The organism is Brevundimonas sp. MEB006b (assembly GCF_030209705.1).
In the GTDB taxonomy this organism is placed as follows: Bacteria; Pseudomonadota; Alphaproteobacteria; order Caulobacterales; family Caulobacteraceae; genus Brevundimonas.
Window position 1 is genome coordinate 54,826 of record NZ_JARVRL010000003.1, and the last position, 55,100, is coordinate 109,925.

Genomic DNA, 55,100 nt, shown 5'->3' on the forward strand with positions numbered 1-55,100 from the left:
CCTTGGTGATGCGGCCGCGTTCGATTTCCTTGCCTTCACGGTCCAGAGCGTGGATCGCCATGCCGGGAACGGCCTTGCCGCTCTCGATGCGGCCGGTCAGCAGACGGCCCAGGAACGGATCGCTTTCGATCAGTACGTCCAGCATGCGGAAGGGCTTGTCGCGGTTGGCCTGGACGGCGGGCGGCGGGACGTGATCGACGATCAGGTCGAACAGCGGGGCCAGATTGTCGTTGGGCTGGTTCAAGTCCAGCGTCGCCCAGCCGTTGCGGCCCGAGGCGTAGATGTGCGGGAAGTCCAGTTGCTCGTCCGTCGCGCCGATGGCGGCGAACAGGTCGAACGTCTCGTTATGGACGCGGTCGGGATCGGCGTGGGCGCGGTCGACCTTGTTGATGCACAGGATCGGGCGCAGGCCCATCTTCAGCGCCTTGGTCAGCACGAACTTGGTCTGGGGCATGACGCCCTCTTCGGCGTCGACCAGGATGACGCAGCCGTCCACCATGCCCAGGATGCGCTCGACCTCGCCGCCGAAGTCGGCGTGGCCGGGGGTGTCGATGATGTTGATGCGGGTTTCACCCGCCTTACCGTTCCAGAGCACCGAGGTGCACTTGGCCAGGATGGTGATGCCGCGCTCTTTTTCCTGGTCGTTGGAGTCCATCGCGCGCTCGGTCTGCGCCTCGTTGGCTCGGAACACGCCGGATTGGGCGAGCAGTTGGTCCACCAGGGTCGTCTTGCCGTGGTCGACGTGGGCGATGATGGCGACGTTGCGCAGGTTCATTTGAGTATCGCGAAAAGGCGCGGCCGGCATACGGGCGGCCGCTGGTCATGAAAAGGCATGCGGGAGGCGCGCGCCTCTTACAGGCATGTGGACAGAAAGGCCAGAGCGGGCGTTCGTCGCGGCGATCGCCGCCTTACCGATATTTCATCCCCGATCCCGCATCCGACGCCGCTGACGGACGCCTCCTTCCCACGACGGGCCTGACGCAGGCCCATTCCGATGGGAGATGACGATGGGTTTGATGATCGCAGCCGCGCTTGCCGCCGCCCTGGCCGCGGGCGAGGCGCCGGACATGCATGTCGATGCCGAGGGGCTGAACATGGCCCGACCGGGCGAGGCGATGATCCTGGCCGGCCGCATCCGCGCCGCCAGCCGTGACTGGTGCGCCGTCCATCGCGCCGTCCTGACCCCCGACAGCCTTGGCGACGCCAGCGTCTGCGAGCGTGAAATGAGACGCCGGGCCTATGTCGCCCTGCCCCGTCCTCAACGCATGCATTTCGTGCGTGCGGGCGGCCAGACCGCCCTCAATCGGCGCTAGAGCGGCCGCAGCATATAGCGGGCGTCGGCGCCGTAGCTGGCCAGTTTGGCCGCCATGCCCTCGGCGGGCTGCTCGACGAAGCCGTGTCGTGACCAGAAGCCGACCGCGTCGTTGACCGCGACGAGGGCGATGGCGGGCCAGCCGTCTTCCGTCGCCTGTTCGGCCAGTCGCTCGACGATGGCGCCGGTCACGCCCCCGCCCCGCGCCTCGGGGTGCAGGGCCAGATCGTGCAGATAGATCAAATCCGGCTCGGCCGGCAGGCCTTCGATCACCGTGTTCAGCGGCGGCGCGCTCTCGGCCCTCCACGGATAGGCGATCAGATAGCCCCGCGCGGCGCCCTCGCCTCCCGCGAGCACGAAACAGCCGCGCGGATAAAGCGCCAGCCGGTTTTGGAAACAGGTGCGATCCTCGAAATGGTCGGGAAACGACAGCCGCGCCACCTCCACCACCGCATCGATGTCCGTCGGCCGCATGGGCCGCCATTGCAGGGTCATCAGTTCACCTTGGACGGGTCTGGCGGCGCGTCAGGCAGGGCGGATACCGGAACGCCGTCGTCCTTCAGCTTCTTCACCTCGGCGGGCGTGGCCTCGCCATAGATTTCGCGCTTCTCGGATCGGCCCTCGTGGATGTCGCGCGCCTCGCGGGCGAAGGTGTCGCCGACGTAATCGAAGTTGGCCTCGACATGGGCGCGGACCTCGCGGGCGGCGGCCATCATCATCGTCTGCATCTTGGCGGCGACGTCGGAGGCGGGATCGGCCTTGCGGGCGCCGCTGACGGCCGGGGCCATGATCGCCTTGTCGACCGCGTGCGAACCGCAGAACGGGCATTCCACCAGCCCCCGCGCCGCCTGATCGTCATAGTCGGTCGAGGAGCCGAACCAGGCTTCGAAGGCGTGGGCCTGGTCGCATTTCAGGGCGTAGCGGATCATGGGGCGTTAAACAGCGGGCAGGAAATCGCGATCGTGGGTCAGGCTGGGCACGGCGGCGCGCGCCCTGGCCACGGCCTCCATGTCCAGTTTCGCACGCACGATGCAAGGTTCGTCGTGATCCGCCTTGGCGATGATCTCGCCCCAGGGTCCGACGACGGTGGATCGCCCCCAGGTGCGGCGACCGTCTTCGTGCAGTCCGCCCTGCGCCGGCGCCAGGACGAACGCCCCCGTCTCGATGGCGCGGGCGCGTAGCAGGGTCTCCCAATGCGCCTCGCCCGTCGGGGCGGTGAAGGCGGCTGGCACGGCGATCATCGACGCCCCGGCCTTGGCCAGCTGGCGATGCAGATGGGGAAAGCGGATGTCGTAGCAGATGGTCAGGCCCAGCCGACCCCAGGGCGTGTCCGCCACCGACGCCCCGTCGCCGGGCCTCACCGTCGCGCTTTCGCGATAGGTCTCGCCATTGGGCAGGTTCACGTCGAAGACGTGCAGCTTGTCGTATCGGGCCACGATCCCGCCCGACCCATCGATCAGCAGCGACCGATTGGCGGCGCGGCCATCTCCCGCCTGGCCAGACCGGACGATGGCCGAACCGATCAGCAGCCAGACGCCTAGTTCCGCCGCCAGACGACGCAGACCCAGAACGGCGATGTCTTCGTCCTCGGTCGTGATCGCCGCATCGCGCCGGTCTCGGCGCTGCTCCAGGACATTGGTCCCCTCGGGCGTCAGGATGAACTTCGCTCCGCCCGACGCCGCCTCGCGGATCAGCGGATCGACATGGGCCAGCGCCGCTCGCGCCGTCGCCGGCGTGCGCGTCTGGATCAGGGCGATGTCGAGCCCGCTGCTCATGGATCAGGCGGCCAGAAGTCCGTCCAGCTTGCCGTCGCGATCCAGCGCGTGGATGTCGTCGGAACCGCCGACGTGCTGGCCGTCGATGAAGATCTGCGGGAAGGTCATGCGGCCGCCCGACTTCTCGACCATCTCGGCCTTCTTGTCGGGATCGTTGGACGCGACGATTTCCGTATAGTCCACGCCCTTTTTCTTCAGAAGCGACATGGCGCTGAAGCAGTAGGGGCAGCCAGGCTTGGTGTAGATGACGACGTCGGCCAAGTTCAGATCTCCAAAATAAAATCCAGCGCCCTCAAGCAGCGAGCCGCCGCGCGGCGAGCGATAGGGCGCTCTTCACATAGTCAGTTCACGGGCGTTTCGCACCCGCGCGATGACGGCGAGATCCACGGCGCGCGCTCCGGCGTCGATCAGGGCGCGCGCGCAGGCCTCTCCGGTCGCGCCCGTGGTCAACACATCGTCGATCAGAAGGATGCGTCGTCCCCGGATCCGACGCCGGCCCGCCTCGGTCACAGCGAAGGCCTTCTTGACGTTCAGCCGCCGCCCGCGCTGGCTCTTGCCGCCCTGACTGGTCGTGTGGGTCGTGCGGACCAGACCGTCGGGCAAATAGTCGCGGTCGGCGTGCCGGGCCAGCGGCCGGGCGATCTCGGCCGCTTGGTTGAACCGTCGCGACAACAGGCGAAACCGATGCAGCGGCACGGGCAGGATCACGTCCGCGTCTTCGACCAGGTCGGCGGCGGCGCGCCCGATCCAGCGCGCGAACAGGGGCGCGAACTGTTGCTGATCGCCGTGCTTGAACCTCAGGATCAGACTGCGCGACGCCTCATCATACAGGCAGGCCGCCCGCGCCCTCTCGAAGGCGTAGGGCTTGGCGATACAGGCGGCGCAGCGATCCTGGGCGAAGGCGCCGCCGTCAAAGTCGAAGGCCGCCCCGCAGCCGTCGCAGACCGGCGCTTCCAGAAATTTGATCCGGCTCCAGGCGTCGGGCGTCAGGCCGGCCGCATCCGTCGCCTCTCGGCTGTCATGCGCCATCGGCGGCAGGATCAGGTCGGCCAGTGCCCGCCCCGCTCCGCGCAAGTGACGGCCCGCCCCTTCCCAGGCGCGTCGCCAGCCCCCATCCTGTGCGTCCATGACCGCCCCCCAATCCCCTTCCGAAGGTCCCCCGCGCATCTTCGACGCTGTGCGACGTCAGGCGCGGCTGGCGCGGTCCGCCGCCCGGTTCCCCCAGGCCGACTTTCTGCACGCCCGAGCCGCCGCCAACGCCGCCGAGAGCCTGGAAGCCATACTGCGCGATTTTCCCGTTGCGGTCGATCTGTCCGCTCATCCAGGCGTGTTCGATGCGGCGGTTCGGTCCAGCGACGCCGCCGGACGCGTCGGTCCCATCCAAACGCCCGTCTCTTTGGCCCAGCGCGCAGCGCCGGGCGCGGACGCGCTGCCGCTTACCGACGCCTCGACCGATCTGATCGTTTCCCTTTTGACTCTTCACTGGGCCAACGACCTGCCCGGCGCCTTGGCCCAGATCCGGCGCGCGTTGAAACCGGACGGCCTGTTCATCGGCACGCTGTTCGGCGCGGGCACGCTGAAAGAGCTTCGCGCCGTCCTGACCGAGGTCGAGCTGGAGGAGCGCGGCGGCGCCCAGGCGCGGGTTTCGCCCTTCGCTGACGGCTATGACGGGGCGGCCCTGTTGCAGCGCGCCGGGTTCGCCCTGCCGGTGTCGGACGTGGACCGCTTCACCGTCCGCTACACCGACCTGTTCGCCCTGATCCGCGACCTGCGCGCCATGGGCGAGACCAACGTGCTGCACGGACCCGTTCGGCCGCTAAGCCGCCGCATCGTGGCGCGCGCCGCCGCCCTCTATGCCGAGCGATACGGTCTCGACGACGGCCGCATCCCGGCGACGTTCGAGATCATCCATCTGGCCGGCTGGAAACCTCACGACAGCCAGCAGAAGCCTCTGCCGCGCGGCTCGGCCAAGACGCGGCTGGCCGATGCGCTGGGCGTCAAGGAAATGACGGGCGAAGAGCCGGACTAGCTGATCGCGGCCTGTATGGCGGCGCTCAGCTTGTTCACCGTCGCGGCCAGGCCGCCGTTCTGGCTGTTCGCCAAGGCGCTGATCGAGGTCACGATCGCCAGGAAGATCAGGGCGCAGAGCAGACCATATTCGATAGCCGTGGCCCCGCTCTCATTGCGCAGGAACCGGTCGATAAGACGTCGCATGGCCGGCCTCCCTGGTCGGCGGTGGTCAGAGCAGGTCGCGCAACCAGGCGACCAGAGGTTCGTCCGCCGGCGGCATGGGATAGTCCGAAAGCTTGCTCGGCTTCACCCAGGCCAGGCCGTCGTGTTCACGCGCCGTGACCACGCCGTCCCACCGTCGGCACAGATACAATGGCATCAACAGGTGAAACGAATCGTAAGCGTGACTGGCGAAAACGAACGGCGACAGACAGTTTTCGCTGACGTCGATGCCCAGCTCTTCCTTCAGCTCACGGATCAGGGCCTGTTCCGGCCGCTCTCCGGGCTCGACCTTGCCGCCCGGAAACTCCCACAGACCGGCCAGCTTCTTGCCCTCGGGACGCTTGGCGATCAGAACCCGCCCATCCACGTCAATCAGGGCGACGGCGACGACCAGGACGGTCGGAAGGGGCGCAGCGGTCACGAGCGATAGTCGCCGTTGATCTCGATGTAGCCCTTGGTCAGATCGCAGGTCCACACGGTCGCCGATGCCCGGCCCGAACCCACATCGACGGTGATGTCGATCTCGGGGTTCTTCATATAGGCGGTCATCTTGGCCTCGTCGTAGGTCGGGGACGGGGCGCCGTCGATGGCGGCCTGGTGCGGGCCGAACTTGATGGCCACGCGGTCGCGATCGACCGGCTCCTCGGTCTTGCCCACCGCCATGACGACCCGGCCCCAGTTGGCGTCCTGACCGGCGATGGCGGTCTTGACCAGGGGGCTGTCGGCGATGGACTTGGCCAGCTTGCGGGCCGAGGCGGGCGAGGCGGCCCCGTCAACCGTCACCTTGACGAACTTGGTCGCGCCTTCGCCGTCGCGCACCAGCTGGTGCGCCAAGTCCAGCATCACCTTGTCCAGGGCGGCCGAGAAGCTCTTAAGCCGGCGATCCCCGACCCGCCCGATGCGCGGCGCGCCCGAGGTTCCGGTGGCGAACAACAGGGCCGTGTCGTTGGTCGAGGTGTCGCCATCCACCGTCACGCTGTTGAAGGTGGTGCGTACATGCAGGCCCAGCAGCGCCTGCAGCACGTTCGGATGGATGTCTGCATCGGTGACGATGAAGGCCAGCATGGTCGCCATGTCCGGCGCGATCATGCCCGATCCCTTGGCGATACCGGCGATCCGGACCTTGTAGCCCTCGATCTCGGCCTCGGCGTAAGAGCCCTTGGGGAAGGTGTCGGTGGTCATGATGCCGCGACCGGCCCGGGCCCAGGCGTCCGCCTCCAGCCCGTTCTCGATTTCAGGCAGTTTGGCGACGATCTTCTTGTCGTCCAGCACCACCCCGATCACGCCGGTCGAGGCCAGCATGACGTCGCGCTGGCGACAGCCGAACCGTTTGGCGACCTCCGAGGCCGTGCGCCGCGCCGCGTCCGCGCCGGCCTTGCCGGTGAAGGCGTTGGCGCATCCGGCGTTGATCACCAGGGCGCGCACATCCTTGCCGCCCTCGGCCCCTGCGAGATGCTTCTTGCACCAGTCCACGGGCGCCGAGCCGATCTTGTGGCGGGTGAAGACCCCGGCGCAGCTGGTCCCACGCGCGAACCGGAACACCACCAGATCGTCGCGCTCGTGTTTGTAGAAGCCAGCGCGGGCGGTCGCGATCTCGACCCCGCCGATCGGCGGAATGGCCGGGAACGGCACGGCCAGGGGCGAGATGGCCAGACCCGGCTTGCCGGCGGCGGCCGGCGCAGGCGCGGCCGGGGCGGCATCCGATCCCGGCGTGCGGGTGGCGCGCTTCAGCGCCGTAGCGAACGGGTCCAGCGCTTTTTCGAACGCATGCTCGATCTTCTGGCCGGTCGTGGAGGGAGGCTTGGTCATGTCAGGCGCCCGGAGGAGCGGAAGGGGCGGAAGGAGTGGGCGATGCGGGCGGCGTCTGCGCGGGCAGGCGCACATCGACCTTGGCCTTGCCGCGCAGTTGTTCCAGCAATTGTCGCACGCCCTCATAGGTCAGATAGCGCACGATCTGCGGTCGGGCCTGTTCCAGCGTCGGCGGGTTTTCCTTGCGCCGGTCCTCGACCCTCAGAACGGCCCAGCCGCCCTCGGTCTGGAAGGGCCCGACTGTCGCACCGGCCGGCTTGTCGCGCAGGGCGTCGGCATAGGCTTGGGGCATCACGTCCAGCGTCGAGTAGCCCAGATCACCGCCGGAAAACCGCGTCGCCTCGTCGATCGACCGCTCCGCCGCCACCGCTTCGAAGCCGGCGCCCTGGCCCAGAATGCCGATCACGGCGTCCGCCTCGGGCTTGGTGCGCGACAGGATCAGCCGCACGCGGATCTCTTCCGAGGTCTTCGCCAGCCGCAGCTGCTCATTATACAGGGTCTGCACCGCTTGGTCCGAGACGGCCTTGTTGACCACGCTCTCGACCAACATGTCGCCCAGGATGCGTTCGCGCGTCGCTTCCAGACGCCGCTGCGCCAGGGGCGAGGAGTCCAGCCGCCGCCGCTGCGCCTCTCCGGCCAGCAGCTTTTGGTCGATCACCTCGTCCAGCACCCGGCGGAAGAGATCCGACGTCGTATCCAGCGCCTCGTCCTCGCCAATCAAACCTTGGGCCACCGCCTCGCGCTTCACGTCCGAGGCCCAGATGGTCTCGTCCTGGACCGTGGCCACGGCCTGGTCCCCCTGTTCGGGCGGCCGGTTGTCGCCGCCGCGCGAACAGGCGGCGGTCGAAAGCGCCGCCGTCAGCAAGGCCGCCGTCAGGATACGTGAAGATCGCCGGAATGGGGTCAAGGGGGCGCTCCGTCGAAGGCGGCCGAAAGCCCCTCGCGTTGACAGGGGTTAGGCCGGTGCTTAAGTCCCGCCTGCGCCCAAGTCGAGGGGTTTTGATCGTCTGCGCGGCCCTTCGCGCGCGCCTGATGCGGCGCTCCGGGGCTGCGGTCGGTCAGGGCCTCTCTCACGGCGTCCGTATCGCCGCCCCTCACGGGATTTCAGAGCCGCTCAGCTCGCAGACGCTCGACCGCTTACCGGATCCAATATGCTCGGCTTCGCCAAGAAACTTTTCGGCTCTTCCAACGACCGCAAGGTCAAGGCCTTCCAGGACCACGCCCAGCGCATCAATGCGCTGGAGCCCAAGTTCGCCGCCCTGTCCGACGACGAACTGCGGATGATGACCGACGCCTTCCGCGATCGGCTGGCGAACGGCGAGACCCTGGACAAGATCCTGCCCGAAGCCTTCGCGGTCGTGCGCGAAGCCTCCAAGCGCGTGCTGGGCCAGCGTCAGTACGACGTTCAGCTGGCCGGCGGCATGATCCTGCATGAAGGCGGCATCGCCGAGATGCGGACCGGTGAAGGCAAGACCCTGGTCGCCGTGGCGCCGGTCTATCTGAACGCCCTGCCCGGCAAGGGCGTGCACGTCATCACCGTCAACGACTACCTGGCCCGCCGCGACGCCGAGACGATGGGCAAGGTCTATCGCTTCCTGGGTCTTGAGGTCGGCGTCATCGTCAACGGCCTCAGCCAGGGTCAGCGTCAGCAGGCCTACAACGCCGACGTCACCTACGGCACCAACAACGAGTTCGGCTTCGACTATCTGCGCGACAACCTGGTCTATGACCGGCGCGAGATGGTGCAGCGTCCGCACAACTTCGCCATCGTCGACGAGGTCGACTCCATCCTGATCGATGAGGCGCGCACGCCTCTGATCATCTCGGGCCCGACCGAGGACCGTTCGGATCTCTACAAGATCCTCGACGGCCTGATCAAAGACCTGATCAAGGACAAGGACACCTTCGAGCTCGACGAGAAGCAGAAGCAGGTCCTGCTGACCGAGCTGGGCTCCGAGCGGATGGAAGAAGCTCTGGAGGCCGGCGGTCACTTCGCCGCCGACACCACCGGCCTGTACGACGCCGCCAACATCAGCCTGGTTCACCACGCCAACCAGGCCCTGCGCGCCAACACCCTGTATCAGCGCGACAAGGACTATATCATCAAGGGCGGCGAGATCGTCCTGATCGACGAGTTCACCGGCCGCATGATGACCGGCCGCCGCCTGTCCGAAGGTCTGCACCAGGCCATCGAGGCCAAGGAAGACGTCAAGATCCAGCCCGAGAACCAGACCCTGGCCTCGGTGACGATCCAGAACTACTTCCGCCTGTACGAAAAGCTGTCGGGCATGACCGGCACGGCCGCGACCGAAGCCCAGGAATTCGGCGACATCTACAAGATGGACGTGCTGGAAGTGCCGACCAACCGGCCGATCCAGCGCAAGGACTACGACGACGAGGTTTATCGGACCCATGCCGAGAAGAACCAGGCCATCGCGCGCCAGATCGCCGAATGCCACCTCGCCGGTCAGCCGATCCTGGTCGGCACCGTGTCGATCGAGCGTTCGGAACAGCTGTCGGACCTGCTGAGCCGCTTCGAATACAAGGTCGAGACCTCGCGCACGCTGAAGCCGGAATATGCGGGCAAGGCCAAGGAAGCCGAGAAGATCGGCGACGCCGCCTATGACATCACCTACGAGACCAAGCTGCGTGGCATTCCGCACAGCGTCCTGAACGCGCGCCAGCACGAGCAGGAAGCCTATATCGTCGCCGACGCCGGCCTGCCGGGCGTGGTGACCATCGCTACCAATATGGCGGGCCGCGGCACCGACATTCAGCTCGGGGGCAACCTCGAGATGAAGATGCAGAAGTGGCTGCTGGAACAACGCAACATGGCCGTCGAGGTCACAACGGAAATGGAAGCGGCCAAGGAGGCCGAGTTCAAGGCCGAGATCGCCGTCCAGAAGAAGATCGCGTTGGAGGCCGGCGGCCTGTTCGTTCTGGGCACCGAGCGCCACGAAAGCCGCCGCATCGACAACCAGCTGCGCGGCCGCACCGGCCGTCAGGGCGACCCCGGCACCTCGAAATTCTACTTGTCCTGCGAGGACGACCTGCTGCGCATCTTCGCCGGCGACCGCCTCGACTCGATCATGAAGACCTTCGGCGTGGCGGAGGGCGAGGCTATCACCCACCCTTGGCTGAACCGCGCCATCGAGACGGCCCAGAAGCGCGTCGAGACCCGTAACTACGACATCCGCAAGAACCTGCTGAAATACGACGACGTCGTGAACGACCAGCGCAAGGCCGTGTTCGAACAGCGTCAGGAGTTCATGGACTCCGAGGATCTGTCCGAACTGGTCGGCGACTTCCGCCGCGACGTCGTGTCAGACCTGGTCGAACGCTATATGCCGCCCAAGGCCTATGCTGAGCAGTGGGACATCGACGGCCTGGACGAAAAGGTCCGCTCGACCCTGGGGCTTGAACTGCCGCTGCACGACTGGGCCGCCGAGGAAGGCGTGTCGAACGAGGAGATCGAGGAGCGGCTGCTGGCCGCCGCCGACGCCCGCGCCGCCGAACGCCTGGAACAGATCGGCGCCGATCAGACGCGCGGTCTGGAAAAGCAGTTCATGCTGCAGATGATCGACATGCAGTGGCGCGAGCACCTGGTTCATCTGGACCACCTGCGCGGCGTCATCGGCCTGCGCGGCTATGGCCAGCGCGACCCGCTGAACGAATACAAGACCGAAGCCTTCTCGCTGTTCGAGAACCTGCTCTACGACCTGCGCCACAACGTCACCCGCTGGCTGATGACGGTCGAGTTCCGCTTCCAGGCGCCGCCCGAACTGCCCGAGTTCCAGGAAATCCACCTGAACCCCGGCACCGGCGAGAACGAGATGGCCAATCCGTCGGCGCAGAACCCCGAAGGCACTTTGATCGGCGACGACCGCTCGAAACTGCCCGTCGAGGCCCTGCCGCCCGGCTGGGAAATGACCGGCCGCAACTCCCCCTGCCCCTGCGGCTCGGGGCGCAAGTTCAAACACTGTCACGGGGCTCTCGTTTAAGAGGCGCGCTACCCGCAGCGCTATCGCTCGCCGCGCGGCGGCTCGCTGCTTGAGCGCTGGGTGAGATGTCCTAAAGAAGAGGGATGTCCTACAAGTCCCTCTTCTCCCGCGCCCTGTCAGCGGCGCCCGGTCGGCTGCATTTCGCCGCGCACAGCCATCACCTGTGGCCCGACGCCAGTTTCGAGGCGCAGCAGCAGACCTGGCTCGACGCCAACTTGCATGCCGACCACAAGTGGGATCTCGTCTTCGGTCAGGTGATCCCCGAGGCTCAGGCCCATGTCGCGGCCGAGCTGGCACTGCCTTCGCCCGACAGCATCGTCTTTTCGTCCAACACCCACGACTTCCTGCTGCGTCTGTTTTCGGGCGTGGAGACCAAGCCGGTCCGCATTCTGGCGACCGACGGCGAATTTCACTCCTTCCGTCGTCAGGCCGAACGGTGGGAAGAGGTCGGGGCGGCGCTGGTCACGCGCGTTCCGCTAGCCCCTTTCGACACCTTCGCCGACCGCTTTATCGCCGAGGCGTCCAAGGGCGGCTACGACTGGATCGTGGTCAGCCAGGTCTTCTTCCGCACCGGGGGCCTGTTCGACCGGATCGAGGAGCTTGCCGCCCTGGCGAGACCCGAAGGGCCTTGGGTTCTGATCGACGGCTATCACGGCTTCATGGCGACCCCGACCGACCTGTCGGCGGTGGCGGACCGGGTCTTCTATGTCTCCGGCGGCTACAAATACGCCATGTCAGGCGAGGGCGTCTGCTTCCTGCACGCCCCGCCCGGCTTCTGCCCGCGTCCTGTCGTCACCGGCTGGTTCGCGGAGTTCGGCGACCTGTCGGGTCCGCCCGGCGGCGTTCAGTATCGCAGCGACGGCGGTCGTTTCTGGGGCGCCACCTTCGACTGCACGCCGCTGTATCGCTTCAACGCCGTGCGCCGAATGCTGGATCAGCAGGGGCTCGACACCGCCGCCATCGCCGCCCATGCGCGCGATCTGGCGACCAAGTTCCAGCAGGCCGTTCAGACTGGACAGGCCGGAGTCTTGTCGCAGGCCGAAATCCTCAATCCGGTCGAGGGCGACGCGCCGCGCGCCCGTTTCCTGGCCCTTCGTCATCCCGACGCCCAGGCTTGGTGCGCCGGTCTGCGGGCGGCGAACATCGTCACCGATGTGCGCGAGGACGTCATCCGCTTCGGCTTCGGCCTGTATCAGGACGCCGAGGACGTCGATCGCCTGATCGAGGCCTGCCGATCCCTCTGATCAGTAGAAGGTCGTGTCGTCCTGCTTGCTGGGCGCCGGGGCCGTGCGCGGCGGCGGCGTCGGACGGTTTGATGCGGGCGGGCTCGCCGGTCGCGCTTGAGGCGAGGGCGGCGTCGGCGTGGTGCCGCCCGTCGGCGCATTGACCGGAGGGATCACCGGCAGGTCCGGATAGGGCATGGCCGAGGGGCGAGCGTCCTGCGCCGGCGCCGCTTCTTCGGGCGCGATTGGTCCCGTGTCGAACTGGCCCAACCGGTCGGGCGCGCCGACATCGTCGCGGATGAAGGCCCAGGCCTGCCGGTCCGAGCAGCCGCAAGCCTTCAGGAAGCCCTGCTTGTCACGCCACAGGATCAGCGGATAGCTGATGTCCACGCCGGACTCCTTGAGCAGCTGGCTCAGCCGTTCGTTGAAGCGGCGGCCGGCCTCGACCACGGCGGTGCGCGCCAGATTGCCGTCCGCCTGGGGCACGCCGGCGGCGGTCCAGCTGTTGGCCGGCGTCGCCATCCAGCGTTGATACAGCGGCCAGTCGCGCGTCAGCCACAGCTCCGCGACCGTCGCTCGCTCCGCCGCCGTCGATTGCGCCGCGCCTTCCAGATCGGGGCGGGCGAACAGGATGTAGCGCGTCTCGATCCCCGCCGCCTTCAGCTTGGGCGCCTCGTCGCGTGCGTAGCGCAGGGCCGAGGCGCTGTCGCGATATGTGACGATATACAGGGCCTGTCCCCCGCTGCCGTCCGACACCCAGGACGCCTCGTCCAGCAGTTGCTGCACTTCGGCCTGATTGCGGCTGATCGTGACCGGCTGGAACCGCGAATAGAAGTTCCAATAGGCCCAGTATCCGGCGCCGGCGAGCAGCAGGCCGATCACGGCCGCCACGATCGAACCCATCAAAAAGCGACGCATGTAATCGGGTGCTCCAGCTTCACCGTTGACCCATCCTAACGCATAGCATCGGAATCCGTTGTCGCCCGCATTCGCCGACGTCTTCATCGCCGCTCAGAGGCGCCAAAATGTCGCGAAAGATTCCGGCCGATCCGCTCTTGAACGGCGCAGGGGGCTTCCCATTTCAGATTTCGACGCTGCGGGACACTCCCCCTCCGAACCGCAGCGAAGCGAAGCCGGCACCCTCCCCTCCCCTCCAGGCGCCGCTCGCGCAGGCCGCCGGACTCCCCCAGTCCGGCGGCTTTCTGCTTTGTGGCGCTGCACAATAATTCCAACCTGATCACTGATCATTACAATGAACGGTCGCCAGGGGCTTCCCGAGCGACCGGACCTGGCCTAGTCAGCGGGGGTGGCGCCTCGTCGCGCCGCATCCCTTGCGGCCCTGCCGCGTCGTTCGAGACTGCTCGTCCATGACCGCCCACGATCTGCGCCAACCCGTTCAGCCGATCACCAAGGCCGCGCTGGAGGCGGCCTTCGCCAAGATCGTGGGGACCGGGCCCGGCGCAGTCGAACAGACGTATCTGACCCAGGCGCACGAAGACTATTCCGCCGATGAGACGCCTGAACTGAGCGGCGAGGATTTGGCCGCCCTGCTCGCCGCCTCCTGGACCGCCGCCAAGTCCTATCCGACCGACGCGGCCGCTCCCGCCATCACCGTCGGCCCGCTGCACGGCGCATCGGACAAGGTGCTGGATTACGATCTGGTGCGGATCGTCCAGTCCGACGCCCCCTTCCTGGTCGACAGCGTCATGGGCGCTCTGGCCGAGGCCGCCGTGTCCGTGCGCGCCCTGTTCCACCCGGTGGTCGAGCTCGACGGCCGCCGCCTGTCAATCATCATGCTGGTCATCGACAGCGTGCCGCAGGAGCGCCGCGACGCCTTGGGCGAAGGCCTGGCCCAGAGCCTGTCGGACGTCCACGCCGCCGTCGCCGATCACGACGCCATGACGTCTCTGATGCGCCAGGCCGTGCAGCGTCTGGAAGAGACCCCGCCCCCGGTCGATCCCGCCGTCCTGGCCGAGAACATCGCCTTCCTGAAATGGCTGAAGAGCGACCATTTCGTCTTCCTGGGCGCGCGCGACTACGACTATCCGCTGAACGCCGACGGCGACTATGAGGCCGAGGCGCCGCTGGGACTGTCCACCGACGGCCTGGGCATTCTGGCAGATCCCGAGCGCACCGTGCTGCGCCGCGCCTCCGAACCCGCCGTCCTGACGCGCCAGATGCGCCGTCAGCTGGATCTCAGCGAACCGGTGACGGTGGCCAAGGCCAACGCCCGCTCGCGCGTCCACCGTCGCGCCTACATGGACTATGTCGGGGTCAAGCGTTACGGCCCGGACGGCAAGGCGACCGGCGAGACCCGTTTCGTCGGCCTGTTCACGTCTGAAGCCTACGACCAGCTGGCGACTGAGGTGCCGCTGCTGCGTCGCAAGGTGGCCAACGCCCTGGCTCGCGCCGACAAGGCGCCCGGCAGCCACAACGAGAAACGCCTCAAGAACATCCTCGAGAATTATCCGCGCGACGAGCTGTTCCAGGTCAGCGAGGACGAGCTGCTGTCCATCGCCCTGGGCATCCTTCACCTCTACGACCGGCCGCGCATCCGCCTGTTCTCGCGCCAGGATCCGTTCGACCGCTTCGTCTCGGTGCTGTGCTTCATCCCGCGCGAGAAGTTCGATTCCGCCGTGCGCGAACGCATCGGCCAGATCGTCGCCCGCGCCTGGGGCGGCCGCATCTCGGCCTGGTATCCGCAACTGTCGGACGCGCCCCTGGTGCGCATCCATTACATCATCGGCGTGGAGCCCGGCGCCCACCCGATCCCGGACCCCGCCCAGCTGGAGACCGACGTCGCCGAGGCTGGTCGCGGCTGGGTCGATCGTTTCGAAGGCGCCCTGCGTCGCTCGGGCGTCGAGGAAGTCGCCGTCGGGCCGCTGAGCGCCCAATGGGCCCGCGCCTTCGGCGCCGCCTATCGCGATCGCTACGACGCCGATGAGGCCGCAACCGACCTGCAATACGTAAACCGGCTGAACGAGACCGGTCTGCCCGGCGAGGGCAAGGCCGTCGCCGTGCGCGCCTTCCGCACGCCGGACGACAGCCGCCTGCAGTTCCGCTTCAAACTCTATCGTCGCGGCCCCGCCGTTCCCCTGTCCGACGTCCTGCCGATCCTGGCCGACATGGGCCTGAAGACGCTGGAGGAATACGGCTATCCGATCCGTCCGATGGGCGAGGAGGAGATCCACGTCCACGAGTTCCTGATGGAGGATCCGCGTGGCGAGGCGCTGGTCTTCGATGACGTGAAGGGCCCGTTCGAGGACGCCTTCGCCGCTGTCTGGACCGGCCGCAACGAAAGCGACGGCTTCAACCGTCTGGTGATCGAACTGGGCGTGGAATGGCGCGACGCCGCCCTGATCCGCACCTTGGCCCACTATCGCCAGCAGACGGGTCTCGACCCCTCCCAAACGGTGCAGGAAGAGGCCCTGCGCGAATACCCCGACGTGGCGCGCGCCCTGCTGTCGCTGTTCAAGGCCAAGTTCGCGCCAGAAGGGGGCTCGGCTGACGACCGTGCGCCGGCTGTCGCCGAGCTGGACGCCAAGATCGTCACCCTGCTGCAGGACGTGAAGAGCCTCGATCACGACCGGGCCCTGCGCCGCATCGCCGCCCTGATCGGCGCGATCAAGCGCACCAACTATTTCCAGCTGGACGCCGACGGCCAGCCCAAGCCGCACATCTCGATCAAGATCGCCTCGCGCGAGCTGGACGACCTGCCCCTGCCCAAACCCTATCGCGAAATCTTCGTCTGGGCGCCGCACGTCGAGGGCGTGCACCTGCGCTTTGGTCCCGTCGCGCGCGGTGGTCTGCGCTGGTCGGACCGTCGCGACGACTTCCGCACCGAGGTCCTGGGCCTGGTCAAGGCGCAGCAAGTGAAGAACGCGGTCATCGTGCCGGTCGGCTCCAAGGGCGGCTTCTATCCCAAGCAACTGCCCCGCACGACGGACCGCGAGGCCATCCAGGGCGAGGCCATCCGCGCCTATCGCACCTTCCTGTCCGGCCTTCTGGACATCACCGACAATATCGCCGCCGACGGTTCGGTGACCCATCCGGCCAATGTCATCGCCTGGGAGGGCGACGACCCCTATCTGGTCGTGGCCGCCGACAAGGGCACGGCGACCTTCTCCGACATCGCCAACGGCGTCTCGGCCTCCTACGGCTTCTGGCTGGGCGACGCCTTCGCCTCGGGCGGCTCCATCGGTTATGACCACAAGGCCATGGGCATCACCGCGCGCGGCGCGTGGGAGGCGGTCAGGCGCCACTTCCGCGAAATGGGCAAGGACATCCAGGCCCAGCCCTTCACCATGGTCGGCGTCGGCGACATGTCCGGCGACGTCTTCGGCAACGGCGTCCTGCTGTCCAAGGCGACGCGTCTGGTCGCCGCCTTCGATCACCGCGACATCTTCATTGATCCGAACCCGGATCATGTGGCCAGCTGGACTGAGCGCAAGCGTCTGTTCGACCTGCCGCGCTCGTCCTGGCAGGACTACGACAAGGCGCTGATCTCGGAAGGCGGCGGCGTCTTCTCGCGCTCGGCCAAGTCGATCCAGCTGACGCCGCAGATCAAGGCGGCCCTAGACATCGCCGAGGACGAACTGGACCCCGTCAGCCTGATCCGCGCCATCCTGAAGGCGCCGGTCGAACTGCTCTATCTGGGCGGCATCGGCACCTATGTGAAATCGGCGGCCGAAACCGACGCCCAGGTCGGGGACAAGGGCACCGACGCCCTGCGCATCAACGCCGACGAACTGCGGGTCAAGGTGGTGGGCGAGGGAGCAAACCTTGGCTTCACCCAGGCGGGACGCATCGCCTTCGGTCAGGCCGGCGGCCGCATCAACACCGACGCCATCGACAACTCCGCCGGGGTCGACACCTCCGACCACGAGGTCAACATCAAGATCCTGATCGGCTCGGCCGTGACCAACGGCGTCCTGCCGGCCGAGGAGCGCACGCCGCTTCTGGCCTCCATGACCGACGAGGTGGGCCTCAAGGTGCTGGCCCACAACTACGACCAGACCCTGGCCCTGACCCTGCAGCAGGCCGAAGGCGTCGGCGCCCTGGACGCCCAGCAGCGGTTCATGCAGAGCCTCTCGGCGCGTGGAAAGCTGGACCGCAAGGTCGAGGGCCTGCCCAACGACGCCCGCGTCAAGGAGTTGATGACGGCGGGCATCCCCCTGGCCCGGCCCGAACTGGCCGTCCTGATGGCCTACGCCAAGCTGGAGCTGTCGGACGACATCGTCGCCTCTCAGGCGCCCGAGGATCCCTTCTTCGAACAGATCCTGGTCCGCTACTTCCCCGAGGCTCTGGCCCGGTTCGAGCCGGAGATGAAGAGCCACCGTCTCCGGCGCGAGATCATCGCCACGGTCATGGCCAACGAAGTCGTCAACATGTGCGGCCCGACCTTCCCCGACCGGCTGCGCGGCTCGGCGGAATGCGACACAACCGCCCTGATCATCGCCTTCGAGGCGGCGCGCCGTGTCTTCCGTCTGGACGAAGCCTGGGACGCCGTGTCGGCCCTGGACCTGAAGATCTCGGCCGAGGCCCAGATCGCCCTCTATCAGGAGATCGCCGTCGTCCTGCGTCGTCAGACCTTCTGGCTGGCCCGCCGCGCCAAGGGCGGTCTGTCGGTTCAGGCCCTGATCGACCGCTATCGTCCGATCGCCGACGCCTTGCAGGCCGAGGGCGCGCCGGTCCTGTCGCGCTTCGAACAGGGGCGTTTGGATGCGCGCGTCAAACGCTTCGCCGACCACGGCGCGCCTGAGGATCTGACCCGCAGCATCGCCATCATGCGCCCCCTCGTCGCCGCCTCCGACATCGGGGACCTGGCGCAGGAGGCGAACTGGCCGGTCGCGGCCATGGCGCGCCTGTATCACCAGGTCGGGGCCGCCTTCGATTTTGACCGTCTGCGCGCCGCCGCCGGCTCCATTCCATCTGCGGATCATTTCGATCGTCTCGCCGTCCGTCGTCTGATCGAGGACCTGATGAACGAGCAGGCGGCCCTGACCCGCGCCGTCGCCCGCGCTTCTGATCCGTCGGTCGGCGTCAGCGAGGACGCGGCCGAGGCCGCCGTGGACGCCTGGATCGGCTCCAAACAGGCGACGGTCGAGGGCGTGCGCGCTTCGGTGGACGAGATCGAACAGTCGGGCTCGGGCTGGACCTTCGCCAAACTGACGATCGCCAACGCGACGATCCGCGATCTGGCGACGGCGGCCGTGAATGGCTGAGCAGCGGGTCTTCGCTTGACGAAGCCGTCGTCGCACGGCCTCTTCAGGCGCTGATCAGGCTGGGGAGGCCGCAATGCCGAGAAAGTTCCTCGTCGTCGTCGATGACAGTCCGGAGTTGGAGGCCGCCCTGCGGTTCGCCTCGCGCCGGGCGAAATCGACGGGCGGGCGCGTGGTCATGCTGCGCGTCCTGCCGACCGACAGCGACGCGCACTGGTCGGGCGTGCGCGAGGAAATCGAACGCCAGCAGCGCCAGGAGGCGGAAATCCTGCTGAACCGCCTGGGCGAGGAGGCGCAGACCCGCTCCGGCGCCGCGCCGGTCTTCCTGATCGAAAAGGGCGACGCCCAGGCCGCGATCAAGAAGGTCGTCGCCGCCGATCCCGACATCAAGATCCTGGTGCTGGCCGCGGGAACCAGCTCGCGCGGCCCCGGCCCGCTGGTCTCGGCCATCATCAAACAGGGCGCGCAGATCGGCGGCCGCAAACTGCCCGTCACCATCGTCCCCGGCGAACTGACCGAAGACGAGATCGAAGACCTGGCCTAGCCCTCGGCCGGCGGCTGGGCGGCCCGCAGCTTGTCGCGCAGCGCCCCCAGGCCTTGGCGCAGGTCGGTCAGCGCTTCGGGTGTCATCTCGGTGGCGTCCAGCACCGACTGCGGCAGGCAGGCGGCCTCGACAGCCAACGCGCGTCCTGCATCGGTCAGGCTGACGCGCACCACCCGCTCATCCGCCCTGTCGCGCGCCCGCGTCACCAGCCCGGCCGCCTCCAGCCGTTTGATCAGCGGGGTCAGGGTATTGGATTCGAGAAACAGCTGCTCGCCCAGCCGGCCGACCGTCTGTTCGTCCTCACGCCAGAGCAGGGCCATGGCCAGGAACTGCGGATAGGTCAGGCCCATCCGGTCCAGCAGCGGCTTGTAGAACCGGTTAAACGCCAGGTTCGCCGAATAGGCGGCGAAACACAGCATGTCATCGACGGCCATGGCGGCGGGCGAGGGGGCGGGTGAGGTCATAGGCAGATAATAATCGCACGCGATACAATCGCAAGCTTGACGCCTCCTACCCGGCGCACTAAATCACGTCACGCGATTAAATCGCGCACGATGTTTACGACCTCCCGGAGCTGATCCCCATGTTCATCAACACCCTTTACCGCACCACCGCCGTCGCCACGGGCGGCCGCGACGGCCGCGCCGCCACCACCGACGGCGCCCTGGATGTCGCGCTGGGCACGCCCAAGGAGTTGGGCGGCGCCGGCGTCGGCAACAACCCCGAACAGCTGTTCGCGGCCGGCTATGCCGCCTGCTTCCTCGGCGCCATGAAGTTCGTCGCCTCTCAGGGCGGTTACGCCAAGGTGCCTGCCGACGCCGCCGTCAACGCCACGGTCGGCATCGGTCCGCGCAGCGACAAGGGCTTCGGACTTGAGGTGGCGCTGGAGGTCAGCCTGCCGGGCGTGGATCGCGCTGAGGCCGAAGCCCTGGTCGCCGAGGCGGATAAGGTCTGCCCCTATTCTCACGCCACGCGGGGCAATATCGCGGTGACCCTGACCGTCGCCTAACCCCTCGGGATCAGGCGCCACATCCGCAAGGGGTGGCGCACGGTCCCGGCCTCGGCCCCCGCGCGGTCGCCGCGACCCATATAGAGGTCGGCGCGCACCGGTCCGCGAATGGCTGATCCTGTATCCAGCGCCATGGCCAGACCGCGATAGCTGGCCGTGGCGCCGCGCAGATTGCCCCCGTCGGCCTCCAGCCAGACCAGTTCGCCATAGCGCCAGTGGGCCGGGTCGACCGCAATGGCCCGCCGCTCGGTCAGGGGCACGCCCGCCGCCCCCGCCGGGTGGCCGTCATCGTCCGGGTCCAGCCGGAAGAAGATGTAGCGTGGGTTCAGCGCCATGACCGCCTGCGCCTCATAGCCGCGGTGGCTGGCCAGCCAGTCCCGGATCGAGTCGCCAGAGGTGCCGTTCTGCGGCAACAGACCCTGCTGCGCCATCGGTCGGGCGATGCCCACGAAAGGCCTGCCGTTGTCGGCGGCATAAGCGGCGCGGCCGCGCGTGCCGTCCTCGAACGTCAGATAGCCCGACCCCTGGATCTGAAGAAAGAACAGGTCCTCGGCCCGCATCCAGGCCAGGGCCTGCTCGGGCCGAGCGGCGGATTCGATATAGGCCCGGTCGCCGGCCGCGCGTGGATTGGCGGGCTTGGGCAGGACGGGGGCCGAGAACTCGGCGTCCGGCCGTCGCCGCGCTGGATATTCGGGCGCGAAATAGGAGGTCAGCAGGCCCGGTCGCCCGTCCGGCGTCTGAGCCGGGATCGCGCTGAAGCTGGCCTCGAAGAAGGCGCGCGCCTGCGACGGCGTGATCGTCATTGTCGTCGCCATGGCCTTGGCGCGTCCGCAGACCCGGCGGGCGGCCTCGTCACGCGCCGCGCCGCACCCGTCCACATAGGCCCGGAAGGCGGCCAGATGGTCCTCCTGGCTCCAGCCCGGCAGCACGGCGGGGCTCAGGGCGTCGGACGGCGCGGGAAGCGGGGTCGGATTGGGCGATGGCGTATAGGGGATCGGCCCTGTCTGCGGCCCTGTCGTCCCCGTCGCGCCCGTCGGCGTCATCGGCCCGGTCGAACAGGCCGCGACAGCCAGGGCGGCCGTCAGCGTCGCCAGTCCGCCCGACCGGCCGCGAACCGCCATCAGGCGTTGGCCGGCTCGACGCGCGCCAGGACCCAGTTCGGGTCCGTCGCGCCCAGGGTGCGTTCGAAGGTCCAGTGTTCGGCCGTGCGGCGTTCCTCGACCAGCGGCTCGCCCGTCGTCGCGTCCGCCGTTTCGCCAGAGGCCTTGGTCACCCGACTGCGCAGTTCCGCCAGGAAACGCACCTTGGCCACGGCCTTGTCGCCCTCGGCGACTGCGCCTTCCAGATCGGCCCGGGGCGGATACAGGAACTCGACGGTCTCGGTCTCGCCGCGCGTCTCGCGCGCTGCGATGCCGGCCTCGAACGAGGCGAAGACGTTGGGCTTCAGCAACGGCTTCAGCGCGGCACGGTCGCCGGCGGCGTAGCCGCGGACGATGGTCTCATAGGCCTGGCGCGCGCCGTCCAGGAAACGGGCCGGGTCGAACGCCGGATCGCGCGCTTTCAGGCTGGCGATGGAGGCCAGGGTCGCCGGGTCGATCGCCGCGACCTTGGGCGCCTCGGCCTGGGCCGGGCCGGGCGGCGCGATCTTGGCGTCTTCCTGCGGCTGGCGGCCCACCCGCTTGCCCAGCACATTGTAGAGCTGGAACAGCACAAAGGCTGCGATGAAGGCGAAGACGACGACCTGGAACTGAACCGGCATGTTCAAGGGGAGATTCCTGTAGCGAACGACGGGTGCGCCAAACACTTAGTCTGGCGTGATTACGGGCTCATATAGGGTGAGGCAAGGCGAAGCGCGCGCCCAATCGCGCGCGCGACGTTGCGGCCAAGCGTCCCGGCATGGTAGTCGCGGCGCCTCATTCCGGCCTCATCGGCCCCAAACTGCGCCAAAGACCGTTTCATGACCGACGCCGCTCCTCCCGCCGAACAGCCCCAGCAAGGCGACGCCCAGCAGGGCCAGCCCGCCGGTCCCGGCTTCCGCATCCTGGCGCAATACGTCCGCGATTTCTCGTTCGAGAACCCGCGCGCCCCGGAATCCCTGCGCATCGACGGCAAGCCCGCAATCGACCTCGGCGTCGAAATGGCCGCCCAGGGGCGCCCCGACGGCCTGTTCGAACTGGATCTGAAGCTGTCGATCAAGGCGACCCACGAGAACCAGCCTGTCTTCCACGTCGAACTGGTCTATGGCGGCTTGTTCCAGCTGGCCAATGTCCAGGAGCAGGACATCGAGCCGCTGCTGCTGATCGAATGCCCGCGCTACCTGTTCCCGTTCGCGCGCGAGATCATCTCGGGCGCCACGGCCGACGGCGGCTTCTATCCCCCGTTCCAGCTGGACCCCATCGACTTCGCCGCCATCTACATCGCGCGCCAGCAACAGATCGCCCAGCAGCCGGTCGAAACCGGCCAGGCCTAAGCGCGCGACATGGTCGCCGCCGCGCGGCCTTCGCCTGATCCATCGAAAGCTGCGGGCGAGGACATCGTCCGCGGCATTCTTCTGCGCGTCGCCGCCGCGGGCTGTTTTTCGATCATGACGGCGACGTTGAAGCTGGCGTCGCAGGACGGTGTCGCGGCGCCGGAAATGCTATTCTACCGCGCCTTCTTCGGCCTGCCGGTGGTGCTGGCCTGGGTGCTGACCCAGCCGGGCGGGCGGTCGGCCCTGTCGACGCGCCGCCCCCTGGCCCATCTGGGACGCAGCGCCCTGGGCGTCGCGGCCATCCTGTGCCTGTTCCAGACGCTGACGCTGCTGCCCCTCGCCGACGCGACGACCCTCAGCTTCACTGCCCCGATCTTCGCCACCATCCTGTCCTTCTTCGTGCTGAAGGAGGCGGTCGGCCCGCGCCGCTGGGCCGCCGTTGCGGTCGGTTTCATCGGCGTGATCGTCGTCATGCGACCGGGCGTCGGCCATTCGGTCCTGCCGCTGGCGGGCGTGGCCTTCGCCCTGATCGGGGCGGTGCTGACGGCCGGCGTGACCATCACCCTGCGCCAGCTGCGCGACACCGAACACGTCGCCGCCATCGTCTTCTGGTTCTTCGTGGCCTGTTCGGTCGTGGGGGCGATCCTGCTGCCCTTCGTCGGCCATTGGCACGCGCTCGGCACCTTCGGCCTGCTGATCGGATCGGGCATCGCCGGCGGCCTGGCCCAGCTCTTCATGACCGCCTCGCTGCAAAAGGCCCCGGTCGCCGTGGTCGCGCCCTTCGACTATCTCCAGATCGTCGGCGCCATTGTCTTCGGCTGGTGGCTGATGGCCGCGACCCCAACCCTCACCACCCTGGCCGGCGCCGCCCTGATCGCCAGCAGCGGCCTCTACACCGCCTGGCGCGAACATATCCGCCGCAAGGCCAGCCTCATCCAGCCGACCGCGCCGCTGGTTTAGGGCGTCAGCGCCCCGTCGATCCGAAACCGCCGGTCCCGCGCTCGGTCTCGTCCAGCGTCTCAACCTCGATCCAGTCCGCGCGCTCATGCCGGGCGATCACCAGCTGGGCGATGCGTTCGCCGCGGCGGATGACGAAGGGCTCGGCGCCGATGTTGGCCAGGATCACGCCGCACTCCCCGCGATAGTCGCTGTCGATGGTGCCGGGAGCATTCGGGCAGATGATGCCGTGTTTCAAAGCTAGTCCCGAGCGCGCCCGCACCTGGGCCTCATACCCCAGCGGCAGGGCGATTTTCAGCCCCGTGGGCACCAGCGCCCGCTGACCCGGGGCCAGGGTCATCGGCTGATCCTCGGGTACGGCGGCGCGCAGGTCCATGCCCGCCGAACCGGCCGTCTCATAGGCGGGCAGGGGCAGACCTTCGGAATGTGGCAGACGCAGGATCTGGATCGGGGTCTGGGTCATTCGGGGACCTTGAAATGATCGGCGATGCGGGCGGCGACGGCCCGGGCGATGGCGGTCTTGGACTGGCGCGGCCAGGTCTCGGTCCGATCGGCGGTGACCAGCAGCACGGCGTTGCCGTCCGACCCGAACACATCGTCGGACACGTCATTGCCCAGAATCCAGTCGCAGCCCTTTCGCGAAAGCTTGGCGCGCGCATTGGCTTCCAGATCCGTCGTCTCGGCGGCGAAGCCGATGACCAGGGCCGGGCGGTTCGGACCGGGCGCGGCGACGCCGGCCAGGATGTCGGGGTTCTCGATCAGTGCCAGGGTCGGCGGGCCGCCGGGTCCCTTCTTGATCTTGCCGCCGGCGATGGTGTCCACGCGCCAGTCGGCGACGGCGGCCGACAGCACGGCGATGTCGGCGGGAAGGGCGCTCTGCGTCGCCGCCTGCATCTCCAGCGCGCTCTCGACATCGATCCGCGTCACGCCGGTCGGCGCCGCCAGCGCCGTCGGCCCCGACACCAACGTCACCTCGGCCCCCAGTTCGGCCAGGGCGGCGGCGATGGCGTAGCCCTGTTTGCCGCTGGAGCGGTTGGTCAGGCCCCGCACCGGGTCGATCGGTTCGAACGTCGGCCCGGCCGTGACCACGGCCTTGCGTCCCTTGAGCGGTTGTCCGGCCGCGCCTGCCAGCAGGCCCGCAATGGCCTCCAGGATCGCGGCGGGCTCCGCCATCCGACCCGGTCCGTATTCGCCGCAGGCCATCTCGCCGTCATCCGGCCCCACCACCGCCACGCCATGGAAGCCGGGAAAGGCCTTCAACCGCTGCATATTGGCCTTGACCGCCGGATGCTCCCACATCCGCACATTCATCGCCGGCGCCAGCAGCACCCGCTTGTCCGTCGCGATCAGGGTCGTCGAGGCCAGGTCGTCGGCCAACCCGTTCGCCGCCTTGGCGATCAGCCCCGCCGTCGCCGGCGCCACCACCACCAGATCGGCCCAGCGCGACAGCTCGATATGCCCCATGCTGGTCTCGTCGTCCGGGTGGAACAGGCCCGACCGCACCGGATGGCCGCTCAGCGCCGCCAGCGACAGGGGCGTCACGAACTCGGCCCCGGATTCGGTCAGTATCACCCGCGTCTGCCCGCCTGCCTTGGCGATCAGCCGCACCAGCTCCAGCGCCTTATAGGCCGCGATGCCGCCGCCCACGATCAGCAGGATCTTGCGGTTCGAAAGGAGGCGATTGTCCATGCCCACGGTCTAGCCGCCGCGCGTGACGCCGTCGAGACGAGAACATTGCACGAACAATAAAGTTGTGCTTTCGTCGCGTCCAGCGGGTATCTGGAGAAAAGAATGAGAATGCTGACGAGGGGAGGGGCCGCGCTGGTCCTGTGCGGTCTGCTGGCGCTTGCCGGCTGCGACAACAGTTCGGCGGTCGAGACGCGGGATCGTACGGCGAGCGCCGAACCTGTCGCCCTGACGTCCATGCCGGCAACAGGCGAAGAGGCCGCAACGCCACAGGAAAAGCCGGTCCTGACCGCCAATCGGCGCGAAACCGTCGACGCCAAGATCGCGCGTCTCTATGACCGCAACGGCGCAGACTTCGGCGCACGCTCGGCCGAGGATTATCTAACCAAGGTCACGGCTTTCACGACAAAGCCTCCGCGCGACGCCGAGACCGTCAAACGGCCCAACGGCGACACCCTGATCTATCAGGCCTCGACCAACACCTTCGCCGTGGTGGCCCGCAACGGGTCACCCCGCACCATGTTCAAGCCGACGACGGGCGCCGACTACTGGGCCGAGCAGAAGGCGGCGGCGCCCACCTTCGGCCAGCGTCGCCAATCGACGGGCGCGGCGGGCTGATATAGAGGGCGGGCTTCCAATGAGGATCTCGCCCCATGTCCGATACGGCCGAACCCAAGACCCCGCTGCTGAAGACCGCCCTGATCTATGATTTCGACGGCACCCTGGCGCGTGGCAATATGCAGGAGGTGTCCTTCATCCCCTCCGTCGGCATGGGCATCGGCGCCTTCTGGGAAGAGGCCGAGCGCCTGACCAAGGACGCCGACGGCGACGGCATCCTGATGTACATGCAGCTGATGCTGCACCACGCGCGTCAGAACGGCGCCCCGGTGACGCGCGAGACCCTGCGCCAGCACGGCGAGGCGGTGGCTCTGTTCGAGGGGCTGAAGGATCTCAGCTGGTTCGACCGGATGAACGCCTTCGGCGCCAAATACGGGCTGGAGATCGAGCATTACATCATCTCCGCCGGACTGGAGGAAATGATCGACGGCACGCCGATCCGCCCCGCCCTGACCCACGTCTTCGCCTCCCACTACGTCTATGACGACAAGGGCGAGGCGGCCTGGCCGGCGGTCGGCGTCAACTACACCACCAAGACCCAGTATCTGTTCCGCATCAACAAAGGCGTGAAGAACCACTGGGAGCACGAACGCATCAACCACTTCATCCCCGACGACGAGCGCGCCGTGCCTTTCGACCGGATGATCTTCATCGGCGACGGCGACACCGACGTGCCGACCATGAAGATGATGCACACCAAGGGCGGCTTCTCGATCGCCGTCTATGATCCGCGCTCGAACGAGCGGGATCAAAAGAAGGTCTATTCCCTGATCTCGGAGGACCGGGTGAACTTTGTCGCCGCCGCCGACTATCGCGAGGGATCGGCCCTGGACCTGATCGTCAAGGGGCTGGTGGGCCGCATCGCCATCAACGCCGGCTCCATGCCCGCCGACACGGCGGACTAATCAGGCCGATCAGCGCCCGCCGGCCCTCAGCCAGGCGTCGCGCGCGGGCATCAGCCGCGCCGGCGCCAGGCCTCTCAGCGACTTGGCCCCGGTCTGCCTCAGCCCGGCCTCCTGCCCGCGCTGCCAGACGACGGTGGCGGGATAGGCGACGCCCGCAGCCACATCGACCACCACGACCTCGCGCGGCAAGGCCCCGCCTCTGTCCAGCCGTAGCTTCATCCCCGCGTCCGACAGATCGACGATCAGACACGCCGTCTCCAGACCGGGCGCGCAGATGACGCCGCGCGCGTTTGCGGGCCGGCGCGCGCCCATGCGGCGGTCGGGCTCGACGGCGGGCTTGGATCCAAACAGGCTCATGGTCCGATAACGCACAGATGCGGCTCAGGCGCCAAGCCCGCCTTCAAGGCGGCGAACCCCTCGTTTCCGGTCCAGAGCGACGATCATGTCGGCCTCCACGCCGCCCGTCATCATATGCCGGCTCAGGCGCTCGTAATGCTGGATGAAGACCGCCAGGGCCGCGCGTCGCTCGCGCGATACGACGTCCTGCCCCACCAATCCCGCCTCCTGCTCGCAGCGCCAGTCCAGCACGACATCGAACCCCGGCGCCTTCAGAAAGATCAGGGCGTCCAGCCGCGCGCGCAGGCGGAGGTAGGGCTGGCTCAGCGCTGCATTGACCGCCCTGCGCCATTCGCCCCCGACATCCTTCTGGGCTTCCAGGGCGTTGATCGGCGCAACCAGGTCCGCCTCGGCCTGCGGCGTCGCGCCCAGGCACCATCCCTCCAGAACGATGACCCGCGGCCGACCCTTCACGACAGGCCAGTCCGCCTCGGCCGCCCGGTCGTCGGCCAGCTTGTCGAAACGCGGCAGAGGCGTCAGATCGTCCGGCCCCGCCCCCTGCAACCGATCCAGCAGACGGTTCAGAAGCCCCAGGTCATGCGTCCCCGGTGGCCCGCGCGTGGCGAACAGCGGATGCACTCGCGCCGCCATCGCCGCCCGCTCCGCCTTGGTCAGATAGACGTCGTCCAGCGACAGGCTCGCCCCGCCGAACCGCTCGGCGACAGCTTTGGCCAGGGTCGATTTTCCCGAACATTGCGAACCAGCGATCCCCAGGACCGGCGGCGGACTGTCCTGGCCCATCGCTTCGGTGCGCTGGTCGATCCATCGGCCGATCCTGTCGATCAGCCGCGCGTCGATCATCTCAGTGCTGGTTTTCCGGCAACCGCACGATCAGGCCGTTCAGGGCGTCCGACACCCGGATCTGGCACGACAGGCGGCTGTTCGGCTCGACCTCTTCGGCGAAGTCCAACATCGATTCTTCCATGGCCGACGGCTTGCCCGTCGCCTCGCGCCAGGCGTCGTCGACATAGACATGGCAGGTCGCGCAGGCGCAGGCCCCGCCGCAGTCCGCGTCGATGCCCGGCACATTGTTGCGGATCGCGCCTTCCATGACGCTCAGCCCCGGCTTCACGTCGACGACGTGCTCGGTTCCGTCATGCTCGATATAGGTGATGCTGGCCATGCGCCGCTCTTAAACGAGGCGGCGCCGGAGGCAAGGCCCCCGGCGCCGGATACTCAGGCCGCCTTCTTGCGGCTCGGCGCGACCATCAGCTTCTTGGTCTCGGCGATGGCCTTGGCCGGGTTCAGACCCTTGGGGCAGACCTGGGCGCAGTTCATGATCGTGTGGCAGCGATACAGTTTGAACGGGTCTTCCAGGTCGTCCAGGCGCTTCTGGGTCGCGTCGTCGCGGCTGTCGGAAATCCAGCGATAGGATTGCAGCAGCGCCGCCGGGCCCAGGTACTCTTCCTGGTTCCACCAGTAGCTGGGGCACGAGGTCGAGCAGCAGGCGCACAGGATGCACTCGTACAGGCCGTCCAGCTTCTCGCGTTCGGCCGGGGTCTGCAGACGTTCCTTCTCGGGGTCCGGCTCGTCCGATTGCAGATATGGCTGGATCGAGTCGTACTGGGCGTAGAACAGGCTCAGGTCCGTCACCAGGTCCTTGACCACCGGCTGGTGGGGCAGGGGGGAGATGGTGATGTTGTTGGACGCGCATTCGTCCCAGCCCTTGGTGCAGGCCAGGGCGTTGCGCCCGTCGATGTTCATCGAGCACGAGCCGCAGATGCCCTCGCGGCACGAGCGCCGGAACGACAGGGTCGGATCGATGGTGTTCTTGATGTGGATCAGGGCGTCCAGCAGCATCGGGCCGTGGTCGCCGGTCGGCACCTCATAGGTGTCCCAGCGCGGATCGGCGTCGGTCTCCGGATCGTAGCGATAGACCTTGTAGGTCTTCACGTCCTTGGAGCCCGGCGCGGCCTTGTGGACCTTGCCGGTCGTCGGCTTGGAGCCTCTGGGCAGAGTAAGCTGGACCATCTTAGTAAACCCGCGCCTTCGGTTCGATATACGCGATGTCGTCGGACATGGTGTAATTGTGGACCGGACGATAATCGATCTGGACCTGCTCGCCCGGACGCTTCCACGCCAAGGTGTGCTTCATCCAGTTGACGTCGTCGCGATCAGGATAGTCCTCGCGGGCGTGGGCGCCGCGCGATTCCGTGCGGTTCAGGCCGCCCTCGATGGTGACCATCGCCTGGGCTATCAGGTTGTCGTATTCCAGCGTCTCGATCAGGTCCGTATTCCAGATCAGGCCGCGATCGGTGGTCTTGATGTCGGCGCCGGCCGCCTCGATGGCGCGCAGCTTGTCGGTGCCCTGCTGCAGGGTCTCGCCGGTGCGGAACACCGCGGCATCGGCCTGCATCGCGCGCTGCATCGACAGACGCAGCTCGGCGGTCGGGGTCGAGCCGTCGGCGTAGCGGAAGCGATCCAGGCGGGCCAGGTGCTGGTCGGTCTGGCTCTTGGAGGCCGATGGCACGGCCGAGGCCTTGTCGACGACTTCACCGCAGCGAAGGCCGACGGCGCGGCCGAACACCACCAGGTCGGTCAGGGAGTTGGAGCCCAGGCGGTTGGCGCCGTGCACCGAAACGCACGCCGCCTCGCCCACGGCCATCAGGCCCGGAACCACGCTGTCGGGGTTGCCGTCGCGCAGCGTCAGGACTTCGCCGTGATAGTTCGTGGGGATGCCGCCCATGTTGTAGTGGACGGTCGGCAGGACCGGGATCGGCTCCTTGGTCACATCCACGCCGGCGAAGATCTTGGCCGACTCCGAGATGCCTGGCAGGCGCTGGTGCAGGATCTTGGGATCCAGGTGGTCCAGGTGCAGGAAGATGTGGTCCTTGTTCGGACCCACGCCACGGCCTTCACGGATTTCGATAGTCATGGAGCGCGAGACCATGTCGCGCGGGGCCAGGTCCTTCACGGTCGGCGCATAGCGCTCCATGAAGCGCTCGCCTTCCGAGTTGGTCAGATAGCCGCCCTCGCCGCGCGCGCCCTCGGTAATCAGGCAGCCGGCGCCATAGATGCCGGTCGGGTGGAACTGTACGAACTCCATGTCCTGCAGCGGCAGGCCGGCGCGCAGCACCATCGCATTGCCGTCGCCGGTGCAGGTGTGGGCCGAGGTGGCGCTGAAATAGGCGCGGCCGTATCCGCCGGTCGCCAGCACCACCATCTTGGCGCGGAACTGGTGAAGCTGACCATTGTCCAGTTGCAGGGCCGTCACGCCGGTGCAGGCGCCGTCCTGCATGATCAGGTCCAGTGCGAAATACTCGACGAAGAACTTCACTTCCCGGCGCACCGACTGGCCGTACAGAGTGTGCAGGATGGCGTGGCCGGTGCGGTCGGCGGCGGCGCAGGTGCGCTGCACCGGGCCTTCGCCGAAGTTGCGGGTCATGCCGCCGAAGGCGCGCTGATAGATCTTGCCTTCTTCGGTGCGGCTGAAGGGCACGCCCCAGTGTTCCAGCTCATAAACGGCCTTGGGCGCGTTACGGACCAGATATTCGATCGAGTCCTGGTCGCCCAGCCAGTCCGACCCCTTGACGGTGTCGTACATGTGCCACTGCCAGCTGTCCTCGCCCATGTTGCCGAGCGAGGCGGAGATGCCGCCCTGGGCCGCGACGGTGTGCGAGCGGGTGGGGAAGACCTTGGTCACGCAGGCGACCTTCAGCCCCTGCTGGGCGGCGCCGAGCGCGGCGCGAAGGCCCGAGCCCCCGGCGCCGACGACGACGACGTCGTATTCGTGATCGATCAGTTCGTAAGCGGCCATCAGTTAATCAGGCTCCGAAACCAGCGGGCAGCGGCGCCGAACCCAGCGCCAGCCGCACGATGAAGAAGACGCTGGCGGCGGCCAGCACCAGGAAGACGACGTTCAGCAGCAGAACCAGAAGGCCGCGCGTTCCGACGTTGGGCACGTAGTCTTCCAGAATGACTTTCCAAGCCAGGCTGACGTAGCCGAAGAAGATCACGGCGGTGATCGCCATCAGGACGGCGTTCAGCGGATTGGCGAACCACGCCATCGCCGCGTCATAGCCGGCGCCCGCCAGGGTGAAGCCGGTCGAGGCGACCCACAGGCCCAGCGGCAGCAGGGCCACCAGCAGGATGCGCTCGATCAGCCATTCACCGGCGCCGTGACGCTCGGAGACCTTGACGTTGTTCTTGAACTTTGCGGCGCCGCTCACAGCGAAACCCTCCCCGTGGCGAACAGCACGACCCAGAACAGCACGGCCAGCGGGATCGGCCCCCACACGGCGATGTTCGACAGGGCGGTCGCCGACTTCACCGTCAGCCCGTTGCCGGTGTCGTTATAGGTATGACGCGCGCCGTTCAGGATGAAGGAGAACAGCACGACCGTCAGACCGAAGAAGACCAGCAGGCCCAGCGGCGATCCGGCCAGATCGAGCGCGCTCTGGAACGCCTCGGGCCCGAACGCCAGCGCACCCAGCCAGGCCAGGACGAACAGCACGCCGACCGTGGCGGCGATGATCGTCGCGCGGAACAGGATCGAGGCCGTCATGGTGACGTGCCAGCGCCACACGCCCATGTGGGGCGACAGCGGCGCGATATGTCCGTTCGGTTGAGTGACGAAGCGACCCGTCCGGTCGCTTGAGGCGCCACCCGGCGTCGGGTTGGGCTGGTTCATGCGAATGGTTCTCAAAAGCGAATGAATTCAATCGCCGTGTGCGGTTGCGAAGGCTTTTGTGACCCTGTGGGGCCGGTGTCAACGCACAGACCCCCAGATCGACGGATTGTGCGGTTTACGTCGGTTCCATCACGACGGATCACGTTTGCGTTCAGGGCCAGTTCGACGGCTAGGCGACGCGCCGGACGATTTGGCAGGGTGGGCTCATGTTGCTGCTCGCCCTGATGTCCGCCGTCGCCCTGGAGCCCGCCATTCACACGACCGGTCTCCTGGACGCGACGCCGGAAACCTATCGCGCGCCGGCCGTCCGCCCCTATCAGCCGCCGTCCCGTTTCGGGCGCGAAACGGCCGAGGGGGACGCCGCGACCGACCTGCATCGCCGTTCCCTGACGGCCCCGGTTGCGGTCGACGACTACGCCGGCGACTATGAGTTCAGCCCCTCCGACAGCCAGACCACCTACGACCAGGGCGTGGCCCAGGCCGCGATCGACGCCGAAGCCGCAATGGGCCCGCTGGACGGCCGCTGGCGCATCGCCCAGCCGGACGGAAAACCCTTGCTGTCGCTGTCCCTGACTGACCGGGGCGAGGGCCGTCGGGTCGAGGGCGCCTGGCGAAGTCTGGACGCGCCGGCCGGGATCGACCGAATGGGCTTCGCAGGCCCGGTCTCGACCCAGGGCGAGGTCGTCATCATTCCCCTGTCGGAGGGCGAACTGCGTCTGCATGCGGCGGCGAACGGCTGGGCCGGAGAATGGGTTCAGGACGGCCGCGCCCGTCCTATCACGGCGACCCGTCCAGGCTGATCTCGCCACCTCTGATCTCGCCAGCGTCTATCCGCCACCCTATATGTAGCGAATGACCCAGCCCCGTTCCGTCCTTCGCCTGCACCCCGCCCATCGCGACGACATCGGCGACCTGACCACCCGCCGTCCGGTTCCCGGCCCCGGCCTGGACCAGGTCGATCCCTTCCTGTTCCTGAACCACCACGGGCCCCAGATCTATGCGACGGGCAACGCCGGCCTGCCGTTCGGCCCGCACCCGCACCGGGGCTTCGAGACCGTCACCTTCATTCTGGACGGCGAGCTGGCCCACAACGATTCCGGCGGCGGCGAGAGCATCATCAAGGCGGGCGGGATTCAGTGGATGACCGCCGGCTCAGGCCTGATCCACGCCGAACTGTCCCCGGCCGCCTTCAAGCGCGACGGCGGGCCGATGGAGATTCTGCAGCTGTGGGTCAACCTGCCGTCGCGGCTGAAGATGACCAAGCCGGACTATGTGGGCCTGCAGAAGTCCGACATCCCGACCTTCACCACCGAGAACGGCGTCACGGTCGAGCCGGTCTCCGGCGACTGGCTGGGCGTCAAGGCGCCGATCCAGTCCCTGATCGACATCCATCTGGCCGTCGTGCGCCTGCCCGCCGGTGCGACGTTCGAGACGCCCGTCGCCCGTGGCCGCAACGTCTTCCTCTATGGCGTCAAGGGCGAGATCGCCGTCGCCGGAACCCCCGCCCCGCAATGGAACCTCGCCGCCCTGTCCGACGGCGATGCGGTCCGGATCACGGCGACCACCGACGCCGTGGTGCTGCTAGGCCATGCCGATCCCATCGGCGAGCCGGTCTTCAGCCACGGCCCCTTCGTCATGAACACCCGCGACGAGATCATCCAGGCAATCCAGGATTACCAGTCCGGCAAGTTCGGTCCGCCCCCGAGGGTGTGAAGCGGGCGCTTTCGTCTCCTCCCTGCTTTGCGGGGAGGTGGCGCGGCGCTTCTTCAGCGCCGTGAAGAAGGGGCTCTTCGGAGCGTCACCGATCAAGGGACGTGAGGCGGCACAACCCCTCCACCGCTCAGCGGTCCCCCTCCCCGCAAAGCGGGGAGGAGACATCGTCTTCTCTGGGGCGCGCGCCTCTCCCCGCGCAGATGATGCGCTCCCCGCCAAAACCCTATATGACGCCGGTTCCTAGCGACCGCCCGAGCCGAAGACCGCATATGCCCAGCCTGAACGAGATCCGCGCCACCTACCTCGACTATTTCGCGGCGGACGGCCACGCCAAGGTCCATTCGGCCCCGCTGGTGCCGCAGAACGATCCGTCGCTGCTCTTCGTCAATGCGGGCATGGTGCCGTTCAAGGACTATTTCACCGGAGCCGCCAAGCCGCCCTATCCGCGCGCGACCAGCTCGCAGAAATGCGTCCGCGCCGGGGGCAAGCACAACGATCTGGACAACGTCGGCTATACCGCCCGCCACCTGACCTTCTTCGAGATGCTGGGCAACTTCTCGTTCGGCGACTACTTCAAGGAACACGCCATAGAGAAGGCGTGGAACCTGGTCACCCAGGACTTCGACCTCGACCCCAAACGCCTGCTGGTCACCGTCTATATCGATGACGACGAGGCCGCCGCGATCTGGAAGAAGGTCACCGGCTTCTCCGACGACAAGATCATCCGCATCGCCGGCTCGGACAACTTCTGGGCCATGGGCGACAGCGGTCCCTGCGGGCCCTGCACCGAAATCTTCTGGGACCACGGCGACAAGATCGCCGGCGGCCCTCCCGGCTCGCCGGACGAGGACGGCGATCGCTACGTCGAGATCTGGAACAACGTCTTCATGCAGTATGAGAAGGAGAACGATCAGATCGTTCGCAACCTTCCCAAGCCCAGCGTGGACACCGGCATGGGTCTGGAGCGGATGACCACCGTCCTCCAGGGCGTCCATTCGGTCTTCGAAACCGACCTGTTCAAGACCCTGATCGCCGCCTCCGAAGACGCCACCGCGACCAAGTCGGACGGCGATCAGGCCGCCAGCCACCGCGTCATCGCCGACCACCTGCGCTCGTCGTCCTTCCTGATCGCCGACGGCGTCACCCCGTCGAACGAGGGCCGCGGCTATGTCCTGCGTCGGATCATGCGCCGCGCCATGCGCCACGCCCACCTGCTGGGCGCCGCCGATCCCCTGATGCACCGTCTGGTCCCGACCCTGGTGGCCCAGATGGGCAACGCCTATCCCGAACTGGCCCGGGCCCAGCCCTTCATCGAGGATACGCTGAAGCAGGAAGAGATCCGCTTTCGCACCACGCTCGGCCGCGGCATGGCCCTGTTCGACACGGCGGTTCAGGGCTTCCGTCCCGGCGACATGCTGGACGGCCAGACGGCCTTCACCCTGTCCGACACCTACGGCTTCCCGCTGGACCTGACCCAGGATGAGGCCCGTCGTCGCGGCTTCTCGGTCAATGTCGACGGCTTCGAGGCCGCCATGGCTGAGCAGCGCCAGCGGTCGCGCGAGAACTGGAAGGGCTCGGGCCAGACCGCCAACACCAACGAATGGCTGGCGATCCGCGACCGGATGGGGCCGACCGTCTTCACCGGCTATGACAATATCGAAGGCTCGGGCGAGGTCCTGGCCCTGATGAACGCCGGCGCGCCGGTCGAAACGGCCGAGGCCGGCGACATCGTCGAAGTATTGTTCGACACCACCCCCTTCTACGCCGAAAGCGGTGGCCAGGCCGGCGACCACGGAACCCTGGAATGGCCGGGTGGCGAGGCCGAGGTCATCGATGTGCGCAAACACGCCGGCGACCTGCATGTCCTGGTGGCCCAGGTCACGGCCGGCAAGCTGGAGATCGGAACCCGCGCCGCCCAGCTGGTGGACGCTGAAAAGCGCCGCACCAGCCGCGCCAACCACTCCGCCGCCCACCTGCTGCATACGGCGCTGAAGAATGTGCTCGGCCCCGCAGTCGCCCAGAAGGGTCAACTTGTCGACGCCGAGCGCGCCCGTTTCGACTTCAGCCACGGCGCCCCGCTCACCGAGGCCGAACTGTCCGCCATCGAGACCGAGGTCAATGCCGTCATCCGCCAGAACGTCCCGGCGGAAACCAAACTGATGGCGCCGCAGGAGGCGATCGAGGCCGGCGCCATCGCCCTGTTCGGCGAGAAATACGGCGACGAGGTCCGCGTCCTGACGCTGGGTCGCTCGCTGGTCAGCGACAACGCCCCCTATTCGGTCGAACTGTGCGGCGGCACCCACGTCGCCCGCACCGGCGACATCGCCCTGTTCAAGATCGTTCAGGAAACCGGCGTCGCCGCCGGCGTGCGCCGCATCGAGGCCCTGACCGGCGAGGCCGCGCGGCAGTATCTGCTGGCCCAGGCTGGCGTCGCCCGTTCGCTGGCCCAAAGCTTCAAGGTCCAGACCGCCGACGTCCCCGCCCGCGTCGACAGCCTGACCGCCTCGGTCAAGTCGCTGGAGAAACAGGTCGCCGAGCTGAAGAAACAGCTGGCCCTGGGCGGCGGCTCGGGCGCCGCGTCCGCGCCTGAGGAGATCAACGGCGTCAAGCTGATGGCCCGCGTGCTGGACGGCGTGGACGGCAAGGGTCTGCGCGGCGTCGCCGAGGACTTCAGAAAGCAGGTCGGAACCGGCGTCGTCGCCCTGATCGGCGTCACCGAGGGCAAGGCGGCGGTCACCGTCGCCGTGACCTCGGATCTGATCGACCGCGTCAACGCCGCCGACCTGGCTCGCGCCGCCGTCATCGCCATGGGCGGCCAAGGCGCCGGCGGCAAACCCGACTTCGCCCAGGGCGGCGCCCCCGACGGCTCCAAGGCCGAAGACGGCATGGCGGCGGTTCGTGCGGCGCTGGCGTAAAAATACGATGACCTTCTCCCGTTGGGAGAAGGTGGCCCAAAGGGCCGGATGAGGGTCGGCCGGCGGACCATGTCGCACCAGCCGACTCTCACCCTTTCGCGCAAGTACGATCGCTGCGCGCTCATGCGCTCAAGCCCTCTCCCAAAGGAAGAGGGTAATCCATCGCAATTTCGAACCTGACAGCCTTGCAACTCAGCGGCTTAGCCGGCCGCAGCGTCCGCTTCCTGAGCATGCCGCAGAGACGGCCTATACTCTGCGCTCACCACAGAGGAGGCCGCGCACCCAAGGCAAAGCGCACCAATTGCACCCACTTTTTGATCGGCGCCCGCCGTCCAATCAGACGAATTAGACACTTTAGACGGTGTTTTTGTCCCCGACCGTCTCAACCCATCGGGTCGGGCGTCAGATCGACCCCGGCCAGCTTCCAGGTAAACGGCGTCCGGCGTTCCAGGATCAGCACCAGCGCATCGTCCGGCCGATCGTCGCGCGTCAGGGTGACGGCGAAGGTGTTGAGCCCGCGATAGGCCCAGGACTGGCGGATCTTGTCCTTGTCCACGGCCGGCGTGTCGTCGGCCGGCACGGGCCGTTCCGGCTCGGGCGTCTCGCCTGAGCGGACCATGGCGGCGATGCCTTGCGGCGTGACGAAGTTGTCGACTGCGCCTTCGACCAGCGACGGGGCCAGCAGCATCCCCAGCGCCGCCAGGCCGGTGTCGCCCTTGGTCCGGTTGCGGATTTCCAGGGCCGCGCGCGCGTTCAGCTCGCTCTTCAGGCTGGTCCGGAACGCCGGGAAGTCCACCTGCCGCTCCAGCCCGGCCGCATCCCCGGTCCGCGCGGCCCGCACCAGCGCCTGGGCGGCGATGAAGGGCGAGACGAACAGGGCGACGACCACGCCGATGACGACGGCGATCAGGGCTGCGGTGATGATCTTGCGGCTCATGTCGTCTCCTTGGAACGCCAACGCAGGCCGGGCGGCGTCGGTTGCCGGGTTTATCGCGGGGTGACGGTGACGGCGGGCGCCGCCGGGGCCGTCCCGTCGGGCAGGCCGATGTGAACCAGCTTCCACTCGAACGGCCCGCGCCGCTCGAAGGTGAACAGGGTGCGCGACCCGCCCTGATCCGTCACCGCCATCCGCGCCCGATTGACGCTCCAGTAGGCGGGGCTGGGCCAGGGCTTGCGGCTGCGTTCCGAGGCCGGCGCCACGCCCGCCGACGTGCGCTGGCTGGCGCATCGGCCCTCGCCCTTCAGCAGGGCGTTGAGGGCGGCGGGCGTCAGATAGGCGTCGACGTCCGGCTGGCGCAGGATCGGGTTCTGCTCGATCTGACGCCGGAAGGCGCCGATGGGGTCTTCCAGGAAGGACGGCGCGGGCGCCATCGCCTCGGGCCGTCCCGCCAGCTGCGGCCGCAACGATTGGCGCACGGCGTTGAAGTCGATCAGCCGCGCCAGCCCCGCCACGTCGTTCGCCTCAGCCGCCGACCGAATGGCGAAGAAGGCCACTGCGGGCGCCGCGAAGAAGGACAGCACCGCCACGACCACCGCCGCCAGCACCAGGTTTCCGAACAGCCGCTTCACGAACGCATCCTCATTACCGCCGATCATGCACGCCCCGGCCCTTCGCACAACGAAAAGCCCCGCCGGAGCGATCCGACGGGGCTGGTATTCTTGCGTTCCTCCCCAGCGCAGCGGGGGAGGAACGTCGTCCTCAGCCCACGTCGGGCAGAGCGGTCTTCAGGTTCTCGGCCACCTTGTCGAGGAAGCCCTCGGTGGTCAGCCAGCCCTGCTGATCGCCGACCAGCAGCGCCAGGTCCTTGGTCATGAAGCCGGCCTCGACCGTGTCCACGACCACCTTCTCCAGGGTGTCGGCGAACTGGTCCAGGGCGGCGTTGCCGTCCAGCTTGGCGCGGTGTTTGAAGCCGCGCGTCCAGGCGAAGATCGAGGCGATCGAGTTGGTCGAGGTGGCCTCGCCCTTCTGATGCTGGCGATAGTGGCGGGTCACGGTGCCGTGGGCGGCTTCCGTCTCCAGCACCTTGCCGTCCGGCGTCATCAGGACCGAGGTCATGAGGCCCAGCGAGCCGAAGCCCTGCGCCACCACGTCGGACTGCACGTCGCCGTCGTAGTTCTTGCACGCCCAGACGAAGCCGCCCGACCACTTCATGGCGGCCGCGACCATGTCGTCGATCAGGCGGTGCTCATAGGTCAGGCCGCGCGCCTTGAACTCGGCGGCGTAGTGTTCGTCGAACACTTCCTGGAACAGGTCCTTGAAGCGGCCGTCATAGGCTTTCAGGATCGTGTTCTTGGTCGACAGATAGACCGGGTAGTTGCGCTGCAGGCCATAGGCGAAGCTGGCGTGGGCGAACTCGCGGATCGAGGCGTCCTGGTTGTACATGGCCATGGCCACGCCTGCGCCCGGGGCCTTGTAGACCTCGTGCTCGATCACTTCGCCGTCCTCGCCGACGAACTTGATCGTCAGGGTGCCGGGGCCGGGCATCAGGAAGTCGGTGGCCTTGTACTGGTCGCCGAAAGCGTGACGGCCGACGACGATCGGCTGGGTCCAGCCCGGAACCAGGCGCGGCACGTTCGAGCAGATGATCGGCTCGCGGAAGACCACGCCGCCCAGGATGTTGCGGATGGTGCCGTTCGGCGACTTCCACATCTTCTTCAGGCCGAACTCCTGCACGCGGGCTTCGTCCGGGGTGATGGTGGCGCACTTCACGCCGACGCCGTGCTTCTGGATCGCGTGGGCCGCGTCGATCGTCACCTGGTCGTCGGTGGCGTCGCGGTGCTCCATGCCCAGGTCGTAGTAGTCCAGCTCGAGATCCAGGAACGGGAAGACCAGCTTGTCCTTGATCATCTGCCAGATGATGCGGGTCATTTCGTCGCCGTCGATGTCGACGATGGGGTTTTCGACCTTGATCTTGGCCATGCGTGCGGTCCGCCTGTGACTGTGGGGAAGGGAATGTCGTGGCGGCGGTATAGCGAGGCCGCGCGCCCGCGCAAACCCCGCCGCCCGCCGTCGTCGCCCGGAATAACGCAGATCGTTCCTGAACCCTTTGGCCAGCCCGGACTTCTCTTGGGCCCAGCAACAGAGACGGACGGCAGGATGACGGAAGAAGAGCGCCAGCTGGTGGATCGTTGGATCGTCACCTTCTGCGAGGCGCCGCCCGTGATCGACGCGGAACTGATGCGCAGGCTGATCGCTGAACAGGAAGCGACACAGCAGGAGTCATCGTCATGTCAGAAAAGACGTTCAAGGCCGGCGACAAGGTGAAGTGGGACCACAGCCAGGGCACCACGACCGGCAAGGTGGTTAGGAAGGTCACTTCGGAAACCAAGATCAAGGGCCACAAGGTTGCGGCCTCCAAGGATAATCCCGAGTATATCGTCGAGAGCGCCAAGACCGGCGCACGCGCGGCGCACAAGCCGTCGGAGTTGAAGAAGGCATGACCCCGAACGGCCTGTGGCGCGGCGTCGCCCGATCAGCCCCAGGCCTGTCCGCCCTCGCCGTGTCGGCGCTGGTCGCCGCCGGATGCGGCGACAGGGATGCGGACAAGGCGCCTGCCGCGACCAAGGCCGCCAGTCCGGCTGCGCCCGCTGCGGCCGCTCCGGTGCTGCAGATCCGCCCTGAAACCAAGACCTTCCGCGACTGGAGCGCCACCTGCGGCAACGACGGGACCTGTTGGGCCTTCGGCTTCGCGCCAGAGTTCGCCGCCGGCTGGGTCCGCATCACCCTGGCGCCCGGTCCGGACGCCCAGCCGCAAATCCTCTTCGGCTATTGGCCCGACGGCGACGCCAAGGCTGCTGAGCCGCTCAGCCTGACGATCGACGGCCGCGCCTATCCGGCTGTGATCAGCAACGCTAGCAACGTCGAGACGCCGATAGGCGAGATCCGCGAAGGCGCTCGCGCCGCCCTGGACGCCCTGGCCCAGGGCAAGGTCATGATCATTCGCGGCGCCTCGACCCAGGAGGTCTCGCTGCACGGCGCCGCCGCCGCCCTGTTGTGGATCGATGAGAAGCAGGGACGTCTGGATACGCCAACCGCCCTGATCCGACGCGGCGACCGCCCGGCCGCCCTTGTGCCGATCGCGCCGTCGCTGCCGATCGTCACCCCCGCTCCGGCCGTCGATCAGGCCGGTTTCGGCGATCAAAACCAGCGCCTGCCCGCAGCGCTGCGCGCCCGCACCGAGGTTGGCGACTGCCTCAAGGAGTCGGCCATGCCGGCCGTCAGCGACATGGTCATGTCCGCCCGGCTGGACGCCCGCACCGAGCTGTGGGCCGTGCCCTGCGGATCGGGCGCCTATAATGTCACCCACAACTGGTATCTGACAGGACCGGGCGGTCGCGACCCTCGGCCCGCGATCCTCGCCGGATCGGAAGGGCCGGGTTCCGATCCCGTCATGCCGGACAACGCGACCGTCAACGGCGCCTATGATCCCAAGACCCGCACCCTGTCGGCCTTCGCCAAGGGGCGGGGCATCGGGGATTGCGGCGCGGCGCAGACCTGGGCCTGGACGGGACAGGGCTTCACCCTGACACAGGAAAGCGTGATGGGCCAATGCGCCGGCGTGCCGTCCGACCTTTGGCCTGTCACTTGGCGCACGCGGTGACCGATCCGGAGGTTCTGATCATCGGCGCGGGCCCGGCCGGCCTGACGGCGGCGACCTATCTGGGGCGCTTTCGTCGGCGGACCCTGGTGGTGGATGGCGGCGCGCCCCGCGCCTGCTGGATCCCGCTCAGCCACAACATGCCGGGCTTTCCGGCCGGCATCACCGGCGCGGGAATCCTGAAGCGGATGCGCGAACAGGCCGAGGAATATGGTGCGGTCGTCGAACCGGGTCGCATCCAGCGTCTGAGCCACGACGGCGACGGCTTCGTCGCTGAGATGGATGGCCGCACCATCCGCGCCCGCGCCGTCCTGTTGGCGACCGGGGTCGTCGATCACCATCCGGATCTGCCCGGCGTTGAAGCGGCGGTGCAAAAGGCGCTGGTCCGCATCTGTCCCATCTGCGACGGTTATGAGGCGACCGACAAGGCTGTCGCCATCATCGGCCAAAGCGACAAGGGCGCGCGCGAGGCCGCCTTCATGCGCACCTATTCCGACCGTGTGACCCTGATCCATATCGGCGCGCCCGACGCGCTCAGCCGGCGTGACGAACTGGAACGGCTGGGCGTCGAACTGATTCTGGCGCCGCTGGACGCGATCGACATCGAGAACGACCGGGTGACGGCCCTGAATTACGCCGGCCAGAGTCGCGCGTTCGACCTGGTCTATTCGGCGCTGGGCACATCGCCGAACGCCGAACTGGCCCGGGGGCTGGGCGCGCGTCTGGCCGACGACGGCCGGTTGGAGGTCGATCTGCATCAGGCCACCAGCGTGCCGGGCCTGTATGCCGCCGGAGACGTGGTGCGCGGCCTCAACCAGATCGCCGTCGCGACCGCCGAAGCCGCCGTCGCCGCCACCGACATCCACAATCGCCTGCGCCAGGCCGACGGCCTGACCGTCGCCGACTGAGCGCCGGAACTAGGCTTGGGTCGCGACCCAGCCGTCGACGATCCGTTCCAGCACCGACAGGGGCACGCCGCCGGCAGCGAGCGCCGTGTCGTGGAAGCCCTTGATGTCGAACTTGGGCCCGAGGGTCGTCTTGGCCTTTTCGCGCAGGCGAACCCATTCGTTGTGACCGACCTTGTAGGCGCAGGCCTGGCCCGGCCAGCCGCAATAGCGTTCGACCTCGGACGTCGCCGCGCCTTCTTGATCGCCATAGGCCTCCATCATGTAGCGAATGCCCTGTTCGCGGCTCCAGCCCTTGGAATGGATGCCGGTGTCGACCACCAGGCGCGCGGCGCGGAACATCAGCGATTGCAGGTAGCCGATCTGACCCACCGGATCGTTCTCATAGGCGCCCAGTTCGTCGGCCAGCTGTTCGGCATATAGCCCCCAGCCCTCGACGTAGGACGAGAAGCCCAGCAGGTTCATCAGCAGCGGCGCGGACTCGCTCTCTTGCTGCAGGCTGATCTGCAGATGGTGACCCGGCGTGGCCTCGTGATAGGTCAGGGTCGGCAGGGTCCAGGACGGCCATTCCGCCGTGTCCTTCAGATTGATCCAATAGATGCCGGGCCGCGTCCCATCCAGGCTGGGCGAGTTGTAATAGCCCATCGGCGCGCCGGCCTCGATCTCGGGCGGGACGCGCTTGATCTCGACCTTGGCCTTGGGCAGACGGCCGAAGGCGTTGGGCAGGCGGGCCTGCATGTCGGCCATTTGGGCGTTCAGCTTGGCGATCAGCTCGGCCTTGCCGGCGTCCGTGTTGGCGTAGACATATTTGGGATCGTCCCCCAAAGCCTTGATCCGCTCGGCGACCGAACCCTGCGTCAGGCCTTGCGCCTTCAGCAACACATCGGCGCGCGCCGTCAGGTCGGCCATCTGTTCAACGCCGGTGCGGTGGATCTCGTCCGCCGTCAGCCGGGTCGTGGTGATGTAGCGCAGGCTGTTGGCGTAATACTGCTCGCCCTGCGGCAGGCGGCGCACCGAGGCCTCGTGTACGGCGTTCGGTTGGGCGGCCTTCAGCACGGCGTTCTGGGCGGCCAGGGCCGGATAGACCCGCTCGGTCACAAGGCGTTCGACCTGGGCGCCCCAGTCGCCGGTCAGGCCCTTGGAGCGGGCCCGATCCACGACCGACTGGGTCAGGGGCGAGGTCGCCGCGGGGGTCGCCAGGACGCCGTCCTGCTGGCGGATCGCCTTGGCCAGGATGAAATCGGGCGGGATGACGCCCAGCGCATAGTCTTCCTTCAATCGATCCGTCTCGGCCAGCAGCACGTCGGCGAAGGCGTTGACGCGGGCGACATAGGCGTCGGCGTCGGCGGCCGTCTCGATGGTGTGTTGGTTGGCCAGGAAGTCAGGCGTGGACTGATAGGCGCCGCCCTGCTGGCTGACGCGGTACGGATTGGGCCAGCCGCCTTGGCCGTAGGGGATGTCGTAGGTGGCGATCACCCCGTCCAGATTCTGGGTCAGGCTGTCGTAGTAGTTGGCGTTGCGGGCATCGAGTTTAGAGCGGTCGATGCGGGACAGTTCGGCGCGTTGGCGACGCGTGAAGGCGCGCTGGTCGTCTTCCTCGGCGCGTGTCGGAACGGTCAGTTTGGACTTGGCGGCGGCGCGGTCGCCCTTGTCCAGCCCGAACATGGTGACGACCTCAGGGCTCTTGTCCAGCGTCTGCTCGAACGTGGCGTCCATGAAGGTTTTGAGTTGGGCGGCGGCGTCGCCCTGCGATGCCCCGGCCTGACGCGCGAAGGCGGGGCCGCCGACGGCGACGAGGCCGGCGCCCAAGGCGGCGGACTGAAGAAGACGACGACGATCGAACATGGAACGGCCCCTCGAAACTTGGATGCGGCAATGGAAACTGCATGGGCCGAAGCGGCAAGTGAAATCGCGGACAGCCGTTGCGCGGCCGCAAAGAAAAAGGCCCGGCGGATCGCTCCGCCGGGCCTCATCAGTCTTGGATGCGAGATCGCTTAGTCGCGACGACGACGTCCGCGATCGCCACCGCGATCCCCGCCGTCACGTTTCGGACGACCGCCGGTGTCTTCCGACAGGGGCTCTTCGCCGCGCTCGGCGCGCTCGGCGTTAATCTTGGCCGTCAGGTCTTCACCTGTGGCCTGATCGACGACCTTCATCGACAGCTTGGTCTTGCCGCGATCGTCGAAGCCCAGGAACTTGACCTTGACCTCTTGGCCTTCCGACAGGACGTCTGCCGGGTTGGCGACGCGTTCCAAAGCGATCTGGGACACGTGGACCAGGCCGTCCTTGGCGCCGAAGAAGTTCACGAAGGCGCCGAAATCGACGACCTTGACGACCTTGCCGGAGTAGATGGTTCCGACTTCCGGCTCCGAGGCGATGGACTGGATCCAGGCCTTGGCGGCGTCGATCTTCTCCTGGTCGTTGGCGGCGACCTTGATGGTGCCGTCATCGCCGATGTCGATCTTGGCGCCGGTCTTTTCGACGATCTCGCGGATGACCTTGCCGCCCGAACCGATGACTTCACGGATCTTGTCGACGGGGATCTTGACCGTTTCGATCTTGGGCGCGTGTTCACCCAGTTCGGCGCGCGGCGCATCCATGGCCTTGGACATCTCGTCCAGGATGTGCAGGCGACCGGCCGAAGCCTGCGTCAGGGCCTGCTTCATGATCTCCTTGGTGATGCCAGCGACCTTGATGTCCATCTGAAGGCTGGTGATGCCTTCCGACGTGCCGGCGACCTTGAAGTCCATGTCGCCCAAGTGGTCTTCGTCACCCAGGATGTCCGACAGGATGGCGAACTCGCCCGACGGCTCCAGGATCAGGCCCATGGCGATGCCCGAGACCGGACGGATCAGCGGCACGCCGGCGTCCATCAGGGCCAGCGACGAACCGCAGACCGTGGCCATCGAGGACGAGCCGTTCGACTCGGTGATCTCGGAGACCAGGCGGATGGTGTAGGGGAAGTCGTCCTTGGTCGGCAGCATCGGACGGATCGCGCGCCAGGCCAGCTTGCCGTGACCGATTTCGCGACGGCCGGGCGAACCCATGCGGCCCGCTTCACCCACCGAATAGGGGGGGAAGTTGTAGTGCAGCAGGAAGTTCTCTTTGTAGGTGCCCTGCAGGCTGTCGATGTACTGCTCGTCCTCGCCGGTGCCGAGGGTGGCGACGACCAGGGCCTGGGTTTCCCCACGCGTGAACAGGGCCGAACCGTGGGTGCGCGGCAGGACGCCGACTTCCGACACGATGGCGCGGACCTTGTCGAGGGCACGGCCGTCGACGCGGTGCGCGTTCTCGATGATGTCGCGACGCAGGACTTCGGCTTCGCACTCCTTGAAGGCGGCCGAGAACTTGGAACCGTCGACGCCGTCGGGGTTCTCGTCGGTCTTCACCAGCTTGGCGGCGGCGGCTTTCTTGGCCGCGTCGACGCCCGAACGGCGCTCGTATTTGCCGGCGTGGGTGTAGGCGCTCTTGATGTCTTCGCCGACCAGCGACTTGATCGAGGCGACGACGTCGGAGTGGTCTTCGGCCTGGAAGTCGAAGGGTTCCTTGGCGGCGTGTTCAGCCAGTTCGATGATGGCGTCGATCACCGGCTGCATGCCCGCATGCGCGAACATCAGGGCCTCGAGCATCTTTTCTTCCGACAGCTCCTTGGCTTCGGATTCGACCATCATCAGGGCGTCTTGCGTACCGGCGACCACCAGGTCGAGGTCCGAGGACGGGATCAGGTCGATGGCGGGGTTCAGCACCAGTTCGCCGTCGATCAGGCCGACGCGCGCGGCGCCGATGGGGCCCATGAAGGGCACGCCCGAGATGGTCAGGGCGGCCGAGGCGGCGACCATGCCCAGAACGTCGGGGTCGTTTTCCATGTCGTGCTGCAGCACGGTCACGACGACCTGGGTCTCGTTCTTGAAGCCCTTGACGAACAGCGGGCGGATCGGACGGTCGATCAGGCGGGAAACCAGGGTTTCCTTCTCGGACGGACGGCCTTCACGCTTGAAGTAGCCGCCCGGGATCTTGCCGGCGGCGAAGGTCTTTTCCTGATAGTTGACCGTCAGGGGGAAGAAATCCAGGCCGGGCTTGGGCGCGCGGCCATAGACGACGGTGGCCAGAACCACGGTCTCGCCGTAGGTCGCCAGCACGGCGCCGTCGGCCTGGCGGGCGATGCGGCCCGTTTCCAGGGTCAGCGGGCGGCCGGCCCAGTCGATCGTCTTGCGTTTGATGTCGAACATATTTCGTCTTTCGTATCCCGGACGGCGTATTCCGTGCGGGGTCCCATCATGGGGCGGATGCGTCGGCGTTCAGTCCTTCGATCCAGAGGCCGCCGCGCCATCGCGACGACCGGGAGAGGACCGTCATGGCCCTCGCAGCTGCGCCGGTAAGTCCTGCGGCGCACAGGTCGTGTCTAGTTGCACAACGAGGCGCGGACGTGACCGCCCGCGCCTCGAAAGCGTATTCTACACTGATCCGACGCCTTAGCGGCGCAGGCCCAGTTTGGAGATGAGCGCCTGGTAGCGACCGGCGTCGACCTTGTTCAGGTGGTCGAGCAGGCGGCGACGTTGCGACACCATCTTCAGAAGGCCACGACGCGAGTGGTTGTCCTTCTTGTGGGTCTTGAAGTGTTCGGTGAGGTTGGCGATGCGTTCCGACAGGATCGCGACCTGAACCTCGGCCGAGCCGGTGTCGCCGGCGGAGCGGGCGTTATCGGCGATGATCTCGTGCTTGCGTTCAGCAGTAACCGACATCGTAGTTCTCCCTTGGTGGCCTACCGCGCTTTCGCGCTACTTGAGGCCGGGTTGGAGTCTCCCAATCAGGCGATCAGGAAAGATTGAAAACGCGGTCGGGTTCTAGCCGGCCGGCCCGCAACTGACACAGAGCGACGAGGGTCTGGCCCTGAAAGGCTGAAACCGTGCGTGAACCGCCGGTAAGACGATCCTTGAGGGTTTCCACCTGACGGGGGAGCAGAACGATCGGGCGTCCCTGCCGAAGCGAGAAGGCGTCCTGTTCATTCACGGCCAGTTCCGGGATGTCGTCCAGAGCGGTCGCGACGGCAAGCAAGCCTTCCGAGGCGGCGCCCCTATGCACCATTTCCTCCAGAGAATCCAGAGTGACGGCGTTTTGCGTGGTGAACGGGCCAACCCGCTCGCGTCTCAGGGCGCTGACATGACCCTCGGCGCCCAGAACCGCAGCCAGATCGCGCGCCAGCGACCGCACATAGACGCCCTTGCCGGTGCGGATTGTGATTTCAACGTGGTCGGCGTCGGGCGCGTCGCTGACCTCGGCGGAATGAATGGTCACGCGGCGAGCCTGAAGCTCGAACTCCACCCCGTCGCGGGCCAGGTCATAGGCGCGGGCGCCGTCCACCTTGATTGCGGAAAAGCGCGGCGGCGTCTGGTCGATCTCGCCGACGAAGGCAGGCAGGGCGGCCCTCACCTGATCGACCGTGGGACGCACGTCGGAGCGGCCGATGATCTCGCCCTCGCGGTCCACGCTGTCGGTCGAGACGCCCCAGTTGATCGTGAAACGATAGACCTTCTGCGCCTCCATCATCATCGGCACGGTCTTGGTCGCCTCGCCCAATGCGATGGGCAGGATGCCGCTGGCCAGCGGGTCCAGCGTTCCAGCGTGACCGGCCTTCTGGGCGTTGAACAGGCGGCGGATACGGCTGACCGCCTCGGTCGATCCCATCTCGAACGGCTTGTCCAGGCAGACCCAGCCGTCGACGATGTCGCCCTTCTTCTTGCGGGCCATTATGCTTGGCCTACCGCGCTTCGCGCTACTTGAGACCGGAGGATCACTGATCGCCCTCGTCGTCGCGGCGCTCCAGGTCGGCGCGGACGCGGGGGTCGTCGAACAGGCGGTCGATGTGGCTGGCGGCGTCGAAGCTTTCGTCGTGGCGGAACTTCAGGTCGGGTGTGAACTTCATGTCCAGGCGACGGCCCAACTGACCACGGATGAATTTGGCGTGGACGTTCAGGGCCTTGATGATCTCGCTCTCATGGCCGTTGGTCGGCGCGGCCTCGACGCCGGCGCCCAGGGGCTCGACGAAACAGGTGGCGTGTTTCAGGTCCGGCGACAGGCGCACTTCGGTCACGGTGATGGACACCCCGGCCAGGGCCTCGTCGCGGATATCCTCCTCGCGCAGGATGTCGACCAGGGCGTGACGGATCAGCTCGCCGGCGCGCAGCTGGCGCTGGCTGGGTCCGGCGGGACCGGAGGCGTTGCGGGTGTGTTGCTTGTGGGCCATCGGCCTCTCCTCCTTGTTCGCCCGCTGGGGATCGGACCCGGCCGGATAGGCGAAAGTCGGGCGGTCTAGTCCCGCAGCGGGGGTCTGTCCAGTTTTCGCGCCCGTTCGGCGGCCCAAACCGAGCGCATCACCTCGCCCGAGGTGATGGCCGGAACCGGACGGATCGCCACGCCGCCGGCGTTCAGGACGCCGGCCGTCCAGTGATTGCACAGATGCAGGATGGAGAAGGTCTCGCGGCTGGCGAAGAAGCGCGCGTCGTCGCCGGGCCGCAGGGCTGCGGTGCGCGGCCGGCCGTTCGACAGATCGAGCGAGGCCTCGACCCGCGTGGCCAGACGCTCGAAGCGGGCGCGGCTCAGGGTTAGGGCGGCGCTGTCTTCGCCATAGGCCAGGCGCGGATCGTCGCGTCGAGGGGCCAGCATCAGCACCGATCGATTGCCGGGATGCAGGAAGGCGCGGGCGCCATCCGGCAGCCGATCCGAAATCGGGCGCTGATCGACGTAGAATTTCGCATCGCCCCAGCCGATCAAAATCCAGTCGCCGGGCGCCAAGGATTGGACTGCAAGCGCAAGAGGACCGCCGCGGCGTTCCAGCGCGGCGCGCGGCACGGCGATATCGGTGTGAAAGCCGTTGTCGAGCACCTGAATGACGACAGGGTCTGTCGCTGTCCCATCCGTCGCGCCCGGCCGGGTCCAGGTCAGAAGCGCCGTCGCCAGGCCGATCAGCGCCGCCAGCATCAGGGCTCTCATCATCGGCTGAGGTCCAGCACGGCGCACAGGCGGTCGTCAGCCAACAGGGCGCCCGGCGGCGGCCCTTGTCGCACCGGCATCAGGACGAAGCCGTCTCGCCGCACGGCCAGCGCCAGCCATCCGACGGGATGACCGGCGCACAGCCGCGTGTCTTCGTCAGCCGTGACGCGCCGCACCTCGATCTGGGCCATCGGCGGCACGGCCATGGCGTCGGTGAAACTTTTGGAAACGCTGGCTGGCTGATCGGCCTGAACCAGCCGATGCGGCGCCGAGGTCAGGCGGCCGCCCGTGGTCGTGCTCAGCGCGCCGCCGTCCACGTCCAGCACCATGTCGGACTTGGCCGCGACGTAGCGCCCGGACAGCACGACTTCCCCGACCTCGACCTGTCCGTACACGCGAGGTCTGGCGGAGGCGTCGCTCGGCGCGATCAGGCGGTTCAGAGCCGGTTCGACAACCAGGGCGCCCAGCATGAACAGAGCAAAGGCGCCCGCGCCGACCGCCGCGATCCATTTCAGCGATGGGACGCCGGATGGCGGGGCGGTCGCGCTCATGCGGCCAGTCTAGCGGAACAGGGGTTGAGGAATGGTCACCCGCCCCCGAAAGCCCTTAGTTGCGGCCGGGCCGGCGGGTCGGATCGCTGAGCTGGAACAGGCGCGCCGACAGGCCGGACGCCGGTTGCAGCGAGGTCAGCTGGGTCCGGGTGCGGGCGCCCTGCGGATCGGTGATGGTCCACTCTTGCAGACGCATCGGATTGCCGGCGAAGGCCAGCACGACCTGACCGTCGTTCGGGCGGTTGGAATCCCGCGCCGTGATGGCGAAGGCGCCCGAAGCCATCCGGGTCACGCGCTCGATGCGGACGCCCTGGTCCAGCCGCACATTGCGCGCCAGGAAGGTGGACAGCGGGGTGCGACCCAGCGGCACCTGCTGGAAGCTGTTCAGACGCGGGTCGTAGCGTTTGACGTTATAGCCGTCCGACACCACCAGCAGACCGGCGGGGTTGGTGTATTCGAACCGCATCTTGCCGGGACGCTGCAGGTAGAATCGGCCTTGGCGCGTCTGTCCGTTCGGGCCCGTTTCGGTGAAGGTCCCTTGCGCCGAGGTCAGGGCCTGAAGATAGCCCTGCGCCTGTTGAACCACGGCGCGATCCGCAGCCGACAGATTCGACTGGGCGTGGACGGCGTCGAAGGCCCCCAGCGCAATCAGGCCGGTCGTCAGGCCGGCGCCCAGCAGCAGGCTGCGGCGGTGCAGGTCGGAGGTGGCCATAGCCACGGTCTTGGCGCGCGAGGTCATGAAGTTCGTCTCCCGTTCGGGATGGTTGTCGATCCTGCCGTCTTGCCCGGTCGGCTTGGCGTCGGAATGACGCGAGCCTGACCATATTCCGGCGCTGCGATGAAGCCCTGTTCATCGAAATGCTGAAGCTTGGACGCGATAGCGGGTCAGACAACGGCTCCGAGCCGCAGCCGTTCCTCGATTTTCGTCACACCATCGGCGGCGGGCCGGCCAGGACGTCGCGCTTGCCCGCGTGGTTGGCGGGGCTGACCACGCCTTCCTGCTCCATTCGCTCGATCAGGGAAGCGGCGCGGTTGTAGCCGATCTGGAGACGGCGCTGGACGTAGCTGGTCGAGGCCTTGCGGTCGCGGGTGACCACGGCGACCGCGCGATCATACAGATCGTCGCCCGATCCGCCGCCGCCGCCTTCGTCATAGCCGTTATCGCCGTCGCCGTCCGGTTCGTCGGTGATCAGGTCCAGATAGTCGGGTTCGGCCTGGGCCTTCAGGTGTTTGCAGACGTCCTCGACTTCCTTGTCGTCGACGAACGGGCCGTGCAGGCGGGTGATGCGTCCGCCCCCGGCCATATAGAGCATGTCGCCCTGGCCCAGCAGCTGCTCGCCGCCCTGCTCGCCCAGGATGGTGCGGCTGTCGATCTTGGACGTGACCTGGAAGGAGATTCGGGTCGGGAAGTTGGCCTTGATGGTGCCGGTGATGACATCGACCGACGGGCGTTGCGTGGCCATGATCAGGTGAATGCCGGCGGCGCGGGCCATCTGGGCCAGACGCTGAACCGCGCCCTCGACGTCCTTGCCGGCGACCAGCATCAGGTCGGCCATTTCGTCCATGACCACGACCAGGAAGGGCAGGGGTTCGGGACGGATCTTCTCGGATTCGTAGACCGGGCGGCCCTGGTCGTCGAAGCCGGTCTGGACCGTGCGTTCGAAATGCTCGCCCTTGGCCTGGGCCTCGCGGGCGCGCTCGTTGTAGCTGGCGATGTTGCGCACCCCCAGCTTGGACATGCGGCGATAGCGATCCTCCATCTCGCGCACCGTCCATTTCAGGGCGATAACGGCCTTCTTGGGGTCGGTCACGACCGGCGCCAGCAGGTGCGGGATGCCGTCATAGACCGACAGCTCCAGCATCTTGGGGTCGATCATGATGAAGCGGCATTCGGCCGGGCTGTGGCGATACAGGATCGACAGGATCATGGCGTTGACCCCGACCGACTTGCCCGAGCCGGTGGTGCCCGCGATCAGCAGGTGAGGCATGCGAGCCAGGTCGGCGACATAGGGTTCGCCGCCGATGGTCTCGCCAAGCGCCAGGGGCAGCAGGTGACCCTTCTTGTCGTATTCGGCGCTGGCCAGAAGGTCGCGCAGATAGACGGTCTCGCGCTTGGCGTTGGGCAGTTCGATGCCTATGGCGTTGCGGCCCTGGACCACGGAAATACGACAGGCGCGGGCGGACATCGACCGGGCGATATCGTCGGCCAGGGCGACCACGCGGCCGTGCTTCACGCCCGGCGCAGGCACCAATTCGTACAGCGTCACGACAGGGCCGGGACGGATCTGGTCGATCACGCCGCGCACGCCGAATTCCTGCAGCACGCCTTCCAGCATCTTGGCGTTCTGTTTCAGGGAGTCCTCGTCCACCGAACCGACGCGCTGGGCGGGCTTGGTCAGGATGCCGAGCGGCGGCAGATCGAAATCGCCTTCCGGCCGCACGAAGTCGAAGGCCTGCTGGTCCACGTCGTCCTTGCGGGCCTTGGGCGCCTTGACCGCGGCGACGCGCGGCTCGACCGGGCGGGCGGCCGAGGGGCGGGGCGCGGGCTGGACGGCGTCGTCCTCCCACGGCGGCAGGTCGTCGTAGGCGGTCTGAGGCGGCTCTTCGGCGTAGGTCGGGGCCAGCGGCGCCTCTTCCGGTGGGGCGGCGCGGGGCGCTCGGGCCTTGGCGGGCGCCTTTTCGCGGGCGGCCTGGGGCTTCGGCTGGGGCGGCGCGGGTGCGCGCAGCGACTTGCCCCAATGCAGGGCGTCCAAGAAATCCATGGCGCGCAGGCCGATGGCGAAACCGACCAGCCACAGTCCGGCGATCAGGAAGACGAGGCCCACAATGACGCGGCCGCCGGGGATATGCAGGGCGCCGAGACCGCGCGCCGCCCGGCCTGTCACCGCATCGCCCCAAAGACCGCCCAGACCGGCGGCGAGCGGCCAGGCGGCGGGCGCGGCCAGGGCGGCGAGCGCGCCGGACAGCAGCAGCACCCCGCCGGTCGCGGCCAGGGCTTTCAACGGCGTGGGCTTGAGCCTTTGCTGGATCGCATCGCCGACCGCGCGCGCCAGGCCGAAGGCGACCAACAGCAGGGCGGCGGGCCAGGCTGCGAGACCCAGTGATTGCATGAACAGGTCGGCGAACAGGGCGCCGTTGGCCCCCAGCCAGTTGGTCGTCGGCAGGCTGGATGCGGCATTCAGACTGGCGTCCGCCGGATTCCACGACACCAGGGCGACCAGCAGCAGGGTCGCCAGCAGGGCCTGCAAGACGCCCCTGAACCGCACCACGAAGGGCGCGTCCCACAGGATGCGGGCGCTGATCCAGGCCTGACGGCCGATGACGAGGGCGGTGGACATGAAGGATCGAACCTTCCTGCGGCTGACGTTCAGCCGCCTTTGTCGCATCGTCAGGGTTAAGAGCGCATTTACCAGCTTGGCCTTGGACTGAGAGAGATCGGCATGACAGATTGCCCGATATGAAGCCTGGGATTGTCCTTACTGCCTCGGTCGCCGCTCTTGTCGGGTGCTCGCCGCCCGTAGATCGCGCCCCTCAACGCCAAGCGTTTCAGGTGAACGGCAGGACCTACGAATGGCAGCTTGCTCACGGCGCGGCCGGTAGCCTTTCCATCGTCCGAACGACCTCCGCAGGACAAGGCGTCCCGTATATCGTCATGACGTGTCGTGATCGACGGCGTGGGGCTGTGCAGTTGCGCGGCGACCTGGCGCGCGCGGGGCGGGTGAATATCACCGCTGGCAACACCACCTTTTCATCGGACACGGCTTTGCGAGATCCATCTAGCGGTATTGGATCGGCCACCATTGGTGAAGGCTACTTTGAGCCCAACTGGTTCCAGGCCTTGGCCAGAGCGGATGTTGTCACGGTTTCATCCGACGGCCGGACCTTCAAGGCGCCTGGGCCGGGGGCGGCCGCTGACCACTACAAGCGCTACTGTACGCGATTGGCTAAGGCGTCGCGACCCTGACAAATCGTCCTCTGGACCTTTGGCCGCGACGGCGCGACAAGCCTTCCATGGCTGACACCGAACGCTACGACATCGTCATCGCCGGCGCGGGGCTGACCGGGGCGGCCTTCGCCCTGGCGGCGGCGCAAGCGCAGTTGAAGGTCGTGATGGTCGATCCGCAGCCGTTCAGCGACCAGTTGGCGCCGACCTTCGACGGGCGTTCGACCGCCGTCGCCTTTTCGACCTTCCGCATGCTGGACGCGCTTGGCCTGGGCGAAACCCTGCGTCCCCACGCCTGCCGGATGGACCATATTCTGGTGACGGACGGGCGTCGGCCGGGCGCGGCCAGCCGATCGGCCTCGCCCGCCTTCCTGCGCTTCGACGCCGACGAGATCGGCGGCCGCACCGGCGGCGAGCCGCTGGGCTATATGGTCGAGAACCGTCGCATCCGTGCGGCTCTGGCCGAGGCGGTGACGCGCGCGGGCATCGCGGTGCGGGCGCCGGAGACCGTCGCCAGCGTCGCGACCGATGCGGGCAAGGCGACCGTGACCTTGGCCGACGGATCGACCCTGATCGCGCCCCTGGTCGTCGGCGCCGAGGGGCGAGGCTCGACCGTGCGCCGCGCGGCCGGGATCGAAACCGTCGGCTGGGGCTATGGCCAGAGCGGCGTGGTGGCGACGGTGCGGCTGGGTCGCGATCACGGCAATGTCGCGCACGAATATTTCCTGCCCAGCGGCCCCTTCGCCATCCTGCCCCTGACGGATCAGCGCGCCAGCCTGGTCTGGACCGAGACGACGCGACGGGGCGAGGCGCTGCGCGACGCCTCCAACGCCGCCTTCCACGCCCATCTGATGCGGCGGTTCGGGGAGTTTCTGGATGGCGCGACAGTCGAGGGTCCGCGCTTCGTCTATCCGCTGTCGCTCAGCCTGGCGGAAAAACTGGTCGCGCCGCGCATCGCCCTGATCGGGGATGCGGCGCACGGCGTGCACCCGGTCGCCGGCCAGGGTCTGAACATGGGGCTGAAGGATGCGGCCGCTCTGGCCGAGGTTCTGGCCGAGGCTGCGCGTCTGGGCGAGGATATCGGGTCGGAAACCGTCTTGGAGCGTTATGCGCGATGGCGCCGGTTCGATACGGCGGCCCTGGCGGCGGGCTTCGACGCCTTCGTACGCCTGTTCTCCAACGACATCGCGCCGGTGCGTCTGGCGCGCGACCTGGGCATGGCCGCGGTCAACCGCATCGGCCCTCTACGCCGCGCCTTCATGCAGGAGGCGGGCGGCGCGACAGGCGACTTGCCCCGGCTGTTGCGCGGCGAGGCCGTCGTCTAGTTCAACTGCATCCGCACGCGCTCGAAGGTCGTGAACCGCCGCGCCTCCTCGACGCCATCCAGACCCTGAGCCCGCGCCAGGGCCTGCAGCGAGCCGGCGAGCGCCCCCTGCTTCTCGAGCGCCGAGGCGACATCGAGCCACGGCCGGTGGTCCTCGGGGTCCAGCAGGGCGCGACGCAGGGCCGACCGCTCGGCGCCCTCATAATCCCGACCGCGAATGGCGCGGCTGAACAGCACATTCTGCAGCCGGATCAGCGACTGACGATCCGTCACCGGCGCCATCAGAAGATCCAGTCGATCCGCGACGTGCGGCATCAGACCGGCGCGAAGGGCGCGCCGGGTCAGTTCGCTGGGCAGGATCAGCCGCCCCTGG

Annotated in this window: 54 protein-coding genes (2 of these 54 only partly in view); 18 read left to right on the plus strand and 36 right to left on the minus strand. The window is 67.6% G+C overall.

Annotated elements, in window-relative coordinates; all coding sequences use genetic code 11:
* Positions 1 to 775, minus strand: the 5' end (the start) of a protein-coding gene (gene typA, locus QRN13_RS05105; protein ID WP_165114724.1) for a translational GTPase TypA. Its footprint begins 1,058 nt before the window's first position; 775 of the gene's 1,833 nt are visible here — the first part of the coding sequence; it begins with the start codon at positions 773 to 775; its stop codon lies off the left edge, out of view.
* A gap of 232 nt (positions 776 to 1,007) precedes the next feature.
* Between typA and QRN13_RS05110 the strand changes: the two genes are divergently transcribed.
* On the plus strand, positions 1,008 to 1,313 hold the full coding sequence (locus QRN13_RS05110; RefSeq protein ID WP_284877081.1) for a UrcA family protein: 306 nt from the start codon (positions 1,008 to 1,010) through the stop codon (positions 1,311 to 1,313).
* On the opposite strand, the gene QRN13_RS05115 is transcribed toward QRN13_RS05110, so the two are convergent.
* The 5 genes from QRN13_RS05115 to QRN13_RS05135 all read right to left on the minus strand — a co-directional run bounded on the left by QRN13_RS05115 (position 1,310) and on the right by QRN13_RS05135 (position 4,215).
* Positions 1,310 to 1,807: a GNAT family N-acetyltransferase gene (locus tag QRN13_RS05115; protein WP_165114728.1), complete on the minus strand. Its 498-nt coding sequence runs from the start codon at positions 1,805 to 1,807 to the stop codon at positions 1,310 to 1,312. The two genes, QRN13_RS05110 and QRN13_RS05115, sit on opposite strands and share 4 nt — an antisense overlap.
* A complete protein-coding gene (locus tag QRN13_RS05120; protein ID WP_066553544.1) occupies positions 1,807 to 2,241 on the minus strand; it encodes a DUF1178 family protein in 435 nt (144 codons plus the stop codon). Before QRN13_RS05120 ends, QRN13_RS05115 begins: the two co-directional genes overlap by 1 nt.
* 6 nt (positions 2,242 to 2,247) lie before the next feature.
* Positions 2,248 to 3,087: a carbon-nitrogen hydrolase family protein gene (locus QRN13_RS05125; RefSeq protein WP_284877082.1), complete on the minus strand. Its 840-nt coding sequence runs from the start codon at positions 3,085 to 3,087 to the stop codon at positions 2,248 to 2,250.
* A gap of 3 nt (positions 3,088 to 3,090) precedes the next feature.
* A complete protein-coding gene (gene grxC, locus QRN13_RS05130) occupies positions 3,091 to 3,348 on the minus strand; it encodes a glutaredoxin 3 (RefSeq protein ID WP_055755096.1) in 258 nt (85 codons plus the stop codon).
* A gap of 72 nt (positions 3,349 to 3,420) precedes the next feature.
* Positions 3,421 to 4,215: a ComF family protein gene (locus QRN13_RS05135; protein ID WP_284877083.1), complete on the minus strand. Its 795-nt coding sequence runs from the start codon at positions 4,213 to 4,215 to the stop codon at positions 3,421 to 3,423.
* On the opposite strand from QRN13_RS05135, the gene QRN13_RS05140 reads away from it, so the two are divergent.
* Entirely contained in the window at positions 4,214 to 5,116 is a 903-nt protein-coding gene (locus QRN13_RS05140; RefSeq protein WP_284877084.1) for a class I SAM-dependent methyltransferase, read from the plus strand. The genes QRN13_RS05135 and QRN13_RS05140 overlap by 2 nt on opposite strands.
* On the opposite strand, the gene QRN13_RS05145 is transcribed toward QRN13_RS05140, so the two are convergent.
* From QRN13_RS05145 to QRN13_RS05160, 4 genes are read right to left on the minus strand one after another with little or no spacing between them, the layout of a single operon-like run.
* Positions 5,113 to 5,301, minus strand: a complete 189-nt coding sequence (locus tag QRN13_RS05145; protein WP_165114742.1) for a Flp family type IVb pilin — start codon at positions 5,299 to 5,301, stop codon at positions 5,113 to 5,115. The genes QRN13_RS05140 and QRN13_RS05145 overlap by 4 nt on opposite strands.
* 25 nt (positions 5,302 to 5,326) lie before the next feature.
* Entirely contained in the window at positions 5,327 to 5,740 is a 414-nt protein-coding gene (locus tag QRN13_RS05150; protein WP_284877085.1) for a (deoxy)nucleoside triphosphate pyrophosphohydrolase, read from the minus strand.
* Positions 5,737 to 7,128, minus strand: a complete 1,392-nt coding sequence (argJ, locus tag QRN13_RS05155; RefSeq protein WP_284877086.1) for a bifunctional glutamate N-acetyltransferase/amino-acid acetyltransferase ArgJ — start codon at positions 7,126 to 7,128, stop codon at positions 5,737 to 5,739. The genes QRN13_RS05150 and argJ overlap by 4 nt, the downstream gene beginning before the upstream one ends.
* Position 7,129: 1 nt before the next feature.
* Positions 7,130 to 8,035 carry a peptidylprolyl isomerase gene (locus QRN13_RS05160; protein WP_284877087.1) on the minus strand — a complete coding sequence of 302 codons (906 nt, stop codon included), beginning with the start codon at positions 8,033 to 8,035 and terminating at the stop codon, positions 7,130 to 7,132.
* A 244-nt stretch (positions 8,036 to 8,279) separates the two neighbouring features.
* Here QRN13_RS05160 and secA point away from each other — a divergent pair, with 244 nt between their 5' ends.
* Positions 8,280 to 11,129: a preprotein translocase subunit SecA gene (gene secA, locus QRN13_RS05165; protein ID WP_284877088.1), complete on the plus strand. Its 2,850-nt coding sequence runs from the start codon at positions 8,280 to 8,282 to the stop codon at positions 11,127 to 11,129.
* An 83-nt stretch (positions 11,130 to 11,212) separates the two neighbouring features.
* Complete coding sequence (locus QRN13_RS05170; protein WP_284877089.1) at positions 11,213 to 12,373, plus strand: aminotransferase class V-fold PLP-dependent enzyme; 1,161 nt, start codon at positions 11,213 to 11,215, stop codon at positions 12,371 to 12,373.
* On the opposite strand, the gene QRN13_RS05175 is transcribed toward QRN13_RS05170, so the two are convergent.
* Positions 12,374 to 13,270 (minus strand): hypothetical protein, encoded by an 897-nt coding sequence (locus tag QRN13_RS05175; RefSeq protein ID WP_284877091.1) that lies wholly within the window; start codon positions 13,268 to 13,270, stop codon positions 12,374 to 12,376.
* A 449-nt stretch (positions 13,271 to 13,719) separates the two neighbouring features.
* Here QRN13_RS05175 and QRN13_RS05180 point away from each other — a divergent pair, with 449 nt between their 5' ends.
* Positions 13,720 to 18,576: an NAD-glutamate dehydrogenase gene (locus QRN13_RS05180; protein ID WP_284877092.1), complete on the plus strand. Its 4,857-nt coding sequence runs from the start codon at positions 13,720 to 13,722 to the stop codon at positions 18,574 to 18,576.
* A 73-nt stretch (positions 18,577 to 18,649) separates the two neighbouring features.
* A complete protein-coding gene (locus tag QRN13_RS05185; RefSeq protein ID WP_284877093.1) occupies positions 18,650 to 19,117 on the plus strand; it encodes a universal stress protein in 468 nt (155 codons plus the stop codon).
* On the opposite strand, the gene QRN13_RS05190 is transcribed toward QRN13_RS05185, so the two are convergent.
* Positions 19,114 to 19,581: a MarR family winged helix-turn-helix transcriptional regulator gene (locus QRN13_RS05190; RefSeq protein ID WP_284877094.1), complete on the minus strand. Its 468-nt coding sequence runs from the start codon at positions 19,579 to 19,581 to the stop codon at positions 19,114 to 19,116. The two genes, QRN13_RS05185 and QRN13_RS05190, sit on opposite strands and share 4 nt — an antisense overlap.
* 125 nt (positions 19,582 to 19,706) lie before the next feature.
* Between QRN13_RS05190 and QRN13_RS05195 the strand changes: the two genes are divergently transcribed.
* Positions 19,707 to 20,126 (plus strand): organic hydroperoxide resistance protein, encoded by a 420-nt coding sequence (locus QRN13_RS05195; RefSeq protein WP_502868579.1) that lies wholly within the window; start codon positions 19,707 to 19,709, stop codon positions 20,124 to 20,126.
* On the opposite strand, the gene QRN13_RS05200 is transcribed toward QRN13_RS05195, so the two are convergent.
* Together QRN13_RS05200 and timA are read right to left on the minus strand one after the other, a co-directional pair.
* Positions 20,123 to 21,247, minus strand: coding sequence for an MltA domain-containing protein (locus tag QRN13_RS05200; protein ID WP_284877097.1), 1,125 nt, complete (start codon positions 21,245 to 21,247; stop codon positions 20,123 to 20,125). The genes QRN13_RS05195 and QRN13_RS05200 overlap by 4 nt on opposite strands.
* Positions 21,247 to 21,885, minus strand: coding sequence for a TIM44-related membrane protein TimA (timA, locus tag QRN13_RS05205; RefSeq protein ID WP_284877133.1), 639 nt, complete (start codon positions 21,883 to 21,885; stop codon positions 21,247 to 21,249). The genes QRN13_RS05200 and timA overlap by 1 nt, the downstream gene beginning before the upstream one ends.
* Positions 21,886 to 22,083: 198 nt before the next feature.
* Here timA and secB point away from each other — a divergent pair, with 198 nt between their 5' ends.
* Together secB and QRN13_RS05215 are read left to right on the plus strand one after the other, a co-directional pair.
* On the plus strand, positions 22,084 to 22,596 hold the full coding sequence (gene secB / locus QRN13_RS05210) for a protein-export chaperone SecB (RefSeq protein ID WP_017505358.1): 513 nt from the start codon (positions 22,084 to 22,086) through the stop codon (positions 22,594 to 22,596).
* A 9-nt stretch (positions 22,597 to 22,605) separates the two neighbouring features.
* A complete protein-coding gene (locus QRN13_RS05215) occupies positions 22,606 to 23,556 on the plus strand; it encodes a DMT family transporter (protein ID WP_284877098.1) in 951 nt (316 codons plus the stop codon).
* Between the two features lie 4 nt (positions 23,557 to 23,560).
* Here the strand turns inward: QRN13_RS05215 and dut are convergent, their stop codons facing one another.
* Both dut and coaBC read right to left on the minus strand, forming a co-directional pair.
* Complete coding sequence (dut, locus tag QRN13_RS05220) at positions 23,561 to 24,016, minus strand: dUTP diphosphatase (RefSeq protein ID WP_284877099.1); 456 nt, start codon at positions 24,014 to 24,016, stop codon at positions 23,561 to 23,563.
* Positions 24,013 to 25,242 (minus strand): bifunctional phosphopantothenoylcysteine decarboxylase/phosphopantothenate--cysteine ligase CoaBC, encoded by a 1,230-nt coding sequence (gene coaBC, locus QRN13_RS05225; protein ID WP_284877100.1) that lies wholly within the window; start codon positions 25,240 to 25,242, stop codon positions 24,013 to 24,015. Before coaBC ends, dut begins: the two co-directional genes overlap by 4 nt.
* Positions 25,243 to 25,344: 102 nt before the next feature.
* On the opposite strand from coaBC, the gene QRN13_RS05230 reads away from it, so the two are divergent.
* The gene (locus tag QRN13_RS05230) at positions 25,345 to 25,857 is read left to right on the plus strand and encodes an S-type pyocin family protein (protein ID WP_284877101.1); all 513 of its coding nucleotides are present in this window, start codon (positions 25,345 to 25,347) and stop codon (positions 25,855 to 25,857) included.
* A gap of 35 nt (positions 25,858 to 25,892) precedes the next feature.
* Positions 25,893 to 26,762 (plus strand): HAD family hydrolase, encoded by an 870-nt coding sequence (locus QRN13_RS05235; RefSeq protein WP_039246730.1) that lies wholly within the window; start codon positions 25,893 to 25,895, stop codon positions 26,760 to 26,762.
* Between the two features lie 9 nt (positions 26,763 to 26,771).
* Here the strand turns inward: QRN13_RS05235 and QRN13_RS05240 are convergent, their stop codons facing one another.
* Genes QRN13_RS05240 through sdhC form a run of 7 tightly spaced genes read right to left on the minus strand, consistent with a single transcriptional unit; the run spans position 26,772 to position 31,788 of the window.
* Positions 26,772 to 27,134: a PilZ domain-containing protein gene (locus tag QRN13_RS05240; RefSeq protein ID WP_271042222.1), complete on the minus strand. Its 363-nt coding sequence runs from the start codon at positions 27,132 to 27,134 to the stop codon at positions 26,772 to 26,774.
* A 9-nt stretch (positions 27,135 to 27,143) separates the two neighbouring features.
* Positions 27,144 to 27,959: a kinase gene (locus QRN13_RS05245; RefSeq protein ID WP_284877102.1), complete on the minus strand. Its 816-nt coding sequence runs from the start codon at positions 27,957 to 27,959 to the stop codon at positions 27,144 to 27,146.
* 1 nt (position 27,960) lies between these two features.
* Positions 27,961 to 28,281 (minus strand): 2Fe-2S iron-sulfur cluster-binding protein, encoded by a 321-nt coding sequence (locus QRN13_RS05250; RefSeq protein ID WP_017506647.1) that lies wholly within the window; start codon positions 28,279 to 28,281, stop codon positions 27,961 to 27,963.
* Between the two features lie 53 nt (positions 28,282 to 28,334).
* Positions 28,335 to 29,129 carry a succinate dehydrogenase iron-sulfur subunit gene (locus QRN13_RS05255; RefSeq protein ID WP_055755116.1) on the minus strand — a complete coding sequence of 265 codons (795 nt, stop codon included), beginning with the start codon at positions 29,127 to 29,129 and terminating at the stop codon, positions 28,335 to 28,337.
* Between the two features lies 1 nt (position 29,130).
* Positions 29,131 to 30,915: a succinate dehydrogenase flavoprotein subunit gene (sdhA, locus tag QRN13_RS05260; RefSeq protein WP_284877103.1), complete on the minus strand. Its 1,785-nt coding sequence runs from the start codon at positions 30,913 to 30,915 to the stop codon at positions 29,131 to 29,133.
* 7 nt (positions 30,916 to 30,922) lie between these two features.
* A complete protein-coding gene (sdhD, locus tag QRN13_RS05265; RefSeq protein ID WP_174086837.1) occupies positions 30,923 to 31,327 on the minus strand; it encodes a succinate dehydrogenase, hydrophobic membrane anchor protein in 405 nt (134 codons plus the stop codon).
* Positions 31,324 to 31,788, minus strand: coding sequence for a succinate dehydrogenase, cytochrome b556 subunit (sdhC, locus tag QRN13_RS05270; protein WP_017506653.1), 465 nt, complete (start codon positions 31,786 to 31,788; stop codon positions 31,324 to 31,326). Before sdhC ends, sdhD begins: the two co-directional genes overlap by 4 nt.
* 206 nt (positions 31,789 to 31,994) lie before the next feature.
* On the opposite strand from sdhC, the gene QRN13_RS05275 reads away from it, so the two are divergent.
* From QRN13_RS05275 to alaS, 3 genes are all read left to right on the plus strand, one after another.
* Positions 31,995 to 32,588 (plus strand): hypothetical protein, encoded by a 594-nt coding sequence (locus tag QRN13_RS05275; RefSeq protein WP_284877104.1) that lies wholly within the window; start codon positions 31,995 to 31,997, stop codon positions 32,586 to 32,588.
* A gap of 52 nt (positions 32,589 to 32,640) precedes the next feature.
* Entirely contained in the window at positions 32,641 to 33,501 is an 861-nt protein-coding gene (locus QRN13_RS05280; protein WP_284877105.1) for a pirin family protein, read from the plus strand.
* 269 nt (positions 33,502 to 33,770) lie between these two features.
* A complete protein-coding gene (gene alaS, locus QRN13_RS05285; RefSeq protein WP_284877106.1) occupies positions 33,771 to 36,416 on the plus strand; it encodes an alanine--tRNA ligase in 2,646 nt (881 codons plus the stop codon).
* Positions 36,417 to 36,798: 382 nt separating this feature from the next.
* Here the strand turns inward: alaS and QRN13_RS05290 are convergent, their stop codons facing one another.
* From QRN13_RS05290 to QRN13_RS05300, 3 genes are all read right to left on the minus strand, one after another.
* Positions 36,799 to 37,353, minus strand: coding sequence for a DUF2939 domain-containing protein (locus QRN13_RS05290; RefSeq protein ID WP_271042227.1), 555 nt, complete (start codon positions 37,351 to 37,353; stop codon positions 36,799 to 36,801).
* Positions 37,354 to 37,403: 50 nt separating this feature from the next.
* Entirely contained in the window at positions 37,404 to 37,985 is a 582-nt protein-coding gene (locus QRN13_RS05295; protein WP_284877107.1) for a DUF2939 domain-containing protein, read from the minus strand.
* Positions 37,986 to 38,115: 130 nt separating this feature from the next.
* Positions 38,116 to 39,336: an NADP-dependent isocitrate dehydrogenase gene (locus QRN13_RS05300; RefSeq protein WP_039246750.1), complete on the minus strand. Its 1,221-nt coding sequence runs from the start codon at positions 39,334 to 39,336 to the stop codon at positions 38,116 to 38,118.
* Between the two features lie 308 nt (positions 39,337 to 39,644).
* Here QRN13_RS05300 and QRN13_RS05305 point away from each other — a divergent pair, with 308 nt between their 5' ends.
* The 3 genes from QRN13_RS05305 to QRN13_RS05315 are packed head-to-tail and all read left to right on the plus strand — an operon-like array spanning position 39,645 to position 41,922.
* Positions 39,645 to 39,857 carry a hypervirulence associated TUDOR domain-containing protein gene (locus QRN13_RS05305; RefSeq protein WP_284877108.1) on the plus strand — a complete coding sequence of 71 codons (213 nt, stop codon included), beginning with the start codon at positions 39,645 to 39,647 and terminating at the stop codon, positions 39,855 to 39,857.
* On the plus strand, positions 39,854 to 41,017 hold the full coding sequence (locus QRN13_RS05310) for a DUF1176 domain-containing protein (protein ID WP_284877109.1): 1,164 nt from the start codon (positions 39,854 to 39,856) through the stop codon (positions 41,015 to 41,017). The genes QRN13_RS05305 and QRN13_RS05310 overlap by 4 nt, the downstream gene beginning before the upstream one ends.
* Complete coding sequence (locus QRN13_RS05315; RefSeq protein ID WP_284877110.1) at positions 41,014 to 41,922, plus strand: NAD(P)/FAD-dependent oxidoreductase; 909 nt, start codon at positions 41,014 to 41,016, stop codon at positions 41,920 to 41,922. Before QRN13_RS05310 ends, QRN13_RS05315 begins: the two co-directional genes overlap by 4 nt.
* Before the next feature lie 9 nt (positions 41,923 to 41,931).
* Here the strand turns inward: QRN13_RS05315 and QRN13_RS05320 are convergent, their stop codons facing one another.
* The 9 genes from QRN13_RS05320 to QRN13_RS05360 all read right to left on the minus strand — a co-directional run bounded on the left by QRN13_RS05320 (position 41,932) and on the right by QRN13_RS05360 (position 52,798).
* Complete coding sequence (locus tag QRN13_RS05320) at positions 41,932 to 43,764, minus strand: DUF885 domain-containing protein (protein WP_284877111.1); 1,833 nt, start codon at positions 43,762 to 43,764, stop codon at positions 41,932 to 41,934.
* A gap of 149 nt (positions 43,765 to 43,913) precedes the next feature.
* On the minus strand, positions 43,914 to 46,148 hold the full coding sequence (gene pnp / locus QRN13_RS05325; RefSeq protein ID WP_284877112.1) for a polyribonucleotide nucleotidyltransferase: 2,235 nt from the start codon (positions 46,146 to 46,148) through the stop codon (positions 43,914 to 43,916).
* Between the two features lie 243 nt (positions 46,149 to 46,391).
* Positions 46,392 to 46,661 carry a 30S ribosomal protein S15 gene (rpsO, locus tag QRN13_RS05330; protein WP_017506665.1) on the minus strand — a complete coding sequence of 90 codons (270 nt, stop codon included), beginning with the start codon at positions 46,659 to 46,661 and terminating at the stop codon, positions 46,392 to 46,394.
* A gap of 73 nt (positions 46,662 to 46,734) precedes the next feature.
* Entirely contained in the window at positions 46,735 to 47,667 is a 933-nt protein-coding gene (truB, locus tag QRN13_RS05335; protein ID WP_284877113.1) for a tRNA pseudouridine(55) synthase TruB, read from the minus strand.
* Positions 47,668 to 47,710: 43 nt separating this feature from the next.
* Positions 47,711 to 48,163: a 30S ribosome-binding factor RbfA gene (gene rbfA / locus QRN13_RS05340; protein WP_284877114.1), complete on the minus strand. Its 453-nt coding sequence runs from the start codon at positions 48,161 to 48,163 to the stop codon at positions 47,711 to 47,713.
* Between the two features lie 65 nt (positions 48,164 to 48,228).
* Complete coding sequence (locus QRN13_RS05345; protein ID WP_284877115.1) at positions 48,229 to 48,912, minus strand: DUF2459 domain-containing protein; 684 nt, start codon at positions 48,910 to 48,912, stop codon at positions 48,229 to 48,231.
* Entirely contained in the window at positions 48,909 to 49,460 is a 552-nt protein-coding gene (locus QRN13_RS05350) for a hypothetical protein (RefSeq protein WP_284877116.1), read from the minus strand. The genes QRN13_RS05345 and QRN13_RS05350 overlap by 4 nt, the downstream gene beginning before the upstream one ends.
* 55 nt (positions 49,461 to 49,515) lie before the next feature.
* A complete protein-coding gene (locus tag QRN13_RS05355; RefSeq protein WP_284877117.1) occupies positions 49,516 to 50,199 on the minus strand; it encodes a LolA family protein in 684 nt (227 codons plus the stop codon).
* A gap of 187 nt (positions 50,200 to 50,386) precedes the next feature.
* Entirely contained in the window at positions 50,387 to 52,798 is a 2,412-nt protein-coding gene (locus QRN13_RS05360) for a DNA translocase FtsK (RefSeq protein ID WP_284877118.1), read from the minus strand.
* A 673-nt stretch (positions 52,799 to 53,471) separates the two neighbouring features.
* Between QRN13_RS05360 and QRN13_RS05365 the strand changes: the two genes are divergently transcribed.
* Complete coding sequence (locus QRN13_RS05365; RefSeq protein WP_284877119.1) at positions 53,472 to 54,728, plus strand: UbiH/UbiF/VisC/COQ6 family ubiquinone biosynthesis hydroxylase; 1,257 nt, start codon at positions 53,472 to 53,474, stop codon at positions 54,726 to 54,728.
* Here the strand turns inward: QRN13_RS05365 and QRN13_RS05370 are convergent.
* A protein-coding gene (locus QRN13_RS05370; protein WP_284877120.1) for a SirB1 family protein crosses the window boundary here: on the minus strand, positions 54,725 to 55,100 show its final stretch. It continues 440 nt past the right edge of the window; the window shows 376 of its 816 coding nt (coding positions 441–816); the start codon falls outside the window, past its right edge; its stop codon occupies positions 54,725 to 54,727. The two genes, QRN13_RS05365 and QRN13_RS05370, sit on opposite strands and share 4 nt — an antisense overlap.

Excerpts from the sequence above, each read along its gene's own strand:
- QRN13_RS05110 (WP_284877081.1), top strand. The coding sequence starts at position 1,008 with ATGGGTTTGATGATCGCAGCCGCGCTTGCCGCCGCCCTGGCCGCGGGC.
- QRN13_RS05115 (WP_165114728.1), bottom strand. The coding sequence starts at position 1,807 with ATGACCCTGCAATGGCGGCCCATGCGGCCGACGGACATCGATGCGGTG.
- QRN13_RS05120 (WP_066553544.1), bottom strand. The coding sequence starts at position 2,241 with ATGATCCGCTACGCCCTGAAATGCGACCAGGCCCACGCCTTCGAAGCC.
- QRN13_RS05125 (WP_284877082.1), bottom strand. The coding sequence starts at position 3,087 with ATGAGCAGCGGGCTCGACATCGCCCTGATCCAGACGCGCACGCCGGCG.
- QRN13_RS05140 (WP_284877084.1), top strand. The coding sequence starts at position 4,214 with ATGACCGCCCCCCAATCCCCTTCCGAAGGTCCCCCGCGCATCTTCGAC.
- QRN13_RS05135 (WP_284877083.1), bottom strand. The coding sequence starts at position 4,215 with ATGGACGCACAGGATGGGGGCTGGCGACGCGCCTGGGAAGGGGCGGGC.
- QRN13_RS05145 (WP_165114742.1), bottom strand. The coding sequence starts at position 5,301 with ATGCGACGTCTTATCGACCGGTTCCTGCGCAATGAGAGCGGGGCCACG.
- argJ (WP_284877086.1), bottom strand. The coding sequence starts at position 7,128 with ATGACCAAGCCTCCCTCCACGACCGGCCAGAAGATCGAGCATGCGTTC.
- secA (WP_284877088.1), top strand. The coding sequence starts at position 8,280 with ATGCTCGGCTTCGCCAAGAAACTTTTCGGCTCTTCCAACGACCGCAAG.
- QRN13_RS05170 (WP_284877089.1), top strand. The coding sequence starts at position 11,213 with ATGTCCTACAAGTCCCTCTTCTCCCGCGCCCTGTCAGCGGCGCCCGGT.
- QRN13_RS05175 (WP_284877091.1), bottom strand. The coding sequence starts at position 13,270 with ATGCGTCGCTTTTTGATGGGTTCGATCGTGGCGGCCGTGATCGGCCTG.
- QRN13_RS05180 (WP_284877092.1), top strand. The coding sequence starts at position 13,720 with ATGACCGCCCACGATCTGCGCCAACCCGTTCAGCCGATCACCAAGGCC.
- QRN13_RS05185 (WP_284877093.1), top strand. The coding sequence starts at position 18,650 with ATGCCGAGAAAGTTCCTCGTCGTCGTCGATGACAGTCCGGAGTTGGAG.
- QRN13_RS05190 (WP_284877094.1), bottom strand. The coding sequence starts at position 19,581 with ATGACCTCACCCGCCCCCTCGCCCGCCGCCATGGCCGTCGATGACATG.
- QRN13_RS05200 (WP_284877097.1), bottom strand. The coding sequence starts at position 21,247 with ATGGCGGTTCGCGGCCGGTCGGGCGGACTGGCGACGCTGACGGCCGCC.
- timA (WP_284877133.1), bottom strand. The coding sequence starts at position 21,885 with ATGCCGGTTCAGTTCCAGGTCGTCGTCTTCGCCTTCATCGCAGCCTTT.
- secB (WP_017505358.1), top strand. The coding sequence starts at position 22,084 with ATGACCGACGCCGCTCCTCCCGCCGAACAGCCCCAGCAAGGCGACGCC.
- QRN13_RS05215 (WP_284877098.1), top strand. The coding sequence starts at position 22,606 with ATGGTCGCCGCCGCGCGGCCTTCGCCTGATCCATCGAAAGCTGCGGGC.
- dut (WP_284877099.1), bottom strand. The coding sequence starts at position 24,016 with ATGACCCAGACCCCGATCCAGATCCTGCGTCTGCCACATTCCGAAGGT.
- coaBC (WP_284877100.1), bottom strand. The coding sequence starts at position 25,242 with ATGGACAATCGCCTCCTTTCGAACCGCAAGATCCTGCTGATCGTGGGC.
- QRN13_RS05230 (WP_284877101.1), top strand. The coding sequence starts at position 25,345 with ATGAGAATGCTGACGAGGGGAGGGGCCGCGCTGGTCCTGTGCGGTCTG.
- QRN13_RS05235 (WP_039246730.1), top strand. The coding sequence starts at position 25,893 with ATGTCCGATACGGCCGAACCCAAGACCCCGCTGCTGAAGACCGCCCTG.
- QRN13_RS05245 (WP_284877102.1), bottom strand. The coding sequence starts at position 27,959 with ATGATCGACGCGCGGCTGATCGACAGGATCGGCCGATGGATCGACCAG.
- QRN13_RS05250 (WP_017506647.1), bottom strand. The coding sequence starts at position 28,281 with ATGGCCAGCATCACCTATATCGAGCATGACGGAACCGAGCACGTCGTC.
- QRN13_RS05255 (WP_055755116.1), bottom strand. The coding sequence starts at position 29,129 with ATGGTCCAGCTTACTCTGCCCAGAGGCTCCAAGCCGACGACCGGCAAG.
- sdhA (WP_284877103.1), bottom strand. The coding sequence starts at position 30,915 with ATGGCCGCTTACGAACTGATCGATCACGAATACGACGTCGTCGTCGTC.
- sdhC (WP_017506653.1), bottom strand. The coding sequence starts at position 31,788 with ATGAACCAGCCCAACCCGACGCCGGGTGGCGCCTCAAGCGACCGGACG.
- QRN13_RS05275 (WP_284877104.1), top strand. The coding sequence starts at position 31,995 with ATGTTGCTGCTCGCCCTGATGTCCGCCGTCGCCCTGGAGCCCGCCATT.
- QRN13_RS05280 (WP_284877105.1), top strand. The coding sequence starts at position 32,641 with ATGACCCAGCCCCGTTCCGTCCTTCGCCTGCACCCCGCCCATCGCGAC.
- alaS (WP_284877106.1), top strand. The coding sequence starts at position 33,771 with ATGCCCAGCCTGAACGAGATCCGCGCCACCTACCTCGACTATTTCGCG.
- QRN13_RS05290 (WP_271042227.1), bottom strand. The coding sequence starts at position 37,353 with ATGAGCCGCAAGATCATCACCGCAGCCCTGATCGCCGTCGTCATCGGC.
- QRN13_RS05300 (WP_039246750.1), bottom strand. The coding sequence starts at position 39,336 with ATGGCCAAGATCAAGGTCGAAAACCCCATCGTCGACATCGACGGCGAC.
- QRN13_RS05305 (WP_284877108.1), top strand. The coding sequence starts at position 39,645 with ATGTCAGAAAAGACGTTCAAGGCCGGCGACAAGGTGAAGTGGGACCAC.
- QRN13_RS05310 (WP_284877109.1), top strand. The coding sequence starts at position 39,854 with ATGACCCCGAACGGCCTGTGGCGCGGCGTCGCCCGATCAGCCCCAGGC.
- QRN13_RS05320 (WP_284877111.1), bottom strand. The coding sequence starts at position 43,764 with ATGTTCGATCGTCGTCGTCTTCTTCAGTCCGCCGCCTTGGGCGCCGGC.
- pnp (WP_284877112.1), bottom strand. The coding sequence starts at position 46,148 with ATGTTCGACATCAAACGCAAGACGATCGACTGGGCCGGCCGCCCGCTG.
- rpsO (WP_017506665.1), bottom strand. The coding sequence starts at position 46,661 with ATGTCGGTTACTGCTGAACGCAAGCACGAGATCATCGCCGATAACGCC.
- truB (WP_284877113.1), bottom strand. The coding sequence starts at position 47,667 with ATGGCCCGCAAGAAGAAGGGCGACATCGTCGACGGCTGGGTCTGCCTG.
- rbfA (WP_284877114.1), bottom strand. The coding sequence starts at position 48,163 with ATGGCCCACAAGCAACACACCCGCAACGCCTCCGGTCCCGCCGGACCC.
- QRN13_RS05345 (WP_284877115.1), bottom strand. The coding sequence starts at position 48,912 with ATGATGAGAGCCCTGATGCTGGCGGCGCTGATCGGCCTGGCGACGGCG.
- QRN13_RS05350 (WP_284877116.1), bottom strand. The coding sequence starts at position 49,460 with ATGAGCGCGACCGCCCCGCCATCCGGCGTCCCATCGCTGAAATGGATC.
- QRN13_RS05355 (WP_284877117.1), bottom strand. The coding sequence starts at position 50,199 with ATGACCTCGCGCGCCAAGACCGTGGCTATGGCCACCTCCGACCTGCAC.
- QRN13_RS05360 (WP_284877118.1), bottom strand. The coding sequence starts at position 52,798 with ATGTCCACCGCCCTCGTCATCGGCCGTCAGGCCTGGATCAGCGCCCGC.
- QRN13_RS05365 (WP_284877119.1), top strand. The coding sequence starts at position 53,472 with ATGGCTGACACCGAACGCTACGACATCGTCATCGCCGGCGCGGGGCTG.